General features: G+C 41.3%; 63 protein-coding genes and 1 riboswitch (1 of these 64 running past the window's edge). Of the genes, 15 read left to right on the top strand and 48 right to left on the bottom strand.

The genetic code is table 11. The annotated features are described in order from the left end of the window. Positions 1-253: 253 nt before the first annotated feature. A complete protein-coding gene (gene spo0A, locus B5Y67_RS04185) occupies positions 254-1,051 on the bottom strand; it encodes a sporulation transcription factor Spo0A (RefSeq protein WP_088225284.1) in 798 nt (265 codons plus the stop codon). 266 nt (positions 1,052-1,317) lie between these two features. Next, positions 1,318-1,842 (bottom strand): GNAT family N-acetyltransferase, encoded by a 525-nt coding sequence (locus B5Y67_RS04190; RefSeq protein WP_088225285.1) that lies wholly within the window; start codon positions 1,840-1,842, stop codon positions 1,318-1,320. A gap of 130 nt (positions 1,843-1,972) precedes the next feature. On the opposite strand from B5Y67_RS04190, the gene B5Y67_RS04195 reads away from it, so the two are divergent. After that, entirely contained in the window at positions 1,973-2,161 is a 189-nt protein-coding gene (locus B5Y67_RS04195) for a ferredoxin (RefSeq protein WP_047808246.1), read from the top strand. Positions 2,162-2,402: 241 nt separating this feature from the next. Here B5Y67_RS04195 and B5Y67_RS04200 read toward each other — a convergent pair whose 3' ends face one another. The 7 genes from B5Y67_RS04200 to B5Y67_RS04225 form a co-directional block, all read right to left on the bottom strand. Further along, positions 2,403-3,284, bottom strand: coding sequence for a DUF1858 domain-containing protein (locus B5Y67_RS04200; protein WP_088225286.1), 882 nt, complete (start codon positions 3,282-3,284; stop codon positions 2,403-2,405). Positions 3,285-3,293: 9 nt separating this feature from the next. Continuing rightward, complete coding sequence (locus tag B5Y67_RS25170) at positions 3,294-3,440, bottom strand: hypothetical protein (RefSeq protein WP_170932579.1); 147 nt, start codon at positions 3,438-3,440, stop codon at positions 3,294-3,296. A 151-nt stretch (positions 3,441-3,591) separates the two neighbouring features. Next, entirely contained in the window at positions 3,592-5,178 is a 1,587-nt protein-coding gene (locus tag B5Y67_RS04205; RefSeq protein ID WP_242975847.1) for a peptide ABC transporter substrate-binding protein, read from the bottom strand. Positions 5,179-5,377: 199 nt separating this feature from the next. Then, on the bottom strand, positions 5,378-5,827 hold the full coding sequence (locus B5Y67_RS04210) for a hypothetical protein (RefSeq protein ID WP_088225287.1): 450 nt from the start codon (positions 5,825-5,827) through the stop codon (positions 5,378-5,380). Between the two features lie 203 nt (positions 5,828-6,030). Further along, on the bottom strand, positions 6,031-6,381 hold the full coding sequence (locus tag B5Y67_RS04215; RefSeq protein WP_088225288.1) for a recombinase: 351 nt from the start codon (positions 6,379-6,381) through the stop codon (positions 6,031-6,033). A gap of 151 nt (positions 6,382-6,532) precedes the next feature. Beyond that, positions 6,533-7,072: a CDP-diacylglycerol--serine O-phosphatidyltransferase gene (gene pssA / locus B5Y67_RS04220; protein WP_088225289.1), complete on the bottom strand. Its 540-nt coding sequence runs from the start codon at positions 7,070-7,072 to the stop codon at positions 6,533-6,535. A gap of 210 nt (positions 7,073-7,282) precedes the next feature. Continuing rightward, positions 7,283-10,015, bottom strand: coding sequence for a helicase C-terminal domain-containing protein (locus tag B5Y67_RS04225; RefSeq protein WP_088225290.1), 2,733 nt, complete (start codon positions 10,013-10,015; stop codon positions 7,283-7,285). A 154-nt stretch (positions 10,016-10,169) separates the two neighbouring features. Here B5Y67_RS04225 and B5Y67_RS04230 point away from each other — a divergent pair, with 154 nt between their 5' ends. From B5Y67_RS04230 to B5Y67_RS04240, 3 genes are read left to right on the top strand one after another with little or no spacing between them, the layout of a single operon-like run. Then, positions 10,170-10,676 carry a hypothetical protein gene (locus B5Y67_RS04230; RefSeq protein WP_088225291.1) on the top strand — a complete coding sequence of 169 codons (507 nt, stop codon included), beginning with the start codon at positions 10,170-10,172 and terminating at the stop codon, positions 10,674-10,676. Between the two features lie 58 nt (positions 10,677-10,734). After that, complete coding sequence (gene pabB / locus B5Y67_RS04235) at positions 10,735-12,753, top strand: aminodeoxychorismate synthase component I (protein ID WP_088225292.1); 2,019 nt, start codon at positions 10,735-10,737, stop codon at positions 12,751-12,753. Next, on the top strand, positions 12,740-13,552 hold the full coding sequence (locus B5Y67_RS04240; RefSeq protein WP_088225293.1) for an aminotransferase class IV: 813 nt from the start codon (positions 12,740-12,742) through the stop codon (positions 13,550-13,552). Before pabB ends, B5Y67_RS04240 begins: the two co-directional genes overlap by 14 nt. A gap of 25 nt (positions 13,553-13,577) precedes the next feature. Here B5Y67_RS04240 and B5Y67_RS04245 read toward each other — a convergent pair whose 3' ends face one another. Then, entirely contained in the window at positions 13,578-13,841 is a 264-nt protein-coding gene (locus tag B5Y67_RS04245; protein WP_088225294.1) for an antibiotic biosynthesis monooxygenase, read from the bottom strand. A gap of 238 nt (positions 13,842-14,079) precedes the next feature. Between B5Y67_RS04245 and B5Y67_RS04250 the strand changes: the two genes are divergently transcribed. Next, positions 14,080-14,397: a hypothetical protein gene (locus B5Y67_RS04250; RefSeq protein WP_088225295.1), complete on the top strand. Its 318-nt coding sequence runs from the start codon at positions 14,080-14,082 to the stop codon at positions 14,395-14,397. Between the two features lie 58 nt (positions 14,398-14,455). On the opposite strand, the gene B5Y67_RS04255 is transcribed toward B5Y67_RS04250, so the two are convergent. The 5 genes from B5Y67_RS04255 to B5Y67_RS04275 all read right to left on the bottom strand — a co-directional run bounded on the left by B5Y67_RS04255 (position 14,456) and on the right by B5Y67_RS04275 (position 17,615). Next, on the bottom strand, positions 14,456-14,896 hold the full coding sequence (locus tag B5Y67_RS04255; protein ID WP_088225296.1) for a DUF2383 domain-containing protein: 441 nt from the start codon (positions 14,894-14,896) through the stop codon (positions 14,456-14,458). A gap of 58 nt (positions 14,897-14,954) precedes the next feature. After that, positions 14,955-15,239 carry an EscU/YscU/HrcU family type III secretion system export apparatus switch protein gene (locus tag B5Y67_RS04260; protein WP_088225297.1) on the bottom strand — a complete coding sequence of 95 codons (285 nt, stop codon included), beginning with the start codon at positions 15,237-15,239 and terminating at the stop codon, positions 14,955-14,957. Beyond that, positions 15,236-16,327 carry a hypothetical protein gene (locus tag B5Y67_RS04265; RefSeq protein WP_088225298.1) on the bottom strand — a complete coding sequence of 364 codons (1,092 nt, stop codon included), beginning with the start codon at positions 16,325-16,327 and terminating at the stop codon, positions 15,236-15,238. Before B5Y67_RS04265 ends, B5Y67_RS04260 begins: the two co-directional genes overlap by 4 nt. Before the next feature lie 231 nt (positions 16,328-16,558). Next, positions 16,559-17,041 carry a metallophosphoesterase family protein gene (locus tag B5Y67_RS04270; protein ID WP_088225299.1) on the bottom strand — a complete coding sequence of 161 codons (483 nt, stop codon included), beginning with the start codon at positions 17,039-17,041 and terminating at the stop codon, positions 16,559-16,561. A gap of 202 nt (positions 17,042-17,243) precedes the next feature. Next, on the bottom strand, positions 17,244-17,615 hold the full coding sequence (locus B5Y67_RS04275) for a hypothetical protein (protein WP_088225300.1): 372 nt from the start codon (positions 17,613-17,615) through the stop codon (positions 17,244-17,246). Positions 17,616-17,729: 114 nt separating this feature from the next. Between B5Y67_RS04275 and B5Y67_RS04280 the strand changes: the two genes are divergently transcribed. Beyond that, the gene (locus tag B5Y67_RS04280) at positions 17,730-18,173 is read left to right on the top strand and encodes a DMT family transporter (RefSeq protein WP_088225301.1); all 444 of its coding nucleotides are present in this window, start codon (positions 17,730-17,732) and stop codon (positions 18,171-18,173) included. A gap of 5 nt (positions 18,174-18,178) precedes the next feature. Here the strand turns inward: B5Y67_RS04280 and B5Y67_RS04285 are convergent, their stop codons facing one another. Then, on the bottom strand, positions 18,179-18,703 hold the full coding sequence (locus B5Y67_RS04285; RefSeq protein WP_088225302.1) for a hypothetical protein: 525 nt from the start codon (positions 18,701-18,703) through the stop codon (positions 18,179-18,181). Positions 18,704-18,887: 184 nt separating this feature from the next. Here B5Y67_RS04285 and uvrC point away from each other — a divergent pair, with 184 nt between their 5' ends. Beyond that, a complete protein-coding gene (uvrC, locus tag B5Y67_RS04290) occupies positions 18,888-20,624 on the top strand; it encodes an excinuclease ABC subunit UvrC (protein WP_242975856.1) in 1,737 nt (578 codons plus the stop codon). Between the two features lie 222 nt (positions 20,625-20,846). Here uvrC and B5Y67_RS04295 read toward each other — a convergent pair whose 3' ends face one another. From B5Y67_RS04295 to B5Y67_RS04335, 8 genes are all read right to left on the bottom strand, one after another. Next, positions 20,847-21,572, bottom strand: a complete 726-nt coding sequence (locus B5Y67_RS04295; protein ID WP_242975849.1) for a C40 family peptidase — start codon at positions 21,570-21,572, stop codon at positions 20,847-20,849. 3 nt (positions 21,573-21,575) lie between these two features. Continuing rightward, positions 21,576-21,711: riboswitch (cyclic di-AMP (ydaO/yuaA leader) on the bottom strand. A gap of 1,154 nt (positions 21,712-22,865) precedes the next feature. After that, positions 22,866-24,233 (bottom strand): PFL family protein, encoded by a 1,368-nt coding sequence (locus B5Y67_RS04305; protein WP_088225305.1) that lies wholly within the window; start codon positions 24,231-24,233, stop codon positions 22,866-22,868. Between the two features lie 43 nt (positions 24,234-24,276). After that, positions 24,277-24,570: an ACT domain-containing protein gene (locus B5Y67_RS04310; RefSeq protein ID WP_088225306.1), complete on the bottom strand. Its 294-nt coding sequence runs from the start codon at positions 24,568-24,570 to the stop codon at positions 24,277-24,279. A gap of 120 nt (positions 24,571-24,690) precedes the next feature. Next, positions 24,691-25,017: an iron-sulfur cluster assembly accessory protein gene (locus tag B5Y67_RS04315; RefSeq protein ID WP_088225307.1), complete on the bottom strand. Its 327-nt coding sequence runs from the start codon at positions 25,015-25,017 to the stop codon at positions 24,691-24,693. A 106-nt stretch (positions 25,018-25,123) separates the two neighbouring features. After that, positions 25,124-25,360, bottom strand: coding sequence for a hypothetical protein (locus B5Y67_RS04320; RefSeq protein ID WP_088225308.1), 237 nt, complete (start codon positions 25,358-25,360; stop codon positions 25,124-25,126). Between the two features lie 56 nt (positions 25,361-25,416). Beyond that, the gene (locus tag B5Y67_RS04325; protein WP_088225309.1) at positions 25,417-26,013 is read right to left on the bottom strand and encodes an HD domain-containing protein; all 597 of its coding nucleotides are present in this window, start codon (positions 26,011-26,013) and stop codon (positions 25,417-25,419) included. Between the two features lie 79 nt (positions 26,014-26,092). Then, positions 26,093-27,895: an oligoendopeptidase F gene (pepF, locus tag B5Y67_RS04330; RefSeq protein WP_088225310.1), complete on the bottom strand. Its 1,803-nt coding sequence runs from the start codon at positions 27,893-27,895 to the stop codon at positions 26,093-26,095. A gap of 103 nt (positions 27,896-27,998) precedes the next feature. Then, the gene (locus B5Y67_RS04335; RefSeq protein ID WP_088225311.1) at positions 27,999-28,478 is read right to left on the bottom strand and encodes an adenylate cyclase; all 480 of its coding nucleotides are present in this window, start codon (positions 28,476-28,478) and stop codon (positions 27,999-28,001) included. Between the two features lie 381 nt (positions 28,479-28,859). Between B5Y67_RS04335 and pheA the strand changes: the two genes are divergently transcribed. Beyond that, positions 28,860-29,723, top strand: a complete 864-nt coding sequence (gene pheA, locus B5Y67_RS04340; RefSeq protein ID WP_088225312.1) for a prephenate dehydratase — start codon at positions 28,860-28,862, stop codon at positions 29,721-29,723. A gap of 81 nt (positions 29,724-29,804) precedes the next feature. On the opposite strand, the gene thrC is transcribed toward pheA, so the two are convergent. Then, positions 29,805-31,280: a threonine synthase gene (gene thrC, locus B5Y67_RS04345; protein WP_088225313.1), complete on the bottom strand. Its 1,476-nt coding sequence runs from the start codon at positions 31,278-31,280 to the stop codon at positions 29,805-29,807. A gap of 221 nt (positions 31,281-31,501) precedes the next feature. Between thrC and B5Y67_RS04350 the strand changes: the two genes are divergently transcribed. Then, positions 31,502-32,890: a nucleoside kinase gene (locus B5Y67_RS04350; protein ID WP_088225314.1), complete on the top strand. Its 1,389-nt coding sequence runs from the start codon at positions 31,502-31,504 to the stop codon at positions 32,888-32,890. A 123-nt stretch (positions 32,891-33,013) separates the two neighbouring features. Here the strand turns inward: B5Y67_RS04350 and B5Y67_RS04355 are convergent, their stop codons facing one another. The 5 genes from B5Y67_RS04355 to nth form a co-directional block, all read right to left on the bottom strand. Next, complete coding sequence (locus B5Y67_RS04355; protein WP_088225315.1) at positions 33,014-33,418, bottom strand: methylglyoxal synthase; 405 nt, start codon at positions 33,416-33,418, stop codon at positions 33,014-33,016. A gap of 54 nt (positions 33,419-33,472) precedes the next feature. After that, positions 33,473-33,814, bottom strand: a complete 342-nt coding sequence (locus B5Y67_RS04360) for a GIY-YIG nuclease family protein (RefSeq protein WP_088225316.1) — start codon at positions 33,812-33,814, stop codon at positions 33,473-33,475. Between the two features lie 5 nt (positions 33,815-33,819). Further along, positions 33,820-34,638: a menaquinone biosynthesis protein gene (locus B5Y67_RS04365; protein ID WP_088225317.1), complete on the bottom strand. Its 819-nt coding sequence runs from the start codon at positions 34,636-34,638 to the stop codon at positions 33,820-33,822. A 245-nt stretch (positions 34,639-34,883) separates the two neighbouring features. Continuing rightward, positions 34,884-35,678, bottom strand: a complete 795-nt coding sequence (locus B5Y67_RS04370) for a fumarylacetoacetate hydrolase family protein (protein WP_088225318.1) — start codon at positions 35,676-35,678, stop codon at positions 34,884-34,886. A 181-nt stretch (positions 35,679-35,859) separates the two neighbouring features. Continuing rightward, positions 35,860-36,507, bottom strand: coding sequence for an endonuclease III (nth, locus tag B5Y67_RS04375; protein WP_088225378.1), 648 nt, complete (start codon positions 36,505-36,507; stop codon positions 35,860-35,862). 265 nt (positions 36,508-36,772) lie between these two features. Between nth and B5Y67_RS04380 the strand changes: the two genes are divergently transcribed. Then, a complete protein-coding gene (locus tag B5Y67_RS04380; protein WP_088225319.1) occupies positions 36,773-37,525 on the top strand; it encodes a TSUP family transporter in 753 nt (250 codons plus the stop codon). Positions 37,526-37,669: 144 nt separating this feature from the next. On the opposite strand, the gene B5Y67_RS04385 is transcribed toward B5Y67_RS04380, so the two are convergent. The 9 genes from B5Y67_RS04385 to B5Y67_RS04415 all read right to left on the bottom strand — a co-directional run bounded on the left by B5Y67_RS04385 (position 37,670) and on the right by B5Y67_RS04415 (position 44,090). Next, entirely contained in the window at positions 37,670-38,488 is an 819-nt protein-coding gene (locus B5Y67_RS04385) for a VanW family protein (RefSeq protein ID WP_242975850.1), read from the bottom strand. 311 nt (positions 38,489-38,799) lie between these two features. After that, positions 38,800-39,555: a PRC-barrel domain-containing protein gene (locus B5Y67_RS04390; protein ID WP_088225321.1), complete on the bottom strand. Its 756-nt coding sequence runs from the start codon at positions 39,553-39,555 to the stop codon at positions 38,800-38,802. A gap of 23 nt (positions 39,556-39,578) precedes the next feature. Then, complete coding sequence (locus B5Y67_RS04395; RefSeq protein ID WP_170932580.1) at positions 39,579-40,793, bottom strand: hypothetical protein; 1,215 nt, start codon at positions 40,791-40,793, stop codon at positions 39,579-39,581. Between the two features lie 350 nt (positions 40,794-41,143). Beyond that, on the bottom strand, positions 41,144-41,290 hold the full coding sequence (locus B5Y67_RS25175) for a hypothetical protein (protein WP_170932581.1): 147 nt from the start codon (positions 41,288-41,290) through the stop codon (positions 41,144-41,146). A gap of 168 nt (positions 41,291-41,458) precedes the next feature. Beyond that, complete coding sequence (locus tag B5Y67_RS04400) at positions 41,459-42,076, bottom strand: YigZ family protein (protein ID WP_348982290.1); 618 nt, start codon at positions 42,074-42,076, stop codon at positions 41,459-41,461. Further along, on the bottom strand, positions 42,076-42,465 hold the full coding sequence (locus B5Y67_RS04405; RefSeq protein ID WP_088225324.1) for a thioesterase family protein: 390 nt from the start codon (positions 42,463-42,465) through the stop codon (positions 42,076-42,078). The genes B5Y67_RS04400 and B5Y67_RS04405 overlap by 1 nt, the downstream gene beginning before the upstream one ends. A 93-nt stretch (positions 42,466-42,558) precedes the next feature. Further along, complete coding sequence (locus B5Y67_RS26135) at positions 42,559-42,684, bottom strand: hypothetical protein (protein ID WP_282432753.1); 126 nt, start codon at positions 42,682-42,684, stop codon at positions 42,559-42,561. Positions 42,685-42,704: 20 nt separating this feature from the next. Then, positions 42,705-43,136 (bottom strand): CBS domain-containing protein, encoded by a 432-nt coding sequence (locus tag B5Y67_RS04410; protein WP_088225325.1) that lies wholly within the window; start codon positions 43,134-43,136, stop codon positions 42,705-42,707. 231 nt (positions 43,137-43,367) lie between these two features. Further along, positions 43,368-44,090 carry a demethylmenaquinone methyltransferase gene (locus B5Y67_RS04415; protein ID WP_088225326.1) on the bottom strand — a complete coding sequence of 241 codons (723 nt, stop codon included), beginning with the start codon at positions 44,088-44,090 and terminating at the stop codon, positions 43,368-43,370. Positions 44,091-44,167: 77 nt separating this feature from the next. Between B5Y67_RS04415 and B5Y67_RS24855 the strand changes: the two genes are divergently transcribed. Beyond that, entirely contained in the window at positions 44,168-44,383 is a 216-nt protein-coding gene (locus B5Y67_RS24855) for a hypothetical protein (protein ID WP_170932582.1), read from the top strand. Positions 44,384-44,481: 98 nt separating this feature from the next. Here the strand turns inward: B5Y67_RS24855 and B5Y67_RS04420 are convergent, their stop codons facing one another. From B5Y67_RS04420 to B5Y67_RS04445, 6 genes are all read right to left on the bottom strand, one after another. Further along, positions 44,482-45,075, bottom strand: a complete 594-nt coding sequence (locus tag B5Y67_RS04420; protein WP_088225327.1) for a TetR/AcrR family transcriptional regulator — start codon at positions 45,073-45,075, stop codon at positions 44,482-44,484. Positions 45,076-45,173: 98 nt separating this feature from the next. Then, complete coding sequence (locus tag B5Y67_RS04425; RefSeq protein ID WP_088225328.1) at positions 45,174-45,452, bottom strand: FeoC-like transcriptional regulator; 279 nt, start codon at positions 45,450-45,452, stop codon at positions 45,174-45,176. 85 nt (positions 45,453-45,537) lie between these two features. Further along, positions 45,538-47,628, bottom strand: a complete 2,091-nt coding sequence (feoB, locus tag B5Y67_RS04430) for a ferrous iron transport protein B (protein WP_088225329.1) — start codon at positions 47,626-47,628, stop codon at positions 45,538-45,540. Positions 47,629-47,685: 57 nt separating this feature from the next. Further along, the gene (locus tag B5Y67_RS04435) at positions 47,686-47,952 is read right to left on the bottom strand and encodes a FeoA family protein (protein WP_088225330.1); all 267 of its coding nucleotides are present in this window, start codon (positions 47,950-47,952) and stop codon (positions 47,686-47,688) included. 146 nt (positions 47,953-48,098) lie between these two features. Then, positions 48,099-49,097, bottom strand: a complete 999-nt coding sequence (locus B5Y67_RS04440; protein ID WP_088225331.1) for an asparaginase — start codon at positions 49,095-49,097, stop codon at positions 48,099-48,101. A 3-nt stretch (positions 49,098-49,100) separates the two neighbouring features. Beyond that, a complete protein-coding gene (locus B5Y67_RS04445; protein WP_088225332.1) occupies positions 49,101-49,592 on the bottom strand; it encodes an HD domain-containing protein in 492 nt (163 codons plus the stop codon). A gap of 105 nt (positions 49,593-49,697) precedes the next feature. On the opposite strand from B5Y67_RS04445, the gene B5Y67_RS04450 reads away from it, so the two are divergent. The 3 genes from B5Y67_RS04450 to B5Y67_RS04460 all read left to right on the top strand — a co-directional run bounded on the left by B5Y67_RS04450 (position 49,698) and on the right by B5Y67_RS04460 (position 52,189). Then, on the top strand, positions 49,698-50,672 hold the full coding sequence (locus B5Y67_RS04450) for a glycosyl hydrolase family 18 protein (protein WP_088225333.1): 975 nt from the start codon (positions 49,698-49,700) through the stop codon (positions 50,670-50,672). Between the two features lie 115 nt (positions 50,673-50,787). Next, entirely contained in the window at positions 50,788-51,060 is a 273-nt protein-coding gene (locus B5Y67_RS04455) for a late competence development ComFB family protein (RefSeq protein WP_088225334.1), read from the top strand. A 454-nt stretch (positions 51,061-51,514) separates the two neighbouring features. After that, complete coding sequence (locus tag B5Y67_RS04460; protein ID WP_088225335.1) at positions 51,515-52,189, top strand: Crp/Fnr family transcriptional regulator; 675 nt, start codon at positions 51,515-51,517, stop codon at positions 52,187-52,189. Here the strand turns inward: B5Y67_RS04460 and B5Y67_RS04465 are convergent. Beyond that, positions 52,186-53,040: a hypothetical protein gene (locus B5Y67_RS04465; RefSeq protein WP_242975851.1), complete on the bottom strand. Its 855-nt coding sequence runs from the start codon at positions 53,038-53,040 to the stop codon at positions 52,186-52,188. The genes B5Y67_RS04460 and B5Y67_RS04465 overlap by 4 nt on opposite strands. Positions 53,041-53,184: 144 nt before the next feature. Here B5Y67_RS04465 and B5Y67_RS04470 point away from each other — a divergent pair, with 144 nt between their 5' ends. After that, positions 53,185-55,434 (top strand): DEAD/DEAH box helicase, encoded by a 2,250-nt coding sequence (locus B5Y67_RS04470; RefSeq protein WP_088225336.1) that lies wholly within the window; start codon positions 53,185-53,187, stop codon positions 55,432-55,434. 171 nt (positions 55,435-55,605) lie between these two features. On the opposite strand, the gene B5Y67_RS04475 is transcribed toward B5Y67_RS04470, so the two are convergent. Beyond that, a complete protein-coding gene (locus tag B5Y67_RS04475; RefSeq protein WP_088225337.1) occupies positions 55,606-56,052 on the bottom strand; it encodes a hypothetical protein in 447 nt (148 codons plus the stop codon). Positions 56,053-56,565: 513 nt separating this feature from the next. Then, positions 56,566-57,671, bottom strand: partial view of an L-lactate dehydrogenase (quinone) large subunit LdhH gene (gene ldhH, locus B5Y67_RS04480; RefSeq protein WP_088225338.1) — the 3' portion only. It continues 1,057 nt past the right edge of the window; the window shows 1,106 of its 2,163 coding nt (coding positions 1,058-2,163); the start codon falls outside the window, past its right edge — the gene reads right to left on this strand; the stop codon is at positions 56,566-56,568.

The following is a 57,671-nucleotide window of genomic DNA, read 5'->3' on the forward strand; positions in this document are numbered from 1 at the left end:
ACCTCAATTTTGGTAGATTTGTACGCAATCAAATTATACCAAAACCCTGTGTTCATGCGGAATTTTTATATCTGTTTGACCCAATTAAGCCGGAATTAGAGCTGATTTATTAGGTGCGAAACTTCAGGTTCAAAAAGCAACAAAGCATTTTTAGAAATTTAATTTTAATTAATTGTTTACTATTTTTTTAAGCAGACTTTTACTCACAATTAATTGGATATACTCATCTCAATTTGGCATCCATTTGCAGCAGTTAGCTAACCTTACTCATCACTCTTAATTTGTCGGCTAAGAGAGCAATGAACTCTGAGTTTGTTGGTTTCTGACGTTCTATGTTCATCGAATAACCAAATATTCGTTTTAGGGTATCCGTATGTCCTCGTTCCCAAGCTAATTCAATCGCATGACGAATTCCGCGTTCCACTCTACTCGGCGCCGTATCAAACTTTTTAGCTATTCCTGGGTAGAGTTCTTTAGTAACTGCCCCTAACAGAGAAACATCTTCAACCACCATAAGAATAGCATCACGTATATATTGATATCCTTTGACATGAGCAGGAATACCAATTTGATGCATCATTGTGGTGACTTCCACACTTAAATTTACTCCATTGCCAACTGTTGTGACTGTTGAAGCAGATGTTGTAAACTGAGTTGGGGCAGTTGCCGGCAAATCTTGCGTTAAGGAGCGAATTCGTTTATTTAATATTTCCAAATCAAAAGGTTTGAGAATGAAATAATCCACTCCCAGCAACATTGCCTGATGAGTGAGAGACTCCTGTCCAAAAGCAGTAAGCATTATTACCTTTGGACGCGGCATCGTAGTACGACTATTAACACGTTCTAAGACCCCTAATCCATCTAAATTCGGCATAACCAAGTCAAGAATAATTAAATCCGGTTCTTGAGTTTGAATGAGTTCCCAAGCTTCCAAACCATTATTAGCTACGCCAACAACGATTAAATCTTCTTGTCCCTGGAGGTAGTTCTGTAGCATTTGACATAAATTACGATTGTCATCCGCCACAATTATTTTGATTTTCTTACCCATTCGACCATCATCCCGCCTTAATCGTATTCCGGTAGACCATTTCTCGTTTTGAAACTCCGGTGCCCTTATTATACGTTAAGGGCAATGTCGAAATCGCAAATAATAAGGAAACTAGGTAAAGCTGTTTAAAGAGCTGTAAGGCTGATGGGTTAAGGGTTATGGATAAAATTGGAAATAGTTTTTGACGCAAAATCTTCCTGTATTTTCCATTTGGGTGAGAGAACTTTCTATTGAGAATGAAATAATGAGAACAAAATCGAGATTAATCAAAAAGAATTATCCGAAATCCCGCTAATATTACAAATCATCTTTTGAACCACGATAACATCGAGCCATTGACCAAATTTAATACCAACTTCACGATAATGGCCCACCCGTTCGAAGCCATTTTTTTCCGCTAACCTTAAACTGGCTACGTTCGTACCTGTTATCAGACCGATTAACGAGTGATAAACTAAGGCTTCAGCGCGGCCACAAAGATGTTTAAGAAGCCTATCTCCCACATTCTTTCCCTGATATTCTGGAGCAATATAAATTGAGAATTCACCAGTCGGGCGATAGGCTGCTCTGGGATGAAAAGGAGATATACTCCCCCAGCCAATGACCCGGTTTTGAGTAACAGCAACATATAAGGGATACCTTCCCTGATGTTCCTTAAACCAATGTTCATTTTGTTCAATTGAACGTTCCTCCAGGTCAAAGGTTGCAACAGAGTTCAGTACTGCCCAGTTATAAATCTCCCGTATTCGTTCCATATCGTCCTTTTCTGCTTTACGAATAACAACATTCATAGCCTCTTCCGCCTCACTCATCAAAAACTAACTTATTAGCTCAGAAAAATTCTATTTATATAACAGTAATATGAATAGACTACTTTGACAAGGGAAGAATATAATTAGATTTGGTGAAGGAGGGTACATAATGATTGCCGAAGTTGACAAAGATACGTGCATAGGGTGTGGAGCCTGCCCTGAATTTTGCCCTGAAGTCTTCAAGATGGACGACGATGGCTTAGCAACGGCTTATACCAACCCTGTTCCCAGCGATGTAGAAGACACTGCCAAAGAAGCAGAAGAAGGCTGCCCTGTTGATGCTATTACTGTAAACTAATACTAAATAACCCTTATATTCAAAGGAACCTCCTGAGAAGCTGAACAACTAAAGCCGTTTAGCAGCTTCAACCCTGGAAAAGGTAGCAGGCGCGGATATAAACATCCGTGCCTGCTACCTTAATTTATCTAGTTTTTAAAACCCCCACTTCTATAAGTGGGGGTGGGTCCTTCGTTAACTTCAGGTGGGGTAGAGTCCCCATCTGAAGCCCCGATGTTCAGCCTTAGCTGAACGAGTTCACTCACTGGATTTGTTTTTCCGCAAAATCATGAAGACCTTCAAGACCTATGCGGTCAATAAGCCGACCTATTCGTTCCTGAGGTTTTGCATTCTCTTTATAGTAGGTAATTACCGCATCCACAACAGGCAGTACTTGATCCTTCTGGAGGTTTTCAAAAAGAATGTTGCCTTGTCTGGGCTTAACTCCGCCATTCCCTCCGACATATAGATGATACCCTTTACTGGTTCCCATTAAGCCAAGATCCACCGAAGCGGCATCAGTACATTTATTCGGACAGCCGGAAACACCAATTTTAAATTTTGAAGGTAATTCTAAACCGTGATATCGTTTGTCAATCTCCATACCTAACGCCAATGTTTCTTGAAGTCCGCGTTTGCAGAAGGTATCGCCTGGACAGACCTTGACGCTTCGTACGCACAGACCAACGGCATGCCCTGGATCCATTCCTAATTCTTCCCATATTTTAGGCACATCTTCCGGTTGTAACCCAACAATAGCGATTCGCTGAGCTGAAGTTACTTTCAGAGCTTGAGCCTTATACTTCTCCGCAACATCAGCGATCTTGCGTAAGATCTCCGGGGTTACGACACCAGCCGGAATATGGGGGGCAATAGAATAGGTTTTCTTATCCATCTGGAGTATAGAACCTGGAGGCTGTGCCTTTGCTGCTGCTTCGGGAGATAGTTCACCTTGTTCAACCGCATTTACTTTTTCCAGTAAAAGGTTGGGGTCTAAATGGTGCATTTGAGCCGCATTGGCTAAGGTTTCATTTACCGAAAATGCACACCCGAGACAATGTAATCCTAATTCCTGCATTGCCTCTGCTGTCTTCGGGTTTGCCGCCATAATATCTTTTAACTTCATATCAAGTGTAAAGCGCATATCAGTCTCCTATCCATGAATGAGCATTGGCAGACAATGCGTACATACATGCTTTTCTTCACCTTGGTGAACATATGTCAAAATAGGTGTCAATTCGCTAGTTGTTCCACATTGATCACACTCAAGTTCTGGGGCTTCTTTTTTAACATTTGCCATAGTAGTTTACCTCCTTCTTTATAGTCGTAGTCTAGCACGTTAACTTTTGGCAAAGTGTGACTTAACACACATTTTTCTGTGCTTTTACGCACCCTTCTTAGATTAGTCAATCTAAGTTTAAACGATTCATTATGAAACTATACCACACAAGTTATTGCACTGCAGCGTACTTAAAGTCGAAGAAGTCCAAGGGGGAAACTATGACCCCTTTAATGTTATCTTTAAGGATATAGTTCTGAACATAGTAATAAACAGGTATAATCGGCATCTCTTTCATAAGTATTTTTTCGGCTTCATGCATAGCTTCCATACGGACCCTTTGATCGGAGCTTTTTTGAGCCGTTTCAATATCTTTGTCATATATTCCGTTCGTCCAACCGGTTTCGTTATTACCGCTGTTTGAATGAAATATTGCCAAAAAGGTCATGGGATCAACATAATCACCAATCCAACAAGCTCGAGCGATGTCATAGCCCAATCCTTGTTGATTTTGTTGATAATCATCCCATCCTTGGCCTTGCAGCTTCACATTGATACCCAAGTTTCTTTTCCAGCAATCTTGGATTGCTTGAACAGGTAATTGTTGTTTACCATTAGTATTATAGAGAATCGTTAAAACGGGAAAATCTCTGCCCTCAGGATAACCGGCCTCAGCCAGAAGTTGTTTAGCCTTGGCAATGTCTTCATTGATTAAATTCCCACCCATTTTACGGAAGTCCTTGTCTGGAACGGCATCCGGAATTGTTCCGGGAACGAAAGCATAGGCTGGAATTTCACCCCCTATTACATTCCCCAGAAGATCTTGACGATTTAGGGCAATGGATAAAGCTTGACGAACCCTTAGATCATTGAGTGGCTTCTTCGTCGTATTTATGCGATAAAAATCCGTCCCTAACATCGGAGCCGCCTTTAAATTGCCATCCCTTTTTAAACGAAAGATATCCTCCTGTACGAGGTTATTAAGTCCATCTAATTTTCCTGCTTCAAAGGCTGTTGTCGCTTTCTTTCCATCTTGCACTAGATAAAAGTCGATTTCTTTCAATTTAACATTAGCAGCATCATAATAATTAGGGTTTTTCACGAGGATCATTTTATCATTATGACTCCATCTCTTAATCATAAAGGGGCCGTTGCCAACAAATACTGTACCATCTGCATACCAATTCTTATGTGCTTGAGCGTTCTGTTGATCCACGGGAAAATACGTGGGGAGCGCTAAGAGAGATTTGAAGAAAGGGCAAGGAGTTCCTAAGGTTACTTCCAGAGTTCTGTCATCCATCACCTTAATACCGACATCCTCTGCTTTAGCACTGCGTGAGTAGTAAGCTTCAGCATTCTTAATATAGAATAATGGGTAGGCATACGCTGCTTTGGCCTCGGAATTAAGGGCATGCATCCAGGATGCTTTAAAATCGTATGCAGTTAGAGGGTCTCCATCGCTAAATTTAGTACTCTTTAATATAATCCTATAGTTCAACCCGTCAGGAGAAACTTCAACGCTGTTGGCAACTGCCAATTGCGGGACGTTGTTCTTGTCCAGGCGCGTAATACCTTCAAACAAAGCCATTTCAATTATAGCTTCGGGAATACCGCTATACAGCTGTGGATCAAGAGTCTTTGGTTCACCGCCCGGGGCAAAACGTATTTTCATTTCCATTGAAGTACTACAGACTGTTAGAAGAAATCCAAAGATAAGCGTAACAACAATGACTGCCAAAAGACGATTATTTCTCTTCACGTTTCATTGCCCTCCTTTGTTATGCTCAATGACGACCGTGAACCTTCAATATTAACAGTTTGTATAAAAAAAGAGAACGCAGTTTTGTGGTTTCAAGGCTGCGTTCTTATATTCGTTCTTATATTCGTTCTTATATTCGTTCTTATATTCGTTTTTATAATCTTTGTCCCAAATTTCCTTAGTCAGGAAATGAGAACTATTATGAAAGAGCCTTTATCCGCTTAAATTGTTGGATTCGCCAACCACTTACAGTCTGTCTTAAACCCATTGAAAAGGTAGCACTTTCAACGTTTTGGATTGGTGACAACCAGGAAACCCGAACAACGACCCCCTGAGTATTGTTTGGCTCAGAATTCAAAAACTCAATCTTTTGCAGTGATACTAGCGGATCTTTATTGAGTAATGCCACCCATGCTTTAAAGTCTTGTTCATCCATAGATCCTTCCGGCAAAAGTAAAAGTTCTTGGGCCAAGTCAGTTTGACGCCTATCCATGAGAGACCAGAAATGTTGAATAGTTGTTTTGGGATCACTTTGATAATGAGGATCTGCCATTGTTGAAATTACTGTTTGAGGTGTTTGAAACATAAAAATGGTAACTAAACAAACGATAGATAAACCTAAAATCCATACATAGCGACTCTGCCGCATTGTTTTCCCCCCTTGCTTGTCTCTATTATCATTTTAGGAGGGAAATGTGATTTTCATTCCACTTTAGCCAAAAACTTTTCGTAAAACATTAAGTACGAACTCAGGTAATCGTACATAATAGATACGCATCGAAATTCCTCCTTTGCCTCGGATTAATTAACCCCCTAGAGGTAATGTATGCTTTCGAAGTTCTGAATTCCAAATTACACAGCCTGGTAATTTTTAACTGCTTGCTCAAGCTGGGCAACTAGCTGACGTTCCTCTTCTGAATTGGCGGTAAAGTATAGGCGGCCGATAATACCTGTAATTATCTTAATAACATCTTCCAAAACTAATGACTCTTTCATCGCTAATTGGGCACTTGTTTCGATAAGGGCAATCCCAAACTGATGACCTACTCCCTCTTTAACCATTCGTGTACAGCTTTTTCCTAACAATCGCATAACCAGAGAAGCTTCTTGAACATCAAGCTGGCGTACGACATCAATTGTTGTCGTCAGACCTTGAACCATCCTTAATCCTACGTTATTCCAACTAACTTGCTGATTATCCATAAAATGCTTCCTCCTTAGTGTTCACAGTCTTGTGCCATACTATATGCCGGAGCTCCTTCAAGGGTGAAAAAACGAGCAGGAATCTATTATTCCTGCTCGTTACAGAAGACAATTCATAGTAAATTATAAAATAATTCCGATCAGCATTTTCCTATTTACCAAGCTTCGGAACCTTAAAAGTTGAAACCATTAAAAATGCGAGGATAACCATACTGAAAGGATAAATATACCAAGGCAACATGTGTCGTATAAACATTAATAAAGCCATCAGACCACCGGCGAAAGTAATGGGTACTCCTACGAAATAAGTTGTGATATTCAGCATATTAAAACGTGCCAGACGAACCGCACCACACAAGGCAAAAACTACAGCGATCCCTAAACCAATATATCTGGTATAGCCAAATTGAAGGGGTTGGAGAATGCCCTGATAGGTCAATATAGCAGGTGCAACACCAAAGGACACTAAATCACTCAGTGAATCAAGCTCTTTTCCAAAATCCGAACTAACCGAAAGTCGGCGAGCTACTTTACCGTCCAAACTATCCATAAGCACTGAGAGCAGAATCATTGTCGATGCTAAATCAAAATTCGCTTCTAGTACCCACACCAACGCAAGGAAACCAAATAGAAGATTTGCAAGAGTAAATATGCTCGGAATCATTCGAGCCGGGATTGGTCTTCCACTCATTATCTAACACTCTCCCTATTCCATTGATTCCGAATCACCTTATAGTCTTTACGAACGCGTACATGGAAATTTACGGGCAAAAAGAGTTCTTCTCCAGCAAGATGAACCCAATCATTACACGATAGGGGATATTGTTTCACCTAAAAAGTAACCTCCTCTCGATTTTCTTTAGTTTACCATTTTTGTGATGATTATTAAAGCTCCTCCTGGTTAAATACCTAAAAGCCATTCGTCAATTTTCTCATAAAGCAGATTGTCATCTCCTCTAAAATGAGTCTTAATGGGTAAAGAGTTCAAAAAATATCTCCCGTAATATTTATTTATTACACGATCGTCTAGCAATATTACGAAGCCTCGATCTTCTTTGGAGCGTATTAAACGGCCAAACCCCTGCTTGAACCGAATCACTGCTTCCGGGAGAAGCAGTTCGCGAAAGGGATCTTGGCCTTGTGCTTTTAAGAATTCCGACCTTGCTTCGATTAAGGGCAGTGAAGGAGGCCAAAAAGGTAATTTAACTAAAATCACACAGGATAACGTCTCTCCCGGAATATCAATTCCCTCCCAGAAACTATTAGCCCCCAATAAAACGTTTTTAGAATTTCTCTTAAACGTTTCCAGTAGTGTTGTCCGTTCGCCGTGAACACCCTGCGCTAAAGTGTCGATTTTAATTCGCTTTAATCTTGGTTGTAATAGTTCATACGTTTCTTGAAGCAATTTGTGAGCTGTGAACAAGACTAAGGTACGTCCCTGCATTCGTTTAGCAACTTCAAGGATTATCTCCGAGAGTCTTGCCAGTTTTTCTTGATCGGAAGCTTGGGACGTCAAGGAGTTTTTTAGTACATAAAAATTCATTTGTTTATCAAAATCGAAGGGGGAATCAACTACAGCAGTTTTTGTCGTTAACGATAAGCCAACATCTTGCAAAAAATGATTAAAAGAATTGGCAATGCTTAAAGTAGCTGACGTTAAAATGACAGTATCAAGGCGATCAAATATTTTTTCCTTGAGAATTTCGTCCACTCTAATGGGAGAGGTTTTTAAATATAGCCTTGAACTTCGTTCCAGCCAGGTCACTTGTTCCGGATCACGGACATTGATTGCCAAAGCCAGGGTCTCCTGAATTTCTTGCAGTTCCCGCAAATGAGTGGCGAGTACATATCTCAGTTCCTCAATTTCATCAGACTCTTCACCATTTAAGATACTCGTAAGATTTTGAAAAACTGTCGCTAAAGATTTAATTCGTCCTGATAAATTTTCTATTTGAATTAAGAGCAATTCCCACCACGAAAGGTTTGTATGATTAGGGACAAACCGGAAAGTGCGGTTGGGTCCTAAAATATCTTCAAACAATTGGAATAATTCTTTAGCTTGTTCTGTAATTCTAAGGCTTAACTCGGGGATATTATCCAAATGTTTCTCAAAGCTATCCCAAGCCACAATAGGTACTCTTTCAGTGAGTGACAGCCAACGTTGTTTAATAGATACGTAAAAATTCGGACCCGACTTACGGAAAATGGCCTCCGCCGTCCGAAAAATCGTCTCCTGACTTAGTTCAGAGCCCAAATTTTGCAGGGCGGTTTGATAAATTTGATGAGCCTCATCAATGACTAACTGATGATATTCCGGTAAAACATTATAATCAGTCTTTAGATCGGAAAATAGCAAAGAATGGTTTACGATCAATACATCAGCTTCTTCGGCCTTTTTTCTTGCCCGAAGTAAAAAACAAACCCCTGCTTTAGAACATTTGCTTGGGTTGCACATTTCATGATCAGCATTTAAAGTCGGCCAGAGGGCAATCAGACCCGGGACCTTAGCAAGTTCCTGGATATCCCCTGTCAGCGTTTCTCGCAGCCAAACCAGCGTGCTCAATATCGCTAATTTTTGATCCCGACCTGTGATTTCATTTGGATTGCTCAGACAACTTAACCATTTCTTAAGGCAACAATAATTTCCTTTTCCTTTTAATACTGAGGTTCGAAAGGAAAAAGGCAGAACCTTTTCTAGCATGGGGATATCTTTTTTCTGAAGCTGCTCCTGAAGAGGTATTGTGTGAGTCGCTATGACAACTTTACGGCCTGTCTTTCTTGCGAACCATAAACTTGGAAGCAAATAGGCGAAGGACTTACCCGTTCCGGTACCAGCTTCAACAACGACGTGATGAGCTGAAGAGAGTCCTTCTGCAATAAGTTTTGCCATTTTCCTTTGACCAAGGCGACATTCATAACCGGGCAAGGATTGTTCAAGAATTCCATTCTGGGAGAAGCACTCTATAATCCAATTCATTGAATCCGGTATTTTCTGATTATGGCTTTGATTTTGAGAAAATAGCCCTTCAGGCATGGGAGCCAGAACCAGATCAGTCTGAATCCGGCGATCAGAAAATCGAGCCGTAATCTCTCGCCTTAAATCATCGAAAAAGCTCTTTCCTGACCATCCTTCTAAAAAAAATCGCGCTTGATCAAAGAAACTCAGATCGTATTCCCGACCTTTTTCCCAGCAAGCCTCGAAAAGTTTCCACGTTAAAAAAGCCTTCCTTTCAGCCAAAGAAGTGCTTAGCTCCTCTTCTTTGGCAAGCCGAAGTATTTCCGCCAGATAGAACAACTGGTAATCCTGCAGGATCGGGAAAAAAATCCGGGCCAAGTCGAGGGTATCCCAATAAACTTGTTCAAAATATACGTTTAATATTCTCTCTAAATTCCGCAAGCAAGATGTTCCCTGATGGCTGACTAAAACCGTATCTGCAAAGAATTCTATGATTTCTTGACGATGGTCAGACAACGAAGCTGTACCAAAGGGACCTTCTTCAACCGATTGTCCAAATAACAACGATTTCCGAACCCGTCCATCATGAATTCGCAGGGCTGCAAACTCGAGAATTTCTTCGTTCATGCCCTCTTGAAACGCCGTCTCTATATAAAAAACAACGATGTCGTAATGCACACTCTTGACCCCTCTCTTGAGCCATTGTACCCAATCTTTCCTTAGGAAGCAATGAAAAAGCAGGATTTGAAGTTTAGGTATCGAATATACACTATTGAAAAATTGAAAAGGCGATTAATGTAAACAATCTTGTTTAAGGAAGAAGGCTAACCCATTGTTGTTGAGACAAAAATTTTCAGCATTGGCACTGAGCATAATTGTTTTATTCTCAATACTATTCCTGGGCGGTTGCTCTGAAAAACCTTATTTAACACAAGACGGCTCCTACGTTATTCTTACCGTTTCTCCCTCTGGAATGACCCAATCAGAAGTCATTCAATTACCTTGGAACGCTAATATGGCAGTTATGCAAAAATTGCTTGTAGAATGCTCTTTTGTTTTAAGTGATTTACATACCCCAAGCTCCCAAGAATTGGCAAAATCCGATCCGACGACAACTGTTAGTTTACAAGCCACTTATCCCCAGCCAAAGCGAATGTCTTTTGTCGTGGATAAGCGCCCCGTTGCCTTAGATGTCGAATCTCTCCAGATTGAGGTTGAGGGAGCAAATGTCGGCCGCGTAACCATTAATCGTACTCTGGTCCTCCAAGGAATTGATAATCCTAACCTCCTGCCGGCCTTTGAAGACCTGGAAACAATGCTGCATGATCAGAACAGTTAACTATAATTCATAGATAGTTCAGAGCCACGCAAGGCAAATCTTTAAGGGGAATTATGCCATGATATTTATGTTGGACAACTTCGATTCTTTCACCTACAACCTTTATCAATACTTTGGTGAGCTAGGGGAAGAAATTGTTGTTAAGCGCCAAGATACCTGTACCTTATCAGAAATTGAAATTTTAAAACCCGACCTTATTGTGATCTCTCCCGGTCCTTGTACTCCCTCCGAATCCCCATATTCCTTAACCCTAATTGATTATTTCAAGGGGAAAATCCCCATCTTAGGTGTGTGCCTTGGCCATCAAGCAATTGGGCAGTTTTTTGGCGGGAAAGTAGTAAGGGCCAGACAGCCAATTCACGGTAAAACAGATTCTATTCATCATGACGGCAGCGGCTTATTTACAGGATTGCCTAATCCTTTAGAAGTAACCCGTTACCATTCCCTGATCATTGAACGATCTTCACTTCCGGAGGAATTGACAATTAGTGCGGAAACTAAAGATGGGGAAATTATGGGACTACGTCATATACACCTTCCTATCGAAGGAATTCAATTTCATCCTGAAGCGATCCTTACCCAAGCGGGCCGCCAACTTTTGCAAAATGCCCTGGAAAATGCTTTGAGATGGAAAACCTTGCATCAACCTTCGGAGTGGACGATTAAACCTTTTGCTTGTCAGTTCCCCCCTCATATCATGTTTCAAGCACTCAAAGATGAGCCTTTTCCCTTTTTTCTTGACAGCGGCGACGGTTACCAAAAACTTGGCTGCTATTCTTTCCTAGGTGCAGCCCCTTTTTTAGAAGCAACTGCCTTTCCTGAAAAACTTGAAATTACTAGGCCTAATCGTTTGCAGAAAACAACAACTCCAGCACAATCGCCTGGCAGTTTTGACTTTCTCGACAATACCATCCGTAAATATCATATTTCTAATTCCCCCTTTCCCTTTTCCGGAGGCGCAGTAGGCTTTATCAGCTATGACCTGAAAGACGAAATCGAACATCTTCCGCGGCTCTCAATCAATGACTTGGAGCTGCCTCTCTGGAGATTCGCCTGGTACGATGGAATTATCGTCTACGATCATGCTCGGAAAAGCTATTGGTTGGTCGCCTGCGGGATAGATGAGGATGGAATTTGCCGACTTGACATAGCCGAGGCTCGTATCCGGTATTTGGAACACCTTTTAAATTCTTATAGCCCTTCGACATCGAGTCCTGCGGAATCTCCTCAAAATTTAGCCAAAATCGAGCCAACGGTTACTAAAGAAAACTATCTCCGGGATTTGAGACACGTTATTGAATATATTTATGCTGGAGATATCTACCAAGCCAACCTGACCCAGCGTTTTTCTCTGCCTTGGTCCGGGGATCCTTGGTCATTATATTCCGAACTACATCTGCAAAATCCTGCACCATTTGCTGCTTTTCTTCCTTATCCCGATTTTCAAATCCTTTGCAGTTCGCCTGAGCGATTTATACGCATTACAAAAAACGGCCAAATCGAAACTCGTCCCATTAAGGGAACACGACCGCGACACGAATCACCACCTGAGGATGAAGCTCAGGCCCAATCACTGCTGTCAAGTCAGAAAGACCGTGCAGAGTTAACCATGATCATTGATCTGGAACGTAACGACTTGGGCCGAATCTGTCAATTCGGCAGTGTGAAAGTTGCTGACCTGATCTCCCTGGAAAAATATCCGACCGTTTGGCATCTCGTTTCTACTATAACCGGACAACTCCAAAAAGGCCTCCAGCCTAGTGAGATTTTTCAAGCAATTTTTCCCGGCGGCTCGATTACTGGAGCTCCGAAGATACGGGCTATGGAAATTATCGATGAATTAGAACCCTATCAGCGAGGGATTTACACTGGAAGTATTGGATATATTGGTTTTGATGGCGCTTGGGACCTGAATATCGTTATTCGCACGATTCTTTTGAAAAACGGAAAGGCCTATATTCATGCCGGAGGAGGTATTGTTGCTGATTCTATACCCGCCGATGAATACCAAGAGACCCTTGATAAAGCAAAAGCCCTGTTCAGGGTTTTGAAAGGACAACTCCATGATTCCCACTAATGTTATTTCTTCTCAAGATCGGTTAGTCTTATTTGGTCTTGGGCTTTTCGAAACCCTTCTCATCTCTGAATCAGGCCCTCTTTTTTCAGACCTGCACTGGAATCGTATGAAAAAAGGGGCTTCATTTCTTAACCTTAAGTTTCTGGATCAAAGTGAATGGACAAGATTAATACAGGAATTTATCCGTCTTAATCCCGCCTCTTTTCCTTTTGCCTTGCGCATAACTCTTAGCGGCGGATCACCAGGGACTGATCTTCCAGCACAACTCTTCTTTAATGTAAGACCCCTGCCCTATAGACCAGAGCAATATCTTAGAGGAATAAAACTCCACCTTTTATCTGCACCGCGTAACGAACATTCACCCTTAGTATCCATTAAATCGACGAATTATTTAGAAAACTTATTGGCTAAAGAAACCGCAGTGCGCTATGGTGCTGACGAAGGCATATGGCTCAACACCAATGGGTACCTTTGTGAAGGCACCATGAGCAATTTATTCTTTATCAAAGATAATAAACTTTTCACCCCATCGCTGGCCAGCGGGTGTTTACCTGGTACACGGCGTTATACAATTTTAAAGCTGGCTGATATCCTCAATATCCCAACAGAAGAAGGTTTATATACAGTTGAAGAGCTATTGGCGTCGGACGAACTATTCGTAACAAATGCTCTGATGGGACTGATGCCAGTCTGTTGCGTGAATGATGTATTATTTACTGTCTCACCGCCAGCCGCCAGAAATTCCCTTCTGCGACGTCTGGAATCAGCTTATAAACAAAAAATGTCAGGTTATCCCTGACATTCTATGTCAATATTTACCCATATTAATATTTCTCTTCGATAACTTCAAATATTTGCGGTGTTGAGGACTTAAAGGCATTGTTTTCTCCAATAGTGCTGGCCCAATTTTCGAAGGCGCGGCGGTCTTCCCATTTTGAAAAGAGCATAATTTCCGAGGTGTCCTGCTGTTGATTTACTGAGGCAAATTTGAAACCATCGATGTTTTCGCAAGTACGAATTCCGGTTTTAACTTGTCCTAATAAGCGATCGAGATCTGGACCATCAAAGGTATGAATTACAGTAAGCATTGACTATACCTCCAACATTAAACTTCTATTTCCAGATTAGTTTACCCGGAACTATCGTCCTGCATACTTAATCCCATGAACCTTCAACCCGGCATTAGCATACTTTAAAATGCATAGTTTTAAATCAATGATAAGAATTTCTTAGTTTTGAGCTTTGACGTGTAAATATTTTGAATTTCATGCTATACTTAATTTAGTAAAAGGCTCAACTGGAAGTGCACAAAGGGGGATTAAATGGATGAAGCTTACTTATGTACGTACAGATTTCCCTAATGGCCGTTCACACATATTAATGCGTGATTCCGAATCGCCAAATCCTGAGCTTGTACATTTTTTGCTTGTTCTAAGTAATAAAGGTACTGTATGGGTCGATGTTTTCTGGCCTTTTGATGAAGAATCTGAAGGATTTACCCGAAGAATCCCGGAGCAACAGTTTTGGCAAACTTTCCGCGAATGGAGATTACAGGGAATTAAGCTCGGCGACAATGGTAAGGTCGCGGATATGTTAGCCCGAAAACAGCTATTAACCAAAAAACGACGGGAAAAAGATGCCTAATAATCTAACCTAATAATCTAAAAAGCGGATTTAAACCGCTTTTTTTATTGCTCTATTTTTACTGATAGAATAAGCCTTCTTTAAGCTTTTGCAATTGTTTTAAATGATCATGCTCGTCAGCAAATATAGGCTGTAGTAGTTCTTTTTCGGCGCCGCTTAAATTTCGTTCCGAATACTGAACTGCTCGGGCTAGTCCTTTGTCCTCACCGGAGTAAAGGTGATCCAGCATTTGTTCAGATTTGACCTTCCCCAAATTACGAATTCGATTTTTCCAATTTTCAATATTCCCAACCAGTCCAACACCTTCCCTGACTTTTCCTCCGTTCATTTGAATATAATAGGCCAGCCTTGTAGCATGATTTTTATGATCCGTAAGGATACTTGTAAGATGGTTTCTGAGCGGTCCATCAGAAAGTGCATCAACACATGATTGATATTCTTCAATTGCCATATGTTCGCCTTCCAAAATTGAATTCAATACTTCGAAGGATCTATCCATAATGTATACCTCCTATTCTTGATAATAGTTTGTTTCATAGATTCCAAATTATGTGACACTAAGATGAAATTCTAGATTGTTTAGCCTTTTCCAGACGATAAACAAAGGCCAATATCTCGGCAACAGCACGATAAAGCTGCGGCGGTATTTCTTTAGTCAGTTCAATTTGGATTAATGCCTCAACCAGAGCTTCGTTTTTCTGGATCAATATCCCTTCCGCCTCAGCGACTTCAATCATTTTACGTGCCATCTCACCTCGTCCCTTGGCAACGACACGTGGTGCTCCCGTCTGATCGTACCGTAAGGCAGCAGCGATTTCAGATTTATTTTGCTTCATAGTCATCCTTCAACATCAACTCCACGTCTTCTCTGTCCGAGAAGAAAGTCTTTAAACTCCAAATTCTGTTCTAAATCCTCTGTGTCAACCTTCGAAATCTGAAATCCCAGCTTTGCGAACTGGGCTTTTGTTTCCGGCAAAACCTCTTCAACTAATTCAGGTAGTTCCGGATCACTTCCTAAAACATCCAGAGTCAAAGAATCTTGACTAAAATAGGCATCGACACCTATAAGGCCCAACGTTTCAGTTTCCATTTGAATTGCTATACGGCAATGATTTTCATCCATCTTCGATCCTTTTCGAGCGCTTTCAATTCCAATTTTTACGGGTATACATTGTTCTTGGTTCATTATGGGAAGATGAAGCAAGACATACCCATTATTCAACGTTCCCGTTTTAAGCCACAATTGCTGTCCGGTTATGGTATCTAAAAGGTCAGTGAGGGACTTCTCAGAGTGGCCTTCCTCCATTTGGTCATTAATCTCCTTAAGGATGGCATACTTCAAGGTGCTTTTTAAACCTCTTTTTTCCAGTTCCTTAGCTCTGGGATCAAGTTTAAGCATTTGCCAAAGACGTTGTTCATAATCGATCCCCAGCTTTCGCAGACAGTTAATAATTTGCTCTGTGCCATTGTCTTCTAAGAGAGTTTCCCATTGGGGGAAGGATTTTTTAATCGTATCCAGAAATTCCTGTGAAAAAAGTCCCTGCAGGTTATCCAAGAAAGGAACTCCGCTAGTAAAGGTCGTAAAATTTCTTATTAGGTTGACAAAATCTTGTCTCAACGGCATTCCCCTTTCCATCAACTCCATAAATTCCTGGGAATTGACCGGAATGTCCTGAGGATTTTCCTGATAAGGCTCTCTAAGTAAGAGGCAAACTCCATCTTCCACATCTCCGACATTCACCCAAAATTTATCGCCTACTTCAGCAGAGGTCTCAAGAATTGCACGCAGGACTTGCCCTTTCACCCGGATAATTCCATAATCCTCCCCGTCTTTTTGAAGAACTTCTACCAAAATGTGTTCCCCAGGTTGCCCTACCTCTAATTTCTGTTTCTCGATCGACTGCACGGCAGACAAAGGATTTACTTCCATCTTCTCCACCTCTTAAGAACAATATGGCTTACTTTTTCAACTTGTTAAAACAGCTTAGGATACTTCCTAAGCTGTTTATCCGGTTTTTAAGACCCCCACTTCTATAAGTGGGGGTGGGTCCTTCGTTAACTTCAGGTGGGGTAGAGCCCCCATCTGAAGCCCCGATGTTCAGCTTTAGCTGAACGAGTTCACTTAAGAATTTTGTAACGGACTAAAACATTTTATCTTACTTTAAAAAAAGATATGTTTCGCATTAATATGGCCTTCTTGTAATACCATCCAGCCAAAAGAATATTGAGGTTCACGACGTTTATCCGTTGGTGAACCAGGATTAAACATAAGTACCCCAAGTTGCCACTTCAGAGTGGGAGTATGGCTATGTCCAAAAACGACAATATCAACAGGATTTGACACAAAAGCATTATAAGCACGTTCCATAGTTGTTTGACCCTTGCCTTGGTGTCCATGTACTATGCCGATTTTTAAGGAATCACACTCAACCCATTCTTGACTGGGAAGATTTACATCCCAGTCATCGCAATTCCCACATACTGCCTTAACAGGAGCTAAGAGATTTAGTTCGTCAAGGATTTCCTTGTGAACTAAATCTCCGGCATGAATAATAAGATCCGCCTCAGCTAAATGCTCCCATACAAAACGTGGTAATGTTTTCCCTAATCTTAAATGGGTATCAGACAAAACAGCAATTTTCATCAGATTTACCTCATTTATTTTTGAAATTTATGCAAAAAGAACCTCGAACTTCCCTTATAAGTGAACTCGTTCAGCTAAAGCTGAACATCAAAGCTTAGATAAATCTTGTTTTATGTTGATACATTATAACATAATTCTTGAATTTGGAGAAAAGCTAAGAGTAAGAAAGGATTGCTAGGTTTTCCCTGCAATCCTTCAGGAATCAATGAAAATAGTTTAAAGAATGACGTTGCCTTTTCATGGCTTTCCTAACTTCATTGGCAACGCGCCAGGTCTCTGGCAGGTGAGGCGTGATTAACTCTAATTTCCCAGTTCGTTTGTCTATTAAAATATCGACAGTTGGTTTTCGGCCTTGTTCTTTCTCTCCTGGATGTAAAATATCAATTCCTATTTTATGTTCATCATATTGAGGAGGAACAAGGTAATTTAAAACCTCTTCAGTTGCATCCATCAACTCTACAACTTGATCTTGTGGGTATCCTTCTCGCAAGAGAATATCCCGTACTTGGGTTAGAGGATGGTCAAGGGTCAATAACATCTGGGCGCGTTGAATCAAATTATAATCGATATCCATGACGCACCTCCACTTTATTTTGATATCTTCATTTTTCCCTTAACCCATGTAATGAATACTGATTAGATGTTTACGAATCTGGCGATATCTTACAGTCATATTAAGGAGGTAACAATGTTAAAATTTCTGTCATTACCTTTTGTTATAGCCGGAATTTCGGGAATTACTATGGCTGTTCAAGGCACATTAAATTCTTTATTAAGCGAAAAGACCTCTTTGTTATCTGCGACCTTTATCGTTCATATTATTGGAACAGTTATTGCGTTGTTTGCTCTTTTAGTCTGTAAAATACCAATTTTCAAACATGATTGGGCATCAATTCCTTGGTTTCTTTACCTTGGCGGCTTATTAAGTGTCCTTATTGTCGGACTTGTTGCGGTCAGTATTCCTAAGATTGGTGTCTGCAATGCAACGACAGCCATTATTATTGGACAGGTGAGCACAGCCGTTCTGATCGACCATTTTGGATGGTTTGGCATTCAGCGGTTTCCCTGGAATCCATGGCAGTTTCTTGGCATTGTTTTATTTGCGGCGGGTGCAAAGCTTCTTTTCCGATGATTAACTTAAGTATTAGTACGTGCACCAATAATGCCCAAATTCTTGATTATAAAATAGATTTCATCGCTTATGACAAATTTCTGAATTTGTCCGTTAGAGGCAAGAATAACCGAAGTTTTTCCCGTTGTTTTTTGATCACTTTCAATCAGTCTAAACAAGAAGGCATACGCATCACTGCTTACAGGAAGTTGATTAAATTCTCCATCAGCAACAAATATAATCCAATAACCCGAGGAAATCTCACTTTTGCCATTATAAAGGGCATTAGAAATATCAGAGTAATCTTGGCCTAAGACGTTTTGCGAGTTCGCAGCAGCGCTATAACTTTTATTTGCAGCGCTATTTAAGGTGTAATTGTCATTAAGAGTACTAGTTTGAGTGAGGGGGTCTGATAAACGAGTATAGATATCTTTGAAAAAATTAGGAAAGAGTACATACCCTACTACTCCTATGATAAGAATCCAAAGGGCCAAGGCCTGTAAATCCTGCCATAACTCACTGCGTGGCGGTCTACCCCAGGTATTTGGCATAACCTCTCCCCCATTTATCATAATTGAGTATACTTACAGCATATATACGTTTGAATATGCGCAGATATGTGCGAAGCACTTGCATCTTGCTGACCCGAGTTCTAAAATAAGAGCAGAGGTGGTAAAAGTGGATCTGCTTCGACAAAAACTGAGCCTGTTGCCTCCCAAACCGGGCGTCTACCTTATGAAAGACTACCGGGGACAAATTATTTATGTCGGCAAAGCAAAACAATTAAAAAATAGAGTTAAATCTTATTTTACTGGGTCTCATGATGGGAAAACAGCTCGTTTAGTGAGCCATATCATAGATTTTGAATATATCCTAACGGATTCAGAAGTCGAAGCCCTCGTGTTGGAATGCAATTTAATCAAAAAATATAATCCCAAGTACAATATCCTCTTACGTGACGACAAAACTTACCCTTATCTAATGATCACACATGAAAGGCACCCGCGTATTATTGTCACGCGTCAAATTAAAAAGGGCTCTGGGAAATATTTTGGTCCCTATCCTAATGCCACAGCCGCACAAGAAGCCGCCCGACTGCTAAACCGGCTTTTCCCTTTTAGAAAATGCCGCCAGATTCCAACCCGTTCTTGTCTATACTTTCATCTAGATCAATGCCTGGCACCCTGTACTCGTGATGTTTCTCCCAATGACTATGAAGAAATATCCAAGAACGCCTCAACATTTCTTAATGGTGACCAAAGTGAAGTTTTGAATCTCCTAAGCGCTAAAATGCAAACAGCAGCAGAATCTCTCCAATTCGAAAGAGCCAAAGAATACCGGGACCTTATCGAGGATTTAAAACGACTTGGAGAAAAACAAAACATAACCCTCAATGATTTTATTGACAGGGATGTTATTGGCTATGCCAAAACCACAGATCAATTATGTATTCAGGTCTTTTATCTGCGGCAGGGAAAGTTACTGGCAAGGGATAATTTTATTTTTCCTTATTACGACGATCCGGAAGAAGCATTTATTTCCTTCATTGCTCAATTCTACCTGGAGCGTAAGATCTGGCCAAAGGAAATTTTAATTCCTTCCCTGGAATCGCAGGCCTTATTGAGTTTATTTCCTATTTCAATTCCCCAAAAAGGGAAGAAAAGAGATCTGGTTCTGATGGCCATGTCAAATGCCCAAACAACGCTCCACGATCAGATTACTCTTGAAATACGCCAACAATCGGATAATAACCAAGCTCTGTCAACTCTTGGAGAACTCTTGAAGATACCTTGTCCTCACCGAATTGAGGCCTTTGATATATCCAATACGGCTGGAACCCATTCTGTTGCAGGTATGGTTCAATTTATTGATGGTAAACCACAACGCAAGGGGTATCGTAAATATAAAATACAACCAATGGAGACGTCTGATGATACAGCTTCTATGAGTCAGGTTATACGCCGCCGGTACCTTCGTCTTGTTTCCGAAAATGAACCTTTGCCTGACTTAATACTGGTTGACGGAGGCAAAGGCCAAATCAACGCAGCCTTAAAAGAGTTAGAGGAACTTCGACTCAAGATTCCTGTGGCAGGCATGGTAAAAAACGATCACCATCAAACGAATGAGCTGATGGATTGGGAGGGAAAGTCCATCTCTTTAGCGAGGAATCATCCAACATTTTTATTATTGGGGCGAATTCAAAATGAAGTCCATCGTTTTGCCATCACATTTCACCGTCAACAGCGCACCAAGAATATGACCTTGTCTGCTCTTGACGGAATAACAGGAATAGGCCCTAAACGCAAGCAGCATCTCTTACAGCATTTTTCTTCCCTTGCTGAAATACAACAGGCTTCTGTGGAAGAACTTCAATCTACAGGGCTCCCCGAAGGAATTGCCCTCTCTATTTTTAATTACTTTCACCCTACAAGTGACCATGACCTTTTACCGAAGGAGAAATCTATTCCATGATTTTGAATTACAGAGTAGAATTATGCCGAAAATGTTACTACAAACGCACACATCAATGTAACATATCTGATAACTATATAAGCAATATTAATGCTTCTTTGACAAAATCAAGCGGGGAGTGTCTCCAATACAGGCCCGTTCCCTGGATTCCCCGTTGTTAAATTGGTCATAAAAACAACAGCGATCTCTCGCTGTTGTTTTTATGAATCCTTAATGCATAGTCTAATTGACTCGACGGGCACCCAAATAACGGTTTGCGTAATAGTTATCACTCAGACTTGTAACACGAATCCCTTTATTCGAAGCATGAACAAAGCGTCCCCCTCCAATATAAATACCTACGTGAGAAGCTCCTGAAGCGTAGGTGGAGAAAAATACTAAGTCACCTGCCTGTAGCTGTCCTCGACTGATAACGGTTCCAATTCTAAATTGCTCTCCTGCAGTTCTCGGCAATGAAGTATTCGAGGCTCGATAAACATATTGAGTAAACCCTGAACAATCAAAGCCGTTTCGACTTGTTCCCCCAAAACGATAGGGAACACCCTGCAAGCTTAGAGCATTATTGATTAATTGAGAGGTAACCGAACGCGATACTTGTTTCTGAGACTCAGCAGCGACTTGAATTGATTTTGATCGTGCTGCTGGCTCCGGGACAACTCCTGATTGCAGTTTATCTGCTGATTCTGTTACGTTATTTGGTGTACTTGAAGCCGATGAAACGGGTTTCGAAACAGGTGTTGAATCCTTACCCTCTTGGAAGGTAAGAGAAGCAGTTTGCCACTGCAACTGAGTGCGGACGATGTTAGTATAGGGCCCAGTCGGAATGGAAATTAACGTTGTCTTGGCTGCAATTTTACCCGCTGCTGGAACTGATAAACTACTCGCCAACATTAAACCAGCCAGAACTGTGCTTCCTAACCACATCCGTCCGGATGAGGAAATTAGCAATGAGAGTCCACCTTTCATTTGCTTACGAGGTTAGTTGACGGATTCGGGCTAAAGGTGTAAGCCCTACACGAGAATTCGTGATTCACCCCAATAAAATCCCCCGCTCCCAACATAAGTTCGGATTCAGCATTTTATATTTAGTCTATTCGCCTATATTAGGCTATTCGCCAGTATGTCTAAAAATCCCTGCAATAATTCATGGAAATATGCACCATAATAACCAGTGAACTCGCTTACGCAAAAGCTGAACATCGGGGCTTCAGATACAATAATGTCCGGTGGACATTATTGCCGAGCCGCCTTTCCCAATAGGAATACTTAGCGGCGAAGGAGGACTCTACCCCACCTGAAGTTCACGAAGGACCCACCCCCACTTATAGAAGTGGGGGTCTTAAAAACTGGATAAATTTTATAGTATGAGGACACTTTCACCGAAAACGCCTTAGCCCATAACAAATGCTATCGCGTTGAAGGATGGACTCTACTCCCACGTGTAGAAGTGGTTAGATAAATAAAAACCGCCTCTCAAATTGAGAGACGGACTTTATTTGGACAATAGGAGGCTAAAGAGTCAATATTGAGGCTTAGGTCAAGTAGGTTTTCCCGCTGAGTTCCTTCGGTTTCCCTAAAGGCGATTTCTCCTTTTCCCCAGCCTGGGATGTCGCCATCACCAGAACTTGATCACCACTTAGTCCTCACTTCAATCCTCTTTAGTTAACGTTCTAGAAGTTTCCTTAACACTCCTAGACAATCTAGCCTCTTTTGCAGAAAAGCATTTCCGGCAGTTTGAAAAGCATCGGCCAACGCCCTCCAAACCTCTTAAAGCCTTCCCAACTTTTCCACCTCAAGGCAGGCTACACTGCACTAAGTTCCTTCCTAATGCAGGTTCTACCCTAAGCCGTAGCTATAAAAGCCACGCACTTAGGCCTCCACGGAAAAGGGTAGCGCCCGCATGCCATTGCGGATCCCCCTCATTCCTTAACTCCCAGCAACAACCCTCGACTGGGCGTCGAAAGCCACCACCAGGAACTTCATCGGTATGCCCTCGGCGGATTATTAGGCCCGCCTTCGATTGCCAATCGTGCACTAGAATAACGCTCCATAGCCCAAAGCAAAATTAGTTGTTGTGATTACATTGCCTATTGTACCTGATTATCATAACTTTGTAAAAAACCTTTTAGCCATTTATACCTTCGATTAATAAAGTATAAAGATAATTACGGATTCTTTTTGTCATCTAAGCTAAGTTTTTTAGATAAAATCAGTTATTTAGACACTAAAAAAGCAAAACTATTAGTTGGATAAACTTGTAATTGGAGCAGGAATCCGACCGCCGCGATTAATAAATGTTTTCGAGGAAAATGGATGAACATTCATGACCGGAGCTCCGCCCAATAGGCCTCCAAATTCCACACGTTCCCCAGCCTTTTTACCGATAGCAGGAATGATTCTGACAGCAGTTGTTTTTTTATTAATCATTCCAATAGCAGCTTCGTCAGCGATTATTGCCGAGATGGTTTCAGAACTCACATCCCCTGGCACGGCAATCATATCTAGTCCAACAGAGCAGACACAGGTCATGGCTTCCAATTTATCAAGATCCAGAGCCCCAACCTCCACAGCCTTAACCATTCCGGCATCCTCTGAGACAGGGATAAATGCACCACTTAAGCCTCCCACATGAGAAGAAGCCATGGCGCCGCCCTTTTTAACCGCATCATTTAACAAGGCTAAAGCAGCCGTCGTACCATGCGTTCCACAACGTTCAAGGCCCATATTTTCCAGAATCTCAGCCACACTATCCCCAATAGCCGGTGTTGGAGCCAAGGACAAATCGACAATTCCAAAGGGAACTTGTAAAGCCTTCGATGCTGCTCGGCCAATCAGTTCACCCATTCGTGTAATTTTAAAGGCAGTCTGTTTTATAAGATTGGAGAGTTCCCCAAAATCTGCATCAGGAAATTCTTTCACAACTTTTGCTACAACCCCCGGACCGCTTACCCCAACATTAATCACACAATCTGGTTCTCCAACACCATGGAATGCACCCGCCATGAAAGGATTATCTTCTGGAGCATTACAGAAAACAACAAGTTTAGCTGCACCAATTCCATCTTGAGCAGAAGTTTTTTGAGCGCAATTTAAGATAACTTCTCCCATTCGTTTGACTGCATCCATATTTATTCCAGCTTTAGTCGTTCCGATATTTACTGATGAACAAACAAAATTTGTTTCACTCAGGGCCTGAGGAATAGCATCAATTAAAGCTAAGTCTCCCTCCGTAAATCCCTTCTGCACTAGAGCAGAAAACCCGCCAATGAAATTTATGCCCAACTCATTAGCAGCTCGATCTAAGGCTTTTGCAATTCTTACCATTCCTTCTGAAGATAAATGAGCTGCTGCGATAGCAATCGGTGTGACTGAAACACGTTTGTTGATTATGGGAATTCCATAACGAGATGAAATTTGTTCTCCTACCGTCACTAAGTGACTTGCTTTTTTTACGACCTTATCATATATTTTTCGTTCTAAACTATTTATATCCTCTGTGACACAATCCAATAAACTGATTCCCATAGTAATGGTTCTAATATCAAGATTTTCTTCATGAATCATCTTAATAGTTTGTTGAATTTCCTCACGGGCAAATGTAATCGTCATAAACGATTTCCCTCCACAATTACCTTCTTTAAATTCTTTTGTTCTAAATGCGATGCATATAGGTAAATATATCCTCATGCTGAACTTTTACTTGTAACCCTTTATTGAGCCCCTCTTGTTCAAGAGTATTGGCTAATTCCACCAATTCCAACGTTGACGATTTCAAATCGACCACCATGATCATTGTAAAAAATTCCTTGAGGATTGTCTGACTGATATCTAAAATATTTACGTTATATTCGGCAAGTTTCGTCGCAACCCAAGCGATGATACCAATCTGATCCCTACCGATAACCGTAATTATGGCACGTCCAGACTCTTCGCGAATCATTGTCATAAGTTTTCCTCCTTAGCTTACTTATATAAACAATCGTTCATCAATATCCAGAATAATTTTACGCTGGGAACCAATAATGCTAAAAGAGAGCCCCCGAGAGCTCTCTTTGAAAACTACTTATCAGGAACAACCGCCACCGCAGCTTCCACAACCGTCACTGCTAGGGTTCGCTGTGCGGATTTCGAATCCTCCGCCTTGCTTAGAATCAATAAAATCAATTGTAGCACCCTCTAAATAAGAGGAAAGCTTCTTATCGGTGAGTATTGATACGCCGTAACCTTCATCAAGTATGTCATCTGTTGTCTTTGACTCATCCAGAGTCATGCCGAAATTCGGCCCACCTCAACCAACGCCCACTAAATAAAGTCTAAGAAATGCATTTTCTTTATTTTGACTTTTAAGCACTTCTTTAACTTTTTGAGCTGCGAGTTCTGTAATCTCTACCATAAATCTCACTCCTTTTTTTCTCGCTAGTCCTAAATATACCATATTTTTAGAGTTTGACCAAGGGAAATTAAAATAAAACCAAAAAGCTTAAGCTGCAATCTAAAAGCTAGACTTCTTCCCCGCTTCCTGACGCACGAAAATCTTTTAAAAATTGTCGAACTTCGACTTCCAAACTTTCTGGAAGGTCCTGCGTAATAGTTTGCCAATGTTTTACTTCAAAGTTTATTTTCTGAGCCCAATCTCCTTCAGGCCAAGAAATAAATGTTTTTGGTTCTGAGAACGTGTAAGTTTTCAGAAAAACTATAAACCCTATGAGAAGTAAAACACGCCAAAACCAACGCATTTCAAATCAATCCTTCCAAATAAGCTAATAACTATAGCTTACCCAAAAGAAATGATTTAAATCATTTCTCCATGTAATTTATGCCAAAATTCTTCCATATATGAGAATAACGGTTTGAAATAATTTAGAGCCGACTTGGTAAACAAATGCTCATGATAACTTCGAATTTTCTCTTGATAGAAGGATTCGCAGGAATTTTCTCCCACAAGGGGCCAACCTTGTACTCCACCTAAGGTAAATAGGCGACCCAAACCAATTGTGCCTACAAAATCCAATTTATCCGCATCATATAATATTTTGGCCTCAAGGGTTTTGGGCTCATACCCTTCTTCGCGAGAATGAGCAATAATAGCTTCTTTTACTCTTAAAATAACATTCTCAGGATATCCTGCTTTGTGAAGAATGTTAACTGCAAGTCCTGCGCTGCTCTGGGCATGGGTTTTTTCTACAGCACCTGATCTTCCAATATCATGTAATAGAGCCGCAAGTTCTATTACTGTTACATCTGCGCCTTCTGCTAGGGCTAACTTTTTACCCCACTCTCTGACTCTTAAGGCATGGTCTAAGTCATGGGCCCGATCTTTGCGCGCATAGAAACCTTTGGCAATTTGGACAACCTGTTCAAAATTTCCTTGACTTGTTTGAAAATCCATGTTGTCCACCCCCATTCAGCGTTCAATACCTCTGCTGTGTACTATTGCCAATAATATTACTCCTCAAAATCTTGCCTTGTCAAGTAAGGAGACCTTCTAAACGGCCAATGAGTTCTTCAAAAACTAACAGGGCTTCGCGAACCGGTTGCGGCGTCTCCATATCAACACCGGCTCCACGCAGCAATTCTATGGGATAGTCTGAACCACCGCTGCTTAAAAACTTAAGATATTTAGCTACAGCTGATTCACCTTCCTTTAAAATTGCCCGTGCAAAGGCTATTGCTGCTGAAAAACCAGTAGCGTATTTATATACGTAAAAGGAATTATAGAAATGGGGAATGCGGGCCCACTCAAGGGCAATTTCCTCGTCTAAAATTATATCTTCGCCATAATAAGCCGCATTTAAGTCACGATAGATTTCAGAAAACTGATCTGCGGTCAAAGCTCCTCCTCCTTCGACAATTGCATGAGTCTTCTTTTCGAATTCGGCGAACATAGTTTGTCGGAAAATTGTACCTCTGAATTGCTCAAGATAATGGTTTACTAAATAGGCAAGAAGTTTTGTGTCTTTAGTCGTATCCAGAAGATGCTCCATTACGAGAGCCTCATTCAACGTCGAGGCCACCTCGGCAACGAATATTTTATAACCTGCATAGAGATGAGATTGAGCATGATTGGATAAATAGGTATGCAAGGAATGTCCCATTTCGTGAGCTATAGTGAACATAGAATCGAGAGTATCCTGATGATTCAATAAAACATAGGGATGCGAACGATAGGTGCCCCAAGAATATGCTCCACTCGTCTTACCTTCATTCTCATAAACATCAATCCACCGATTGTCAAATCCCTCTTGCAAAACCTTGAGATAATCTTCTCCCAGAGGTTTTAAACCCTTAAAAACCATAGATTTAGCCTCTTCGTAGGAAATCTTCATGGTAGTTTCAGGTACGATAGGAACATAAATATCGTACATATGTAATTCTGTGAGATTCAAGGCTTTCTTGCGCAGGCGAATATATCTATGCATTTGGGGAAGAAAATCATGGACAGTCTCAATTAGAGAATCGTAGACCTTTAAAGGGACACGATCATCGTCTAAGGATGCCTCTATTGCCGAGGGATATTTACGCGCTTTGGCAAAAAATGCATCAGACTTAATGTTGGAATTTAGAGTTGCTGCCCAAGTATTACGCTGCTTTCCGTAGGTTTTATAGAGAGTTTCAAAAGCAGCTTTACGTACACTTCTCTTTGAGCTCTCCATAAAATGAATGAAATTTCCCTTCGTCAACTCAACCATTTGACCTGTTTCGTCTTCTATTGAAGGAAATTTCAGATCTGCATTATTAGCCATTGTAAATATTGCACCCGGTGCTTCGGCTAATTCGCCGACACCAGCCAATAATTTCTCTTCAATTGAACTCAGTATATGGTCTTTCTTACGCAGGATATCTTCAAGAGCGTGATTATAGAGTTTTAACGTTTCCGATTCTGAGCGAAATTCATTCAGCCTTCCCTCGGGCATTGCTAACAATTCAGGAACAACAAAAGCAGTTGCACTGCTCACCTTTACGGCAAGCGCTCCTGCACGGTCCGTCATTGCTTGATAATTTGCCTGGCGATTATCCTCATCTCTGCGCATTCGGGCATACGAGTAGACCTCTTCAATTCGCAAACTGAGATCATCCATCCACTCAAAACAAGAAACTAAAACACTTGAAGAATCTCCGAGTTGACCTTCGAATTTTTTACCTACATCTAACAGCCTCTCGATATTGGCATACTCCTGTTCCCATAAGTCATTCGTCTTGAATATATCTTCCAATCGCCATTTCGAGGTCTCAGGAAGTTCTTCTCTGAGCTTAAGTCGTTGATGTTCCACAAAATTCCCTCCTTGTTGTTCGTCACACTTATTATATACATACCCAACAGAAATACCATTTTTCTATTAAGTTTATATAAAAAGGCTGTAGCCGCTATCTGAATTATCTAATCTGCCACGTCGTATATGGCCTTCTAGCCAAGTTAATGTTAAAGTATGCTGAATCATGGGTAATGTCCCGTTCCCAGTTAACCCACTTTGGAAACGTCAGGAAATATCCTACTTCCGGTATTTCAACGTCAACCGTTATTAAGCCCCGGTTTTCCATTTGATATACATCAACTTCCCAGATCAGGCCCCCATAAGGCAGCTCATACCTGATTTTTTCTATAGGAGGTGCAAGAGATATCCGCTTGAGAGCATCTTGTTCCTCTTGAGTTGAAGAGGGATTGAATGTTTCAATCTCCTGACGGCTGCCATCAGGCCGTAATTCTTTAACGGTTATTTTGATTGAATCCCCAAGGAGGCGGTAGCGTATTGACGGCACTTCTAATAAATATCCTTGTATTATGTATTGACCTCCGTGTAATTCCGGCAAGTTCTCTTGTTTCACCAAAAACTTCCGTTCAATTTCCAAAGCCAACGTTGCATCTCTCCATATTCCTAGAATAATTTATTCAGCATTACCTGAGTTAACTCGTTCAGCTAAGAACACTTGTAGAAGCGGGAATCTAATGATCGAATAAAAGTGAAGCAGGCAGCGTACGTTCCACTGCCTGCTTCTTCACCTTGTCCACTGATCCCCTAGAAGGTTCCCCAACCTTCTAATTCAATTTTACTAAATTCTTTCTCACTGCGCAAGTATCTTCTTAAGCAAAGTGAATATTAAAATACTTTTATTGAACGACTTGCTGGCATGGTATATCTGTATTATGATAAGAGATAATTAGGATATTCTCGAAGTCTGTTTCATCTGCTAGAGAGAGGGGACAGATCATTTTTTATAGTGGAAGGAGACAACATCATGTCTACGATGGGTTATCTGGGCCCAAAAGGAAGTTTTTCTGAAGAGGCAATCCATCTTTTTTTAATGGACCATTCTGAATTTAACCTATCCCCGCCGCAGTTGATCCCCTTTCCCACCATACCACGCCTGCTTCTGGCTTGTGATGAAAAAAAGATTGACTGGGCTTTTATTCCTTTAGAAAATTCCACAGAAGGACAAGTTGGCGTAACCATGGATATCCTTGGCCAAACAGAACATCTCTTTATCAGCTATGAATTTGTCCAACCCATTGACCAATGCCTATTAACGCACGAGCCGATGCCTTTGCAACAAATTGAACGCATTTACTCTCACGAACAAGCAATTGGCCAATGTCGGGATTTTTTGGAAACGCATCTTCCTCAGGTTGAACAAGTTACTTGTCTTAGCACAGCGGAAGCTGCGCAAAGAATCTCTTCAATTCGGGAAAATTGGGCTGCTATCGGTCCGCGGCGAGCTGCCAGCCTCTATAACCTCCATATTCTCGCGGAGCGTATTCAGGATGTCGTACTTAATCCTACCAGATTCGTTCTCGTAGGCCACCGTCTGGCAGATATGTCTGATGGCAACAATAAAACTTCCTTGCTCATTGTTGCCAATAATACCCCGGGATCCTTATATTCAATCCTGGGTGAATTCTCCAAGCGCCACATTAACCTTACTAGAATCGAGTCTCGACCTTCTAAACGAAAACTTGGTGAGTATGTCTTCTTTATTGATGTGGATGGCTATGTGTTTGCTCCCCCCATCCAAGAAGTTCTCTGGGCCCTGCGGGAAGAAAATATCTCTGTAAAATTGCTGGGTTCCTATCCCAAAGCCCTTCCTGAGGAAACCATTTTTTAGATATCCTAGCTTTTTTAACCTGCAATGAGCCTTTTAGCATGATAATGATACTAAAAGGCTCTTTATTCACTCTTCAAATCTTCACTCCACAAATAATCCTTGTAACATTTCTTCAATCTTCTCCGGTTGACAGGAATCAACGATCTTAGCTTCCTTTTTATCCAAACCTTGTAATCCTTGAGGAATTTCCCAATTTGTTAATTGACTCAAATCTCTCAAGGCCTGCCATTCATCACTCTTCTTCCCTTGAGTTTTCTCTAAAGCAATTAGAACATTAGATGCAAATTTAAACGGACTGGCAGTTGAGGCGATGACAGTGAAGGTCGAGTCATGACTCGAAGCGCAATAGTCTTCATAGACTTTCATACCCACGGCAGTATGAGGATCAAAAACATATTGATAAGCTTTAAAACTCTGGGAAATCGTGGCTAACGTTTCATCTTCATCTGCCCAGCCGGCAAAGACAATTTCCTGGCAATTTTTGAGAGTTTGGGGATCAACCTTAAAGGATCCCTGGTTTTTCTGATCATACCAGCTGCTGATCAAGTCAGCGTTTCGCCCGTTCATCTCATACAAGAAACGTTCAAAATTACTGGAAATTAAAATATCCATAGACGGAGAAATTGTTTGATAAAATTGACGTTGGCTTTGATATTCGCCCGTTGCAAAAAAATTAGTTAAAACGTTATTTTTATTGGATGCACAAATAATTTTGGCAATAGGCAAACCCATCCGCCGAGCATAGTACGCTGCCAGGAGGTTCCCAAAGTTTCCGGTTGGTACAACTACATTGATTACTCCGCCGGGAGCGACTTTTTGCTGTTCAACCGCCTGTAAATAGGCCCAAAAATAATAAACAATCTGTGGCAAGAGCCTCCCCCAGTTAATGGAGTTAGCCGAAGAAAACACTAATTTGTTTTCCCAAAGCCGGGCTTTCAGAGTTTCCGAGGCGAACATTAGTTTAACCGCAGTCTGGCATTGATCGAAATTACCCTTGACAGCTATTACATGGGTATTAGATCCTTCAGTAGTGGTCATCTGCCGCTCCTGCACCGGACTTACTCCGCCTTGAGGATAAAATACGGCAATATGCATACCTTCACGGTTTTTAAAACCTTCCAAGGCTGCTTTTCCCGTGTCTCCCGAAGTCGCAACTAATATTAATACTTCCGCATCAAGGCCAATATGTTTTAGACTAACGTTCAATAAGTCAGGCAATACTTGTAAAGCCATATCCTTGAAAGCTGAAGTCGGACCATGCCAAAGCTCAAGCACTCCAAAATTGCCCACTGAAGCGAGAGGGGCTGGATTTTGCCCGTCAAAGGTCCCGTCACTGTAAACATTAACGATTTTATCGAGAGTATCTTCAGGAAAATCCGGTAAATAATCTGCCATGACTCGTTTGGCCACTTCACGATAGGATAATCCCTGAAGTTCTTGCCATTTTAAGGCGGGAAACGTCGAAGGAACAAATAGACCTCCTTTGGGTACCATACCTAATGCTATTGCCTGGGAAGCACTTTGCCCCGATAAATTACCCCGAGTGCTTTCATACATTTCATTTCCCTCCTTGGCTTTAATTTTGTTATTTATGTACCATCTATTCGCTGTATATTCGCGGTAAGTGGCCAAATTCCTTCTGAATTGACAAGTCCAGCCGGGTTACTATAATTAAAGGAAATTCTCTGCTTATTTCCTAAAGGAAAGTTGAGATAATATGTTGAATATTATGTGGGATATCAGAATGACAACTTCATCACTTGAAAGGCGGTGCCAGAATGTCTGATTACTCAATGCGCAGATATCGCCAGAGTTTGATCCTTGGCCTTATCGGAGTTACAAAAAAGCTCTTTCCGGGTGAGCAGCTTAAAATCTCTCACTCTATCCTTGATGGAGTCTATTGTGAACTTGAAGAATCATTAATGTCAGCAAGGGAAGTCATTAAACTTGAGGAAGCTTTAAAAAGCTGGGTTTTAGCGGATCAGCCCATCTCTTTTGAGTCAAATCAAGATCACTCATATCATTGCCGCTTGGACGATCTTGAAATTAAAACCCTTTATCCTCCTCTTAATCGTTCAGGTTCCTTAGAGTACTTCCAATTGATTCATTTCTCTCCGGGTTTTATTTTGCTCTTTCCCAATGCTAACCATCCAGAAACCCTGGCTCCCTTTGTGCCACCGGAAAAGTTATCATCGACCTTTTCAGAAAGTCAGCGTTGGCTGGAAAATTTACATCTCACCAAAGTTGACGATGTCAACTCTATTATATCTGCAGATGGTTCTAATGATCTCATATGCTTAGCGGAAGCCCTGCATGAAAAGAAGATATCGTCCATTGCCGACCGAATTTATGAGCATCGGAATAATGTCCGTATCATTCTCATATCCGGTCCTTCTTCTTCCGGAAAAACAACGTTTGCTCAACGATTGTCAACTCAACTGCGAGTCAGCGGCTTACGGCCAATCGCTCTCTCTTTAGATAATTACTTTCTTTCGCGAGAAGAAACTCCTCGTGACGCTAATGGACAATATGATTTCGAATCGTTAAGAGCTTTAGATTTACCTCTCCTTGCAGCCCATATTAATGCTCTGATTCATGGCGAACATGTCGAAACCCCCATCTTTGATTTTGTCAGCGGTCATAGGTCTCCGGTGGGCAAGCCAATGCACCTTAGTCCTGACGAAATTCTCGTAATCGAAGGAATTCATGCTCTCAATCCAAGTTTAATACCCTCGCTGGACAGAAACCAAATGTTTAAGATCTATGTCAGTGCCTTATTCCAGTTAAATATTGATGACTATACCAGAGTCCCTACGACAGAAGTAAGACTTATCCGCCGTATCGTGCGAGACAATCAGTTTCGCGCTATTAATCCTGAACGAACATTAGCACAATGGGAGAGTGTTCGGCGCGGGGAAAACCATAATATTTTCCCCTATCAGGAAGAGGCAGATGTTATGTTTAACTCCAGCCTTCTCTATGAATTAAATGCCCTTCGTCCCTATGCGGAACAACTTCTGCATTCGATAGCTTCCAATTCTCCCTACTACCGAACGGCAGCCCATCTCTTGACCTTGCTTTCTTTTTTTAGCCCCCTGGATGTTTCTTCAATTCCTTTTATCTCGATTCTCCGGGAATTTTTAGGTGGAAGTATATATAACGTCTAACCCATATTCTAAAACAACAGGTCGACTCTCATTATTTCTTAAATAAGCTTTTACACATCCCGGCAAGAAAACTCCGCACACATTCTGGCGGAGTTTCTTAATGACACAACCCAATTCGTTTCTTCAAAGGGTTTGACTAGATTTAACCTGCTGTTCTTCTAAACAAAGTTTTACATAAGCCATTAATATTTCCGCACTTTTTCGATTCGTCGCCAAGGGAACATTGTGTACATCACATACTCTTAACAAAGCCGCAATGTCCGGCTCGTGGGCCTGAGCCGTTAAAGGATCACGCAAGAAAATAATCATATCCAGATTTTGAGTCGCAACGAGACTGCCAATCTGCTGGTCTCCTCCGATCGGACCTGACAGCAGCGCTTGCACAGGCAATCCCACATGCTGTTGAATTAATTTACCCGTTGTCCCGGTACCTGTTAATTGACATTGAGCCAAAAGATCCTTATACGTTTTGGTGAATTCTATCATTTCTGCTTTCTTTTCATCATGGGCGATTAAGGCAATTTTCAAAATGTCCACCTCATTCTTGGTAAATAGGTTTAAACCCCTATTCTTTAGTCAGCGCTAACCATTGATTTGATGTAGTTCTTTTGTCGCGGCTGAAATGCAGAAGGTCAACTTTCGCCTTTCAGCAATACGACAAATTTCCCAAGGTTCTTTAATTAGGCGAAGTTTTTCCGCTCGATCACACCGTTTAATTGCATACTCCAAACGCAGAGCATTCCCCCAGGAGTTAACTTCCCAAGCCTGAACCAAGGATACCGGGCCATGAGACGCAGTATATTTTGCCCCTTGCCTCCCAGAGCCCTCCCGGTTATGTTCGCGCGCTCTCCGTTTGAGATCCGTCGTTGCACCAGTATAGATTGTATCATCTCCACATCGAGCAAGATACACCCAGTACCCCATATACACTATTCCTCCGGCCAACGCTCAATAATTGGACGGCTGGGCAGTAATTCTTCCTCGTAACAGAGATTCAAATATTGATGCAGGCCGGACAATAATCCAGGGTCTAAATCATAATGAAACTGAGTAAAGTAATCCTTCCAAAAATCACCAGATCCACCGAGCATCACCTGACAAGCCTGAACGATATCCTCCATTCGATGCAAGGCTTTAGATTTTGCCTCCAAGAGCAGATGATAAACATTCTTGATTTCTTCAGCCTGCTGAGGCAGCAACTTTTTAGGAAAAGCCCAGACAGCATAAGTCATAGAATGACCTGTTTGTTTTAACCATTCAGCCCCCAAATCATAAATCAAACAATTCGGCTTCGCTTGTGCTGCCCGAATAGCAGAATCGGCTATCAAGAGAGCTGCGTCTGCATGCCGGAACATATCGTCTAAATTCGAAGGCAAGGTTACATACTTGGGAAAGACCCCATAAAAGCGATGGAGTAAGATCTTCGTCAGATTAACTGAGGTTGCTGACATATCTGTTAGTGCAACGGTTAAGCCATCCAAATTCTCTAAAGGAACTTTAGAAAACAAAAGAATAGATCCAACTCGCCCCTTCGTGGAAACTGAAAGATTAGGCAGAATAAGATAATCTTGCCAATGCTCGCCATAAGAAAATGCACTGATCGGCGCCATATCGATTTGACCTTTGGCCAACATAGCATTATGCCCAGTAGGTTCTGCTGTTACTGAGGTCAGTAGAGGATGTTCCTTAGGCAAGAAATGAAACATCGGCAACATGTTTGTATTTGGGTTATGTCCAATTCGGATCATGAAATTACCCCCATATAGGTTCTACCTTTGAGCAATAAATACGTTCTTATTAGTGAGTGAACTCGTTCAGCTAAAGCTGAACATCGTTGCTTCAGATACAATAATGTCCAGTGGACATTATTGCCGAGCCGCCTTTTCCAATAGGAATACTTAGCGGTGAAGGAGAACTCTACCCCACCTGAAGTTAACGAAGGACCCACCCCCACTTATAGAAGTGGGGGGCCTAAAAACCGGATAAAAGATTTCTAACGTTCAGCAATTACCCTATTATGTAATTCACCGATCGCAGGAATTTTAACGACAACCTCATCCCCGGGCTGCATCGGTCCAACACCTTCTGGAGTACCAGTAAGTACAACATCTCCTGGAAACAGGGTCATAACTTGGGATATAAAGCTTACAAGCTTAGGAACAGAGGCCATAAAATACTTTGTATTGGAAGATTGCTTGGTTTCTCCATTCAGGGAAAGCTGAATATCCAGGCTGCTTGGGTCAACATCTGTAACAACCCAAGGACCAAGGGGACAAAACGTGTCGAAGGATTTTCCGCGAGTCCATTGACCATCCTTTTGCTGTAAATCCCTTGCCGTTACATCATTGGCGCAGGTATATCCCAAAATGGCGTCAAAGGCTTCTTCCTCTGTTACCCCTTTAATGGTTTTTCCAATTACTACAGCAAGCTCGGCTTCGAAATCTACTCTTTGACTGATTTGGGGATAAATAATATTGTCGTCGGGACCTATTACACAGGTTTGAGGTTTTAAAAAAATAACAGGATCGTTGGGTGCCGAAGAATCCTTTTCTTTAAGATGTAATGATTGCTTTATTTCTTCGACATGCAATGAATAATTTAAACCAACACATACTACTTTACTAGGTTCAACCGGCGTTAAGATGCGAACTTCGTTTAGTTCAGCCCACTGATCAGTCAATTGTCTTTGGGAATCCAGGAACGTTCGATCAAGTAATTGAATTCTTGTCCCTTCTATGATTCCAAATTTAATATCGTTCTTCTGATCCAAAAAGCGTACAAATTTCATGTTTTCAACCCTTTCTATGCTTAGATGGATTTACTTTCCTATTTCTTTCGCGCTGCAAACCACTTTTTGTTCCCTAATTCCTATCTAATAGTAAGTTTCCCTCCAAAACACCATCTTTGTGTTTAGAAATATATTCTAACATGAAAGGCCTTTAAAAAGAAGATTAAAGAATTTTGTCGTATTAGAGTTTAATACTCTTGAACATTTTACAAACCGATGGGAGAGGACACTCTGGACAATTTGGTTTTCGAGCAATACAGATACGTCTCCCTAAGAAAATAAATAAATGATGCAGATCCGACCACCGTTCACGCGGAAATACGTTCATTAATTCTTTTTCCACTTTTTCTGGAGTATTGCCTTCTGCTATACCTAACCGATGAGCTACTCTAAACACATGAGTATCCACCGCTAAGGCCGGAACTCCATAGGCGTTACTTGCAACAACATTTGCCGTTTTACGTCCCACGCCAGGAAGCTTTCGCAATAAATCAATAGTTTCCGGAACTACTCCTGAGTATTTTTCAACTAATAGTTGTGAAGCGGCAAGAATGTTTTTAGCCTTATTGTGATATAAGCCCAAAGAACGAATTTCACGTTCAAGATTATTTAATCCTAACGCAAGAATGCCTTCAGGGGTATTGGCAGTCTGGAATAACGATGCTGTAACTTGATTCACCCTCTCATCTGTGCATTGAGCCGACAAAATCGTTGCGATCAGCAGTTCATAAGGTGTATGAAAGTCAAGCTCGCAGCGAGCATCAGGGAACTCTTTTTGCAGGGCAGTAAAAATAAACTCCAAATCAGAAGCTTCCATTATCTTATCCATTATTTTTCCTTTCTTACCTCCACCCAGCGTCATGAGACAATTCCATAATCCGCAGAGTTATCTTCCTTATTAGCATTACAAGACTTCACATACTCTCGTCAGTAAACCCACAGTGTGACAGCCCACTTGCCAAAAAGTGAGCCTCCCCTCCCTTCAACTCCAATTAATAGTGTTGGTAGGTAGTGGATAAAATATGATGACGAAAAGTCTCTCTAGCGGTATACTAAAGAAGCCTTCGGCAAATTGGTCAAAGAGAGGTATTTATATGTGGCTTAATCTTCTAATTATCAGCGTTCTGGGTTTTTTTGCTGCAGCAGTTGATGCTATCGCTGGGGGCGGAGGACTCATTAGCCTTCCCGCACTATTAGTAGTTGGAGTCCCTCCTCATCTTGCCCTCGGAACTAATAAATTTGCTGCCTGCACGGCTTCTTTGAACAGCTCCATAACCTTCGCACGTTCAGGAAAAGTACATGTTCCTTTGGTTAAATGGCAGATCCCTTTTACCTTTATCGGGGCTTTACTGGGAGTCTGGGCCGTTCTCAGCGTCAGCTCTCAATTTCTTAATAAAGCTGTTTTAGTCTTAGTCCTGATTGTCGGTATTTATACGATACTCCATAAAAACCTAGGTATGGAGAACAAATTTCAACAATTAATACCCTCTAAACTTATAGCTGGTTGTTTCTTTGCTTTAGCTTTAGGTTTTTATGATGGTTTCTTCGGACCAGGAACCGGATCCTTCTTAATCTTCTCTTTCATTGCTCTCTTCGGCTTTGATTTTGTTGTTGCATCAGCAAACTCAAAGGTATTGAATTTTGTCAGTAATTTTGCCTCGCTGCTACTATTTGCTTGGAATGGAAAAATCCTCTTCCTCTACGGAATTCCAATGGCAATCTCCATGATTCTCGGTTCACTCTTAGGGACAAAACTTGCAATTCGTCGAGGTGCAGCTCTTGTAAAACCCATCTTTATCACAATGTCACTTTTAGTTGCTGTTAAATTAATAGCTCAATATCTCTGAGAAAGTGAATAACGATCTGGATTTTCTTAACTTTACATAGTTCGAGGGTAAAAACAGATGCTCCCTAGTCAAGGTCTTGACCTTCTATTGACTAGGGAGCTTTCTATTATCCCTCAATTGTCTTGAAGGTATAAAGACTAAAGACTATTTGAAATCTTCGTTGAAAACATCAGGACGAACTGGATAGCCATCTGCTTGTTGAACAGGATGATTAGGGTCCGCCACACCAAACAGTCGTATTCTTAACCAGTTATTACCTGTAAGTGCGCTGACAAGAAGATAACCCTTCGTATCATTTTGAAAACGGAAATCAAGCAAACCATAGGCAACTGTTGCGTCTTGACCTTTAGCAACATAGGATACCGGCAAAGAATGATTGTGCCTTTCCAGCACTTTTAGATTTGCCTCACGAACAGCTTGAAATAAGGTACTGGAGTCTTGACATACGCCTCCTCCGTCCCCCTTAATCTCTTCCTGACCCACAAAAATGTATGCCGGAAGATATCCTGCCGTCTCGGTACGTTCTCCAACAACTTTATTATAGGAAAAAACCTTGCCTGGAGCAATCAAGTAATTATTTATGGCATTAGCCGCTAATCTTACATTTTGAGTTCGAGAAGCATCTTGAGGGCTGAAATAGGTAGTATAATCTCCTAAAACATCTCTGATCTTGTCGATTTCGGCTGAAGCAGGCTGGACCGGGATTTCTTCAACCACAGCATCAACTTGCTTGTTTATATGGTCGTTGGTAATTTTATTAAAAGTCGCATCAATATTTAGAGCTCGACCATTTTGACCTGAAGCTTTTTCGAAATGATGATTCATATAAGATATAGTTGCCGGAATCATGGGTTTATTAATTTGAGCACCAATAGCTTTCAATTGAGAAACAATATCGGCTCGATCTAATTCAGGAACTGGATTCAAAACAGGTTTATGTATTAAGCTTTGTAATACATCCAAGTACCATACTCCAGAAACGGGCGGGAATATTTGGTTGAGCCAGTTGTCAATTTTAGCGTATGAACGTTCTAATTTTAAAGGAAAACTCTTTCCTTGATAGATTATAGCATTTGGCATATTCTTTTTTAATTCAGAAGCTATTTCAGCTCGATTCAAACCAGAAAAATTCCGGCCCCAAATTACTAAACCTGAGGGAGCGCGATCATGTGTACTCGCGTAAGTTGCAACACTCCCCAAACTTAAAGTTACACATAATTGAACGAGTAATACGGTAAGAATGAACCCAGCCCTTTTCATTGTTTTTCAGTTCCTTAATTTTTCTGTAAATGAGATGTAATTTCCATCAGGGTGCTGCGTGAAGTTATAAAAGATATCATCTCCGGAGTAATCCGTTCGCCCGCTTGCAAGACATTTCCGTTATCCAAAGCAATATCTTTCTCTACCATTTTGCCGATAAAATATTGTAGTTGGCGTTGTTCAAAAAGGTTAAATCCCTTATCCTCTTCAACTGCAGGAGTCACCTCTTGTGCAGCTGTAGATTCAGTCACACTGTTGACTCTAGGATCAACGTTGCTGAGTTGTTGCTTTTCCTTCTCCACTTCTGCAGAAAATCCTTCAATAATGAGTAACTCTTTTCCTAAAGTTATAACTTTCTCGGCTTCGATTTCATGGACCTGTCCATTAGACTCGAAGATACAAGCAGAAATCTGTCCTGTTTCTTCATCAAGGAGAATTTCCGTTACTTCTCCAATCAGCTGTCCCTTTTTGGTTAATACTTTTGTTCCTATAACCCTTGTGTCAAGATTTAATAGTTTTTGAGCCTCCGTATTTTGAGCAACATCTTGAATAACACCAGGGTTAGGAATTGTCATTGCAAATTCGCCTATGCCCAGAATATCTTTAAAGGCAATAATTTTCGCTCCCAAATAATCTGTAGGCTGATCGACGATCACAAAGTCTAATGTTTTTTCTTGGGGATTAAGGACGATATCCTTTACGGCGCCTGCTTGAGTACCATCGGCAATACTGATAATCCTTAATCCAATAATTTCTTTCGTAGGTTTCATTTTAAAAACCAACCCCCTATTATTTATAAATATTTCTCGAGGTCTTCTTTCTTTAACCAGACCTCAAATTGAAATTGTAAATCCAGACTAAATTGTGGTCTATATTTTTGAGCATAACCCATGATCCTGGAAATTGCGTAATCAGATTCCCCAATATTTTTCCAGAGCCAATAACAATCCAGGATTAAATAAAAAGCTATATCGGGCTTAGGTTCCAGAGATAAAGCTTGAAGAAAACAAACAGCTGCCTGAGCAAAATTTCCAGCAAATTTTTCGTTAAAACCCAAGTCAAGAAGCTCATCTAAAGTTGCTTCTATCATAACGGATTCTTCAGGTACCTCGGCTTTCTCTATCAGTTCGTCCGGTACCTCGGCTTCCATTAACGGTTCGTCCGGTACCTCGGCTTTCTCTATCGGTTCGTCCGGTACCTCGGTTTCCTCTATCGGTTCGTCCGGTATCTCGGTTTCCATTATCGGTTCGTCCGGTACCTCGGCTTCCTCTATCAGTTCGTCCGGTACCTCGGCTTCCTCTATCAGTTCGTCCGGTACCTCGGCTTCCTCTATCGGTTCGTCCGGTACCTCGGCTTCCATTATCGGTTCGTCCGGTACCTCGGCTTTCTCTATCGGTTCGTCCGGTACCTCGGTTTCCTCTATCGGTTCGTCCGGTATCTCGGTTTCCATTATCGGTTCGTCCGGTATCTCGGTTTCCATTATCGGTTCGTCCGGTATCTCGGCTTCCATTATCGGTTCGTCCGGTACCTCGGCTTCCATTATCGGTTCGTCCGGTACCTCGGTTTCCTCTGCCGATTTTCTTTCCTTCGACACATCGATCAATTCTATCCTAGAAATCTCTATACTATCGGTACTTCCAAAGGCGACAAATTCGGAAGGTTTTTGAGCTTGTTGAAAGCTTCTTTCCTCCCTATTACCTTCTGATTCGCTAAAACCTTGATAATTAGAACAAGGTTCTTTATCATCGCGAGGCTCAGCGTTATTATTGATTTTAAGTCCTTTTAAATAAGTACTTTGGTCTAGTAAATTCATAGGATTGAGATTAATTTGTTCATTTCTGTTGTCTCTATTCACTGTTTCAGCATAGGTGTCTTCTTGGGAATTCGGATTCTGCTTTCTCATAACTTTCATAATACTCGGCCAAGCAGCGCCCGCGAATATGAGAATCATTGTTAAAATTAGCCATAACCCTGTTCCTCCGGACTGAAGAGCAAAAGGGAAAGCCATTACATCTCCACACAATAAGAAGGCTATTAGAATAGCACTCCTTTTAGTCAATCCCCAAGTATTTGCTCGTAAAGTGATAAAGGCTATAAATGGAACACTTCCCAAAAAAACAATAACTTCATATGCCAGAATACGGGTCCCCCCTCCATCTGTACAATCTTTAATTAGATTCGACAGAAAATTACTTTCTCCTTCTTCGATCAGCTATAGTTTGCAAGCATTCCAAGATAATGGCGAATTAATGTATTTATTTAAGATTTAGAAAGAAAAAAACCCCGCTGCTTAAGAATGCGGAGTTTCGGATTCATTCATCCTCTTATATTTTACTTTAAATGCCAAAATTACCTGTATCAGGCTTCTTGAGTTCGTGACACAAAACCACCATCAATAGGAACTTTACGGATGGATCTTAAAATTTGTACGCCAGATGTTACAATTACTGCAGTACAGCTTAAAAGAAAAGAACCGATCATTACTGTTCCTACCCAAGTTAACATACACACACGCTCCTATAATTATGTTCGATAGTGCCATATTTCACTTTAATGATAACAGATTGCACAGAAAAAGGAAAGTGATTGTATTCACTTTCCCAAAGTTTAATTCTTTAAAATAGTTTTTCAAATTCAATTCTTCAAAATAGTCTATATTTAAAAAATGGTAATCTATTCCCACACAAGTCCTTTATCTTGATATTTAACTTGATTTCTAGTGAAATCAGTTAACCATTTCAAGAATAAATCCGTCTGAGTTTCCGGAACGGAGATTATGAATTGAATGACCTCCAAGAATTCTTCATCGCGGATACGCCAATTTCGTTGCTCAAATTGATACTTCAATGATGAATACCATTCATAGGTTAGAGACAATTGATATTGATGAAAAAGGGTCAATTGAACTAATTGACCCCCCTCAAAAACCAGTTTAGCAGTGCTGCCGTATGCTCTTGTTAGACCTCCCGTACCGAGAAGTACTCCCCCAAAATACCTAACAACAACCAGTAAAATGTTCCAAAGGTTCTGATGTTTAAGAATGTCTAATACTGGGCGCCCACCAGTTCCCTGTGGCTCTCCGTCATCAGACGCTTTCTCTAAATTACCCTCGTGTAAACGGTAAGCATAAACATAGTGCCGGGCATTTGGATAATCCTGGCGAATTTCTTCCATAGCCTGGTTAATTTGCTCAAGGGAATGAACGGGGGTTCCGATACATATGAAACGCGATTTGTCGATAGTTTGCTCAGATATTGTCTTTTGGGAAAGTGTATAAAAACCTTCCATCATTATATCCTCTGATTTCGTTTTTGCGCCTTAATCAAAAAAGATTCTGCTTCAATGATAAAACGTTCATGTTTGCCAGAACCAATCTGTCCAGCTTCGTCACTGGCTTCCACTGTAAAAACTAACCGTCTGCGATCAATTTCAATCAGCTCGGCCGTTGCGGTAATTCTACCGCCTATAGGAGTGGCAGCAGAATGGGTGATCATTAAAGACGTCCCTACACTTGATTGCCCTTCAGGCAATTCAAGGGCATTTACTGCAGCCTGCTCCATCAGGGCTACCATGGCAGGTGTGGCAAATACCTCCAGACCCCCGCTTCCCATTGTCTTCGCAGTATTTGCTAAGGTTACAGTTGTTTCTGCTTGTCCTCGTGCTCCGATATTAATTGTCACTCGTCATAACATCCTTTCCTCGGCAATTTACGTTTATTTTATCATAAAATAAAGTAGTGTGTGAACTTGTCACAACACTACTTTAGGCAGTGATTACATTTTAGCTAACCAATAGCCAATGTATCCTACGACTACAATTCCAACCACATGCAAAACCCACCAACCCGTACGAAACGCCCCCCATGTCCCTAAATCCATTCGATCACGCAAATCGGCCATTTACGCTTCATCCTTTCCGTTTAGTTCAAATTCTGACGGGCGCCTTGAGAAATATCGCTTAGGGCATCTCCTGCTTCATTAATGTGGATTCTTTCAACAGCCAGGTCTCCAATAGCCAAAATACCTACTAATTTATCTTGATCCACAACTGGAAGTCTTCTAATTTGATATTGAGACATTAAATCAGCTGCTTCATGAACATCTTGATTGGAGGAAACACTAACAACGTTCTTGCTCATAACATCTTGGGCTAGAGCGGTATTATAATCTTTGCCAACTGCTATTACATTCATAACGATATCCCGGTCTGTGATCATACCAATTACCTTATTGTTATCACAAATTGGAATTGATCCAACATCATCTTTTTTCATTAGACGTGCAACTTCTGAAACCGTAGTTTTTGGTCCTACCCAATCAACAGTGCTTGTCATAACGTCACGTACTTTCATAGTTATGCCCCCCTAAAATTATTATTCAAACGCATTTAGTATGTTCATTCTCATTAAAACCATGCCCAATTATCAAAATTAATTTTATGTTTCTTTACTAAAACAAAAAAGAGCCGCGAAACACAGCTCTGTTAAGCTCCCCTTGTTGTTCACTGAAGGAAGCAGATTTATTTCCAGGTATCTTTTTAAACTACCAAATAATTTTTTAAGCTTCAAAGTCCGAAGTACAGTTTACAATCGTGGTTTTGTTCCTGCTATAATTGCCACAACGCCGCCAACCAAATTGATGTACTTAGTATCTCTCAAACCACATTCGGAGAAAATTCCAGCAAGTTCTTGCTGGGCAGGAAATTCTACTGCGGAATCATGCAAATATTGATAAGCACTTGCTTTCTTAGCCCAAATTTGCCCCATCAGCGGAACTAACTTATCAAAATATAGCCAATAAACTTGTTTAAAACCAGGGAATGTTGGCTTAGCCATATCTAAGGAAACAACCTTCCCGCCAGGCTTTACGACCCGGATCATTTCTTGGATGCCTTTTCTTAGATTTGGTAAATTTCGCAGCCCCCATCCTACCGTAACCCCATCGAAAGTACTTTCTGGAAAAGGAAGTTCCATGGCATCTCCCTGAATAAATTGAATTTGTCCTTTTTCTTTAGATTGAGCAAGAGTCTGTTGGGCTACATCAAGCATTTTTTGCGAGAAATCTAAGCCAATCACCCTACCTTCTCTTCCAACTGCTTTACCCAATTCCAAAGAAAATTGTCCAGTTCCACAACAAACATCAAGAATACTCATGCCTGGTTTAGCGCCGACTTGCTGAACAGCAATCCGCCGCCAACGTTTATCCATTCCCAAGCTCATTAAGCTATTCATCAAATCATAATGCCCGGCAATCGAATTAAATGTCTCTCGAACATAAGCAGCTTTATCTTTACCTGAAAAATCCATACACTTACTCCCATTCTTAACTTCATACTCTCCATAGTATTAGATATTCCTATAAATAATACGCGATGGAAAAGTTGTTGTCTAGCTGTCCAGATTATAGCAGTGCAATTGGAGAACAAAGTGAACTCGTTCAGCTAAAGCTGAACATCGGGGCTTCGCTGGGGGTAGCGTCCATCCTTCAGCGCGATAGGATTTGTTATGGAATAGGCGCTTGCGGCGAAAGTGTCCGCAGGACACTTTCGTCACCGAAGAAGGTATGGGAACCGCTCCCACTTGTTGAAACGGGAGTCTGACGATTGGATCAAAATCCGTTTTTGTACGAAAAAAGAAGGATTTGCTTAGGCATTTCCTTCTTGAAACTTCTAATGCATTTTTAGACAAAATAAACGCCTTAATTAACATCTCGGATTCTGAAAGCTCCGCATATAAGATGGAAAACAACGTCTTCCAAACCTTCCAAGGATCTTGGCTTTTTAGAGATGACCCAATCACTGACCATAGCATCCAGAGTCCCAAAAAGCATTTGGCGCCCGACCTTGATGTCAGGTAACATAAATTCACCATTATTAACTCCTTCAGTCAAAACCTGCTCGATACGCTGAAAATATTCGCGCAAGGGACCGGAAATTGCTTCTCTAATCTTAGGATTCGATTGCCTCAACTCAATTTGAGCAAACATAGCCAAGGATCGATTTTCCTGCATATATCGCAAATGGGTCTTGATAATACGTAATAATCGTTCCTTTGCGGAACGACACTCTTCAATTTCTTGACAGATCTCGTTTATAAATTGCCCCATTCGTTCTGTAAATAGGCTAATAAGAATATCCTCTTTATTCTTGAAATAGAGGTAGATCGTTCCATCAGCAACTCCGGCCAGTTTAGCAATTTTAGATATCTGACTATTGAAAAAGCCATATTCCGCAAAAGCCTCAGTTGCAGCATCCAGAATGGCTTGATATTTTTCTTCACGGGGTCTACTCATCAGGAACATAGCTCCCTTCAATCAGTAGTAAACTCTCCAGCCAATAGTTAGATCATACCATATTTCTTAATATTCGTGAATAAATACTTCATGATAACTTATCCTTGGCTTAAAGATTTACCCCGTTCAGTAAGTACCCAGAAGGAGTAAGTTTCAGGAGAAGCAAAGCCGCATCCTTCGCAATGACTGCTGCAGTCGTTGGAACTGCAGCCTGCACCGCAAGCCTGTCCATAGATTTCCTTGCGAATATAGCCCATATGTTCCATTTGTTCCAGGGCGCTTTCAAGTTCTCTCGGCGAAGAATTTAATTCTTGAGCCAGCTGCGTCATTGATAACGATTCTTTACGGGCTAAGATATTTAAAATTCCGGTTAGCAACGAGACCACCTCCAGAGAGAAATAGTAAAGCAAGGTATGGGAACCACTCCCACTTGTAGAAGAGGGAGTCTGACGATTTGATCAATTATTGAAAACCCAACGCTTGACCTCCGTGAAAGATAATCCATCCTATAATAAAGCTTAATATCAAATTATAGGCAATTCCGAAAGCAGTCCAGCGCAGACTACCCGATTCTTTATAGGTTGTCACTACTGAGGCTAAACAGGGAATATAAAGCATATAGACAACTAGAAAAGTATAAGCCTTTAAAGGAGACATAGCCCCCGTCATTGCCTGAGCAATTGATTGTGAGGCATCAGCTGCCACCCCATATAAAATTCCGAGAGTCGATAAGGTCGTTTCTTTAGCCGTAAAGCCAAAAACAATAGCCACCATAATTTTCCAGTCAAAACCTAAAGGTTTGCCGATAAATTCCAGCCATTCTCCCATTTTTCCAGCCCAAGTTGAGTCCATAGGCACTCCTTGAGGGAAAGAACTTAACAGCCAGACTACTACGGAAGCAGCCAAAATAAACGTCCAAGCCCTCTTAAGGAAAGTATAGGTTTTATGCCAAGTCGGCCATAAAACATTCCGTAAGGTAGGAAGATGATATAAAGGCAATTCCATAACGAAGGCCGACCGTTCCCTCTGATCAACGACTCTTCTCATAAAGAGAGCGGAAATCATCACAAGGAGCATACTTATCAACAAGAGACTTAACATAATCATTGCCCCGCGGGTTCCTGGGAAAAACGCCGCAACTACAGCGCTCATAACCCCCAAACGCGGAACACATGGTATCAAAGGGTTGAGCAACATCGTAATCAATCGATCCTTAGGATCTTCAAGAGTTCTTGTGGCCATAATTCCTGGTACATTACATCCGAAACTGGATACTAAGGAGAAGAATGATTTACCATGTAAGCCCATCAATTGCATGAGACGGTCACCTAAAAAGGCTGCCCTCGCTAAATATCCACTGTCTTGCAAGAAGGAAAAGAAAGCAAAAAAGATTGCTATTTGCGGTACAAAAGCTAGAACCGCGCCAACTCCAGCAAAGATTCCATCTCTTACCAAGCTCATTAGGAAAGTCGGTGCATGAGACCACTGTAAAAGGTTCACTAAAAAATCAGCCGCCAAGGCCATACCCTGAGAAACAGCCTCTCCTAAAGGAGCGCTGGCGATGAAAGAAGCCCAAAACACAAGGGCAAGTACTAGGATCATGATGGGGTAACCCCAAATAGGAGAAAGAATCCAACGATCTAAGGAATCTGTGAGAGAAGGTTTTCTGAGATCTTCTTGAGTTAAAAACCTCGGTAAAATTTGAGATATATAATTATATTTAGCATCGGCAAAAGCCATTTCAAAGTGGTCCCTGGTCCACCCTTCTTCCTCATAAGATCGCAGCAAATCATTCCCTGGAAGCTCAATGATCTTCTTAAGTTTATAGTTTAAAGCATCACCCGAATCGCAGCACGAGTCGCGTTTCTTATCTTTTGAAGATTCCGGAGCAGATACTGACTGCCATTCTTGTCCAATCTCAGGATCTCTTTCCAGACGTTTAAGAGCTAACCATCGTAAGGGGTATAGAGAAGCCCAAGATGTATCCTTTAATAAATTTTCCATAGCTCGAATTTTTTCTTCGAGTTCAGAAGGATAGGGTACTTGGTGAACCAAAGGGTCCTTCTGCAAAAGTCCGACTCTAACAGCCTCTGATAAAAACTTGTCAATGCCTATCCCTTTAGCGGCTACAATCTCAACCACTGATACATTTAAGGCTTTTGCCAACTCAGTAGCATTTAAAATAATTCCTGAAGACTTTGCCAAGTCCATCATATTGAGTCCAATAACAACCCGAGGCGCTAACTCAAGAATCTGTAGAACGAGATAGAGATTCCTTTCGATATTAGAAGCATCCACCATCGCCATCACTACATCCGGTTTTTCACGAAGAATGTATTGACGTGTAACGATCTCTTCCTGTGTATAGGCCGTTAAACTATATGTCCCAGGTAGGTCAACCAATTCAATGTCCAGATTATCTCTGCGTATAATACCTGTCTTGCGTTCAACGGTTTTACCTGCCCAATTTCCGACCTGCTGATTGGAGCCTGTCAGGGCATTAAAAACCGTACTTTTCCCAACATTGGGATTGCCAACAAGAGCAATCTTCATGGCATAGCCGCCCTCCTTTAATAAGCATTGTTCACTATGTCAAAGCGGCAAAATCCACTAGCGACTAGCTAAGGTATGTTTAATAGCTACACGTTGCTCCCCGGAGACGACTATTTTAGCACATTCTCCACGACGCATTGCCAGATAATAACCCTTAAGGCGTATCTGAAGGGGACCCCCCATAGGAGCACAACGAACAACCTCCAGTTCGACTCCTGGTACAATTCCCATATCCATCATCCGACGACGCAAAGCACCTCCACCATTGATACGTGCGACACAAGCCCGTTCACCGGGTTTTAATTCCCCAAGACTGCGTTCCATTGTTGATCCCTCCTCCGCAACTGATAATCATTCTCATTAAAAGACGATACCTCAATTGAGAATCCGTCTCATTTGTTAATAGCATACTCTTCTTTTTTAGCCTTGTCAATATGAATAGAGGTTGTAATCCATTCAACTAAACTATATCACTTATTCATAAAATTGATGGCCCCGGCTGCAAGCATTTCTTTTAAAGTCTTCAGCGCCACACCTTGCCCTAAGGCAATGCTTACGAACAAACGTACTTTTTCCGTCGATAAATCGTCCGCAAACCAGGCCCCGATGCGTTCCAGATCTGCTCCTCCGCCAGAATACCCGTAAACGGGAGAAGTCCGGCCAAACAAACAACGTGAAGTTATCACAACAGGAATGCCGTTGTTGATAATCTCCGAGATTTCTGGAACGAGACGAGGCGGTAAATTGCCCCGTCCAAATGCTTCAATAACCAAAGCATCTGTTTCATCATGAGTCATCAAGCGCAAAATATCTTTGGGCATTCCTGTATAAATTTTACAAATGGCAACCTTCGCCAATTTTTCGGGAACACCTAGTTTTATGGTATGTTCCGGCTTACGGTGCCAGAGGACATCTCCGGTATCGATGGTCCCTAAGTCTCCCTTTTCCCCAGAATTAAAAGCATCAACATGATTTGTATGAAGTTTTCTGACATCTCGGGCAGCGTGAATTTCTTCATTAAGTGCAATCAGGACTCCGCGATCCATGGCCCGAGAATCCAGTGCGATTCGCATAGCATTCGTCAGATTACGAGGACCGTCCGAATCAGTTTCCGAAGCATCTCTCTGTGAAGCTGTTAAGATTACTGGGCGAGGATCTCTAATCGTAATATCCAAAAAATAAGCCGTCTCTTCGAGAGTATCTGTCCCATGAGTAACCACGATTCCTTTTAAGTCAGGATCGGTTAAAAAGCGTTGTTCTATTGCATAGGCCAGATTTCTCATTTGCTTTAAATCCATATTGCAGCTTGCCATATTGCTGAAGTCTAAAACATCCCATCTGGCATGCTTCGTCAATTCCGGGATACTTTCCAACAGTTCATGTCCGCTGACAGCAGGCACTGCTTTCCCTGCCTTATCTTTGCGCATGGCAATAGTTCCGCCCGTAGCAATAAGAAGAACTTTATCCAAGACTTATCCCTCCTTAGATGGCTCAATATTCAGCTCACAGAGAGCTCGTTGAAGTCTGGCAACATGATATTCCTTGGATATATCGTCTCCATACCAATAGCAATCCAAAATATCAGCATCTTTTACAAGTTCCTCCAGGGGAGATCCAACATCCTCCTTTTTCGAATGATTAATAATTGCTTGAACAATAGCCTCCTGAGTTATTGAGGAAAGATTTTGTTCCCGAAGGAAACGGCGAGCAAGTTCTTCCCCTTGGGGGGCATGGTTCTCTTGACGTCCGGTAACCCAGCGCCCGCAATCATGTAAGGCACATGCTAAAGCAGCTTGTTCGCTGTCAACGTGACGTTTTTGAGCTAACAACCTGCCAATCTGAGCACAACTCGTGGAATGTATCCTCTCCCAAATAATTGGATAATCCCTCTCCATTTTTCGAAGCTCCATCTGATCTAAGAGATTATAAATTTCTTGCAGCGCTTTAATGAATTCAATATTCACGGCAATTTTTCACCTTCCTTAAATTTACAGATAAAAAAGTAAGATTAATTTTCTAATTTCTCATATCTTATCCTAGGAGTGTGCATATAAAGGAGGAGGGTATCTTTGAATTGGACACCAACTGCACGGCGGCTCATGGATAATCGAATGTGGGTTCTTGGCTATGTTTCCGACGATTATCCGGGGGATTTACGAGCGATTGATTCCATACGCCAACAAGGATCGCACATTGATGTATATGCTGATTTTGCCTTTCAGCTTCAGCAAAATGGTTACTTCTCAGGCCAGATTAATAATCTCGCCTTACAGGAAAGTTTGGCACGAAACATTGCTCCTCTTATACTTTTTCATAACTTTAATGGAAGCATTTTTGATCCAATGCCTATCCGTACAGTTCTTTCGTCAACAACGACACAAAAGAATTGTATTCAGCAGATGCTCAATTTACTTCCGTCCTCCGCAGCGGGTGTACATGTTGATTTTGAGGGAATCGAAGCTTCCTACCGTATTCCCTTTTTAACTTTTCTTGAATTTCTAAGAGCGGCGTTACATGATAGAGGCTTATTATTAACAATTGCTATTCCAGCTAAACGTTCAGAGTGGGAAGCCCCCGGGTATGACTTTGCCGGGATAGGAAAACAATGCGATGTAATTACCCTGATGACCTATGACGAGCACTACGCAGGAGGATCTCCCGGCCCTGTTGCCAGTTTACCATGGATGAACCAAGCTCTCGATTACGCGATTCGTTACCTTCCTCAGGAAAAAATATTATTAGGGATACCGATTTATGGTTACGATTGGTCCAATGAAGCCACTCAGATGGTGCCGATGCGTGACATTCCAAATTTAGCTGCCAAAACCAATGCTCACATACTTTGGTCTGATACAGCTGTAGAACCATATTTCTACTATTGGCTGGGTAGAGCACGACATAGTGTTTGGTTCGAAAATGAAATCTCTGCAAAAATCCGACTTGGATTTGTTAAAAGTTATCGTTTAAGAGGTATTGCCATTTGGCGCCTCGGGTATGAGACCAGTCGATTCTGGCAAGGAGTGACCAGTAAACTAAAAAAATAAAGAATTTTTCCCAATAGAATAGGCATCCTCGAAGGGATGCACTTTTTCTGCTTGTTCTTTTGTCGAATTGGCCTTATTATTGAAATAATTAATCAATAATAAGGAGATAACAGTAATGTATGGAATAAAAAATCATCTCGAAGTCGTCGTCCAACAAATGCTTGAAGAATATTTGCACGATAATCCAATCAATTGTTCATGTGAAAAGTGTCAAGCAGATATTATGGCCTTAGCTTTAAACCAACTTCCCGCACGCTATTGCGTATCGCTGCGCGGGCAAATATTAACGGAATTTGAATCTCACACTCTTCCAGGACAAGCTCGTATCATGGCCGAGATAGTCCGAGCAGCCCAACAAGTAAATGCTTCCCCTTCGCATGGGTTATAACTACGATACTACTTGATACCTATAGAACGGCGATTAAGTCCAGAATTACATAGAGAATGATCAGACAGAATTAATGATAATGATTACGGCAATAAAGAAAACCATAAATATGGCGACAACTCTAAAAGGAGAATTGACCACTGATTGAATACGAACTGATTCAATTCCGAGCATACCTTTACCCCCTTTTAAATAGTATATGCCCTTACCTTGAAACAGTTTATTTCAAAGCTACAAGTAATTATAACATTAAACTAGACTTAAGTGAACTCGTTCAGCTAAATCTGAACATCGGGTCTTCGGTGACGAAAGCGCCTAGCCCATAACAAATGCTATCGCGCTGAAGGATGAACTCTATCCCCACCGAAGCAAGGATGAAACTACTCCCACTTGTGGAAGAGGGAGTCTTACGATTTGATAAAATTATTGTCAAGGGGAGATAGGGGGGCTTATCATGCTAACAGCAAATGAACTTATTCGTTTTTCTTTGTTCTCATCCCTAACAGCCGAAGACGTTTTCCCACTTCTTCCCCATCTCCAAGAACGTCATTATCGGCGAGGCCAGCTGCTATTTGTTGAAGGGGAAATTGGTACCTGCGTGTATTTTGTACTTTCCGGACAAGTTAAACTCACCAAGAGGACTCCGGAAGGCAATGAACAGATTTTTGACTGGTATGGCCCATATGATAGTTTTGCCGAGATTTTACTCTTAGAGGCCGGTCCATATCCTGCAACTGCTGAAGTTCTTCAAGATAGTGTCCTCTTTGTCCTAAATAATGAAATAATGCCTCAAGTTCTCGATATTAGTCCTTCTCTTTCCTTAGCCCTGATTCGAACGTTAAGCCGCAGATTAAGATTAGCTCAAGAGTTTATTCGTATCTTAACCAATCGATCTACCTCAGGAATTTTGGCTGCCCTTTTTATGCGACTGGCACAGCCTGCAACAACTCCCGGAAGCCCCATTTTTGTCGACGCTTCTATCACCCATCGTGATCTTGCCAACATGATTGGTACTAGTCGAGAATGTGTTAACCGAGCTATCAACGGCTGGAAAAAGGCCGGAATACTTAAACTGGTTGACGATCGTTTGGAAATTATCAAGCCTCATGAATTAGCAGAATGGCCCTAATTGATTTCCAAATTTTGGGCACTCTCGGACTCAAATTGACTAACAATATGCCAACATTCTGCCCAACTGATATTTAAATGACGACGCCAAAATATCATTGCTGCTCGTGTCTTTTCGCAGACGCGATCATTCAGCATCGTCTGATTGGGTATCTTCCCACCCCAGGCTTTAACCCATTCAAGATAACCATGAGCCAGTTCGGCTGACTCGCGTTTTAAATAGCGAATGGTATAAAGGATTGTAAGCCAGTTGGTAGCTTCCTCTTCAACTCCTCTGGCAAAAACTTGTCCGTCAAGGTCCTCACCAGCAATAATCAAGAGCAGACAGAGAAAGTGAACCCGGACTGCCTGGCGCAATGACTCAGGATTAATCTGATTAATTTCGGCAAACCTTCCTAAAGGTTTGAGATAAAGTTTAACACTTGGATCCCGATAGGAACAGACTCCAAATGCTGATAACGAAATAGGAAAGATATCTTCCAATCCGCTCTCTTGCAATTGCCCTAATAAATCCCGACCGGCTTGCACCAAGCGTTGTTCTTTAACCAGCAACTGATCGGTGGTTTCTTTCAAAAAGGCCTCAGCATCTTTCGGCCGTTCCGGAAGAGCATCCGACCATTCCCGTAACCGCGAGCGCCTGGGCATCAAGAGTTCAATCATCGAACCTGTTTCCTGATGCAATCGTTTGAACCCTTGCCGAACCCGCTCAGGATCTCGGTACAACCCTCGCATCAATGCTTCAGCTGCACGGGGAATTTCCAAGGATTCCTCAAACTTAACCATCGCTGCTCCGTTTTTTTCGGGAAATTTGAGCCCCATAGACTGCTCTATCTCTAATCTCAGCGAAGACACTACCAAATCCCTCCTTAGCCTTGTCTCTTGTTTCATCATATGGATACAAACGCTGATTCAGACCAAAGCTTACTAAAGTTGACCATCATTAGCCCTTTTGTTAAAATAAGTAAACAAATTTACATCAGAAACGAGCTGACATATATGTCTGAGCGTAAATATCACGAATATAACCTCGACCCTTTTCAGGAACAGGCCTTAGAAGCTATTGACGCCGGAAAATCAGTCATTGTAGCTGCTCCGACCGGCACCGGTAAAACGCTGGTAGCTGATTATTTAATCGAAAAAGCCATGAATGAACATTTGCGAGTTATCTACACGGCACCAATTAAGGCTTTAAGCAATCAAAAATATCGGGATTTTAAAGAACAATTTGGTGAAAATGCTGTTGGTATTATGACTGGAGATGTTGTCCTAAACCCAACGGCTCCTCTTCTCATTATGACGACGGAGGTTTTCCGCAACCAAGTAATCACCGAAGATCCAAATCTAGAATTTGTGTCTCACATTGTCTTTGATGAAATTCACTGGCTCAACGATGAAGAACGAGGGACGGTCTGGGAAGAGTCAATCATTCTTGCTCCGGCTAAGATGAAACTTCTGGGGCTTAGCGCTACCATAGCCAATGCTCGGCAGCTTGTAAACTGGATTGAATCAATCCGCCATGAAGAGGTCGCCTTAATTGAAGAATCCAAACGGATTGTTCCTCTTGAATATTATTATTTCACCAAAGATACAGGACTCGTCGATTATAATCACCTTTGGAAATTTTATCGTCAAAAACTCAAACAAGACAAAAGCGAAGAAAATCCCTTCAGCCCGACAACTCATTTAGACCTAATTCGCACGATACAACGTGACCACCTCCCTGCCCTTTTTTTCGTCTTTAGCCGAAAGCAATGTGCACTTAAAGCCATGGAATTAGCTGCCATTGCCAATTATCTTAAAGCTCCGGAGCGCAGAGTTGTCGAAGAAAAATTTTTTCAGTACTTTGGCCCGGAAAACGATTGGTCGTCATCGACGCGACAGTTAAAACGCTTGTGCTCTAAAGGGATTGCCTATCATCATGCCGGATTGCTCCCTTCCCAGAAGGTAGTTGTCGAAGAACTCTTCTTAGAACGACTAATTAAGGTTCTTTATTGCACGGAAACATTTAGCGTCGGCATTAACTATCCCGTAAAATCGGTTTGTTTCGATTCCCTCAATAAATACGATGGCCGCAATTTCCGGCCTCTGGCTAACCATGAATTTTTTCAAATGTCAGGACGTGCCGGTCGGAGAGGAATCGATAAAAAAGGGTATTCTTTTGCCATGGTTGATTTAGCCTATATGGAAAAAAGCCCTCCTCCCAGATTTCAATTAAATAAACTGGAGCCTTTAACAAGTCAATTCCGCTTAACCTATAATACTGTTCTGAATCTCACAGCAACTCTTACACCTGAACAAATTGGAACCTATTTTCAAAAGAGTTTCGCAGCCTTTAGTTACCGCTTGAACTCAGACCACTTTCATTGTGAGTTGACCAAAATAGAAAAAGAACTTGAAGAATCCAAGAGAAACTTGTGTGAAGAGGTTGGATCCTTCAAGTGCCCGATAAAACATCGCCCGAAACAGAAGGAGTTAGAAAGGCTGCGCAAAGCCTATAAGGCACTTGGACCCCGAAAACAGAACCGTGCCTATGGACGGGAAATGGCCCGAAAGATTCGTTCCTGGGAAAAAATATTAGCACACCCTCCCCTAAATTGTCCTTCTGAGCAACGAGAAAGTTGTGAAAATCACAGTAAGTCCTTCCTTATGTTAAAACAAAAACAAAAAGAGCTTCTGAATGCTCTCGAAACTCTTCCGGAAGAGAACGCCTTTCTAAGGGAATATGAGTATAAAAAAAATCACCTCCGTCAAATTGGATATTTACGCGGCGATGAGCTGTTGCCTCGCGGAATTTGCGCTAGTAGAATTTATGTCCAAGAACTCCTGGTCACTGAATTAATTTATTCCGATATTTTTCACCAGCTTGATGATGACCAAATTAATGCTTTACTTTCGAGTATTGATTTTGAAGCTCGCAAAAATGATGTTTTTCAGCGGGGTATTGTCTTTGATTCAACACCTATTAAGGATATCATCACCTACATTCAGAGCATTTGCGGGCAAGAATCTGTACGCTATGACCCCCGAGTAGCTGTCATAACGTATGCTTGGAGTCAAGGACAATCATTTAGTGAAGTACAAACCATGTGTAATCTCGATGAAGGGGATATCATCAGTGTTTTTCGGCGGACCATTGATTTATTGCGTCAAATGCGTGATGCCGTAAATGATGCCAATTTAAGATCACGCTTTAAAGTTTGCATGGATAAACTTGATCGAGATGAGGCCGCAGTTATGGAACTATAGATCGGCGGCAGTCAAACAAACTTAACGCTAAAATCGCACCATTAAAGTGGCTGTTGCAAAATGTATAAATATTCATTATGCAACAGCCACTAAATCTTTGCCGATCTCAAGGTTAATCTGCAGCTTCAAACTCACTTTTCTTAACACCGCAAGTGGACATGCTTTAAATTATTAGCTTAGGATCTTGTTTAGAGAGATATTGTAAGTTCTTAACACGTAATCCATAAATTCCTCAGCACAATAACAAGGCTCCCGATGATCACAAAACCCCACCTCAACTTTGCCAACTAAGTGATGCTGCAAAACATGTACGTTGACATATAAATGACTTACCTTTCGGTTAATAGTTATATAACATTTAACAGTTATGTAAAATAATAACAGCAAGCATAAACTTAAGGTCATTCCGATATTAGGTAATAACCACGGAATACTTAAGATACTTCCTCCCACAATCAGCAACAAAAGTATAATGATCATTTCCTTGAGTTGTGCACTTTTCCATTCATAATAACGTCTTAAAAACTCAGAAAATAATTCAGCAATGCGTGCAGATGTTACCGGAAGATCTATCGGGCCCGTTGTTTTGGGTAATATGAAAAGGTCATATATTCCCAAGATTATCACCCCTCTAATCTACTTATCTGTAGAAAAAATCGCTTACCTAACCTTATTATAACCCTTAATATTCTATCTTTTCCAAAGAAATTCCTTCAGGTAATAGTTATGTTCCTTCACTTACGATCATGATTTTAACTATTTCTATTGAAGAAGTCAGCTGTTAGATCATGTATAATGGGTAAAAGAAAGCCTCTGAGTTGTTTCTCAGAGGCTTCACCATTCTCAGCGCTTGCAACGAACCACTCCGCTTTACAGAGGTGCATTGACTGAGACATCCCTTCTTGGTGCTGCAGCACTTTTTAAGAAAAGGAACATTCTTTGGCAGCTAAGATAACGGGAACTTTCGTCTTCCTTGTCCTTTCGATTTCATTTTTTTGAGGCTTAATATCCAGCCTACGTTATACCGGACAAAGAATTCATTTCCCTATATAACTATTCGAACTGATGGTAAGAAAATCCTTGCACGAAAACAATCATCTTTTCACAAATTTTGTTAAAGGCAATAACATCTTAGCTCTTTTTTGAAGTTTTCTTACGCTTATCAAATAAGAGTTCAGCTGTATGAACAACTTTTATATTGGGGTTTCTTTTATCTAAGCCCCCCGAAATTTGCATCAAACATCCCGGACAGTCCACAGCAACAACCTTTGCCCCAGTTGCTTCAATATTATTAAGCTTGCGTTCCAAAATCGGTTCGGATAGCTCTGGGAATTTGATTGAATAGGAACCTGCAAATCCACAGCAGCGATCAGACTCTTTCATTTCTATAAGTTCTACTCCGGTTGTATCACTTAGAAGTTTTCTCTGCTCAGCATAAACTCCCATTTTTCGTTTTAAATGACAGGAATCATGATAAGTAACTTTAAGAGGCACCCCGTCTCCCCCCGGCTCTAAACCGCCAAGATCTGAGAGCAATTTAGAAAAGTCAAAGGATTTACGGCTTAATTCTGCAGCACGGGCAGCTAGAGACGGATCATCCTTAACAAGATCCTGGAAACTGTCTTTAAGGGCATGAGTACAAGTAGGGCAAGCACTGACCACATAATCAACGCTTTCTGCATTTAAAGCTTCTATATTCATGATGGCCAATTTTCGAGCATTATTGCGATCACCCATATAAGTCGCCGGAGCTCCGCAGCAAGATTGTCCCTCTGGGAATACGACTTCATATCCCTTTTCATTAAGAGCGCTGATAACGCCTTCGCCGATTCGCGGATAGACAAAGTCAATTAAACAGCCTGAGTAAAAGGCAATCTTTCCTTTTGGTCTCTTAACATCCTGTTTGATTGTTTTAAACACATCGCGAAATGGTATATCAGCAACTGCCGGTAAGCTCTTTTTCTCAGTCATTCCCGCTAGAAAGAGCGGCAAGTGACGGATAACAGGCTGTCCTTTCGTAAAAGGCTTTTGAGCCTTAGAAGCAACACGTAATAAGGAATGAAATAGCCGTCTATTGGAAACAACATCTAAAGCAAACTTTTGAGTGAAAGGAAGACCTTGCTTTTCTCCCATCCGGTTGCGCAACTCTAAAATCATCTCAGGAATATCTAAATTTCCCGGACATACTTCAGCGCATTTCCCGCATTGAAGACATAGATTCTGGGGATTTTTGGCAT

Origin of the sequence: Desulfosporosinus sp. FKB (genome assembly GCF_002196705.1) — a bacterium.
Classification (GTDB): Bacteria; Bacillota; Desulfitobacteriia; order Desulfitobacteriales; family Desulfitobacteriaceae; genus Desulfosporosinus.

Coding starts and splice junctions, on each gene's coding strand:
- spo0A (WP_088225284.1), bottom strand. CDS start 1,051: ATGGGTAAGAAAATCAAAATAATTGTGGCGGATGACAATCGTAATTTA.
- B5Y67_RS04190 (WP_088225285.1), bottom strand. CDS start 1,842: ATGAATGTTGTTATTCGTAAAGCAGAAAAGGACGATATGGAACGAATA.
- B5Y67_RS04195 (WP_047808246.1), top strand. CDS start 1,973: ATGATTGCCGAAGTTGACAAAGATACGTGCATAGGGTGTGGAGCCTGC.
- B5Y67_RS04200 (WP_088225286.1), bottom strand. CDS start 3,284: ATGCGCTTTACACTTGATATGAAGTTAAAAGATATTATGGCGGCAAAC.
- B5Y67_RS25170 (WP_170932579.1), bottom strand. CDS start 3,440: ATGGCAAATGTTAAAAAAGAAGCCCCAGAACTTGAGTGTGATCAATGT.
- B5Y67_RS04210 (WP_088225287.1), bottom strand. CDS start 5,827: ATGCGGCAGAGTCGCTATGTATGGATTTTAGGTTTATCTATCGTTTGT.
- B5Y67_RS04215 (WP_088225288.1), bottom strand. CDS start 6,381: ATGGATAATCAGCAAGTTAGTTGGAATAACGTAGGATTAAGGATGGTT.
- pssA (WP_088225289.1), bottom strand. CDS start 7,072: ATGAGTGGAAGACCAATCCCGGCTCGAATGATTCCGAGCATATTTACT.
- pabB (WP_088225292.1), top strand. CDS start 10,735: ATGATATTTATGTTGGACAACTTCGATTCTTTCACCTACAACCTTTAT.
- B5Y67_RS04240 (WP_088225293.1), top strand. CDS start 12,740: ATGATTCCCACTAATGTTATTTCTTCTCAAGATCGGTTAGTCTTATTT.
- B5Y67_RS04245 (WP_088225294.1), bottom strand. CDS start 13,841: ATGCTTACTGTAATTCATACCTTTGATGGTCCAGATCTCGATCGCTTA.
- B5Y67_RS04250 (WP_088225295.1), top strand. CDS start 14,080: ATGAAGCTTACTTATGTACGTACAGATTTCCCTAATGGCCGTTCACAC.
- B5Y67_RS04255 (WP_088225296.1), bottom strand. CDS start 14,896: ATGGATAGATCCTTCGAAGTATTGAATTCAATTTTGGAAGGCGAACAT.
- B5Y67_RS04260 (WP_088225297.1), bottom strand. CDS start 15,239: ATGACTATGAAGCAAAATAAATCTGAAATCGCTGCTGCCTTACGGTAC.
- B5Y67_RS04265 (WP_088225298.1), bottom strand. CDS start 16,327: ATGGAAGTAAATCCTTTGTCTGCCGTGCAGTCGATCGAGAAACAGAAA.
- B5Y67_RS04270 (WP_088225299.1), bottom strand. CDS start 17,041: ATGAAAATTGCTGTTTTGTCTGATACCCATTTAAGATTAGGGAAAACA.
- B5Y67_RS04275 (WP_088225300.1), bottom strand. CDS start 17,615: ATGGATATCGATTATAATTTGATTCAACGCGCCCAGATGTTATTGACC.
- B5Y67_RS04280 (WP_088225301.1), top strand. CDS start 17,730: ATGTTAAAATTTCTGTCATTACCTTTTGTTATAGCCGGAATTTCGGGA.
- B5Y67_RS04285 (WP_088225302.1), bottom strand. CDS start 18,703: ATGCCAAATACCTGGGGTAGACCGCCACGCAGTGAGTTATGGCAGGAT.
- uvrC (WP_242975856.1), top strand. CDS start 18,888: ATGAAAGACTACCGGGGACAAATTATTTATGTCGGCAAAGCAAAACAA.
- B5Y67_RS04305 (WP_088225305.1), bottom strand. CDS start 24,233: ATGACGATTACATTTGCCCGTGAGGAAATTCAACAAACTATTAAGATG.
- B5Y67_RS04310 (WP_088225306.1), bottom strand. CDS start 24,570: ATGACAATGATTCGCGAAGAGTCTGGACGTGCCATAATTACGGTTATC.
- B5Y67_RS04320 (WP_088225308.1), bottom strand. CDS start 25,360: ATGCGTTGGTTTTGGCGTGTTTTACTTCTCATAGGGTTTATAGTTTTT.
- B5Y67_RS04325 (WP_088225309.1), bottom strand. CDS start 26,013: ATGGATTTTCAAACAAGTCAAGGAAATTTTGAACAGGTTGTCCAAATT.
- pheA (WP_088225312.1), top strand. CDS start 28,860: ATGTCTACGATGGGTTATCTGGGCCCAAAAGGAAGTTTTTCTGAAGAG.
- thrC (WP_088225313.1), bottom strand. CDS start 31,280: ATGTATGAAAGCACTCGGGGTAATTTATCGGGGCAAAGTGCTTCCCAG.
- B5Y67_RS04350 (WP_088225314.1), top strand. CDS start 31,502: ATGTCTGATTACTCAATGCGCAGATATCGCCAGAGTTTGATCCTTGGC.
- B5Y67_RS04360 (WP_088225316.1), bottom strand. CDS start 33,814: ATGGGGTACTGGGTGTATCTTGCTCGATGTGGAGATGATACAATCTAT.
- B5Y67_RS04365 (WP_088225317.1), bottom strand. CDS start 34,638: ATGATCCGAATTGGACATAACCCAAATACAAACATGTTGCCGATGTTT.
- B5Y67_RS04370 (WP_088225318.1), bottom strand. CDS start 35,678: ATGAAATTTGTACGCTTTTTGGATCAGAAGAACGATATTAAATTTGGA.
- nth (WP_088225378.1), bottom strand. CDS start 36,507: ATGGATAAGATAATGGAAGCTTCTGATTTGGAGTTTATTTTTACTGCC.
- B5Y67_RS04380 (WP_088225319.1), top strand. CDS start 36,773: ATGTGGCTTAATCTTCTAATTATCAGCGTTCTGGGTTTTTTTGCTGCA.
- B5Y67_RS04390 (WP_088225321.1), bottom strand. CDS start 39,555: ATGAAACCTACGAAAGAAATTATTGGATTAAGGATTATCAGTATTGCC.
- B5Y67_RS04395 (WP_170932580.1), bottom strand. CDS start 40,793: ATGGCTTTCCCTTTTGCTCTTCAGTCCGGAGGAACAGGGTTATGGCTA.
- B5Y67_RS25175 (WP_170932581.1), bottom strand. CDS start 41,290: ATGTTAACTTGGGTAGGAACAGTAATGATCGGTTCTTTTCTTTTAAGC.
- B5Y67_RS04400 (WP_348982290.1), bottom strand. CDS start 42,076: ATGATGGAAGGTTTTTATACACTTTCCCAAAAGACAATATCTGAGCAA.
- B5Y67_RS26135 (WP_282432753.1), bottom strand. CDS start 42,684: ATGGCCGATTTGCGTGATCGAATGGATTTAGGGACATGGGGGGCGTTT.
- B5Y67_RS04410 (WP_088225325.1), bottom strand. CDS start 43,136: ATGAAAGTACGTGACGTTATGACAAGCACTGTTGATTGGGTAGGACCA.
- B5Y67_RS04415 (WP_088225326.1), bottom strand. CDS start 44,090: ATGGATTTTTCAGGTAAAGATAAAGCTGCTTATGTTCGAGAGACATTT.
- B5Y67_RS04420 (WP_088225327.1), bottom strand. CDS start 45,075: ATGAGTAGACCCCGTGAAGAAAAATATCAAGCCATTCTGGATGCTGCA.
- feoB (WP_088225329.1), bottom strand. CDS start 47,628: ATGAAGATTGCTCTTGTTGGCAATCCCAATGTTGGGAAAAGTACGGTT.
- B5Y67_RS04435 (WP_088225330.1), bottom strand. CDS start 47,952: ATGGAACGCAGTCTTGGGGAATTAAAACCCGGTGAACGGGCTTGTGTC.
- B5Y67_RS04455 (WP_088225334.1), top strand. CDS start 50,788: ATGTATGGAATAAAAAATCATCTCGAAGTCGTCGTCCAACAAATGCTT.
- B5Y67_RS04460 (WP_088225335.1), top strand. CDS start 51,515: ATGCTAACAGCAAATGAACTTATTCGTTTTTCTTTGTTCTCATCCCTA.
- B5Y67_RS04470 (WP_088225336.1), top strand. CDS start 53,185: ATGTCTGAGCGTAAATATCACGAATATAACCTCGACCCTTTTCAGGAA.